Here is a 57,671-nt window from a genome sequence, read left to right as displayed (position 1 = left end):
CAATATCAGACGATGGAAAGAGGCCATTCACAATGCCACTTTTCACGAGCAGCAAAAGTTCGCATGCGATGTTTCTTTTGTGGGGTCTTTATATACAGAAAAAAATCCTTACAGCCGCTTTGTGGGCCCGGACTATCTAAAAGGATATTTTGAAGGTATGATTCGCGCCCAAGAACGTGTCTACGGTGCTTTTTTTCTCGAAGATCTTCTCACAGACGAACTGGTTTCCCAGTTCAAAAAACATTTACCCGGTTTTTATACATTTCCGGAAAAAACACGTGCAAATGACCGCGCATGCGTTGCGCAGCTCTATCTTGCAACTGCAGTTGCGACCTATGAACGCATTGATTTATTTAGCGCCATTGAAGATCACTACAAACTGACACTTTACACCGGCTCGGATACCACGCCATATAATTTTAAGAGCAAAGGACGCGTAAAAACACTTACCGAAATGCCGCTCGTCTTCGTCGGGAGCAAAATCAATCTTAATATAACCGCCAAGCCAATCCGAACCGGTCTGCCGCTTCGCATCTGGGATATTTTAGGCTGCCATGGCTTTATGATTAGCAACTACCAATCGGAAATTCCGGAGTTTTTTACAAACGAAGAGGATATTGTGATGTATGAATCTATCGAGCACGCAATCGATCTTATCGGTTATTATCTCGATCATGACAAAAAGCGCAAAGAAATTGCAGACGCTGCCTATGACAAAGTCTGCAAATTTCATACCTATGAACTTCGTGTTACACAAATGCTTGAGATGGCATTTCAGCTGTAAATGGATTTTATATGATCAGACAAACGTTCTGCGCCTTTTTTATAGCAGGCAATTAATTCCTTTGCTTCATTTGCAATCTCTATTACGGTCAAATCCTCCGTATAGATGTTATCGCCAAGTTCTCCTTCATCCTGGGCGCTATACATTCGGATCATAGTCATTAATCGATACTCTTTTTCCATTTTATTCCATTTCTCGATTCTTTTGACAACTTCACCATACTGCGGAAGTTCCCTGGCCTTGCTCTCTTCTAGATGAATCAGCTCGTTATAGTCTTCGATGGCACGATCCAAATCCTTTTGGAATGCATCGATTTCATCCGGTATCTTTTTGATACGTGCAAGTATCTTCTCGCTTTCCTCTTGTGTAAACGCACTTTCCGTATCCTCGATAATTGCTTTAAAATCGATTTGCCTTGTGCAAAGCTCCCCTGCTGCTTCTTTCAGTGTCATAATTTCCGTTCCGTGAATCTTGGCTCCACCCTCGGTTGCATTAATGACGCGGACATCTTCCTCATGCGCAATAAGCACTTCCTTTTCGAACCACTGGCGATAGGAATCCATCTGCACATCCGTCTCAATATCCTGTCCATCATTGCCTTCCACAATGGAAATCACTCTGGAATTCTTATGCTCTATATTCGCCTTCTCGCTATCCTCAAATCCGCTTACATGGCCGCGACCACCTGTGAATGCAAGATCTTGTCCCATCAATATAATGTTCTTAAAACCGCACTCCCGAATCAACGAGAACGCATCTGTCGCAACCGAACCTCCGGTCTGCAGATCCCGATAGGTTTTATGTGTCTCTTGTACGACAATATCATTAATATAATCAAGCCCGATACCACCCTGGAAAAAAATCTTACCTGTCAACACATCGATAAATTCCGGTCTGGCATACGGTGTCAACATCATCGGATAATGATTCATTCTCTCATCCGCAAATACCGAAAACTCTTTTCTTGGATCTGAAGATATACCGATATGAAATTGAATACCTTCTCTTACAAGCGCTTTTAGCGCCGAGTCCACCGCTACAATAAAAGCTTTATCTTCTAAGTCTTTTAACTGTCTGATATTCTTATCCAGCGAAGGTCCGGCCGAAACTAAAATTGCCGGAATATGCTCCACATCTTCCCGGCGCACTCTTTGAACAAGAGTTAAATGATTATATTCCTTAAGCATACGTGGAATATTGCGAAGTGTATTGGTCATAATCAGATCACCAAAACAAGCCATTGTCGCATCTTCCATATACAAAAGCCCCATATAATAGATGACAAGATCAATCATTGCGCTGCATTCTTTCGGATAGGTCGCATCATAGTTTGGCATAATACAAAACTCAACAAGTTCCTTTTGCTGATAAGTAAACATATAGCGCACCATACTAAGCGTCTCTTGCATCGCTTTTGCCACATTCAAAACTTTCACTTTATGCTCATCACAAAAAGCGCGAAGCTCATCTGCTTGTTCATAAAATGCTACATCCTTTTCATCCGCCAGCAACAGTACAAAAGAAACAGTCGTATTATTTTGTGCTATTAATTCTTTGATCGCACGTCCATCTCCTAGTCCATAGATGAACAAAACCGAATAATCTTTCAGGTTGGCATACCTTTGTGCAAGCGTCTTTGCCGCATACGCCGGATATGCCGGTGAGACACGCACTCTATGTACAGCATCCGCTTCTAAATCACACAAGGTATATTCTTGCTCTTCTATCGCATTGTGCGCACCTATTAACGTACACACATCGGCTCTTAATATGTCTGCCAATGACAGGATATCTGTATTTTGATAACAATATATTAATTTTTTTAGCACGGATACCAAATATTCTTGTTGTGACGGATCCGTAATAATCCCCTTTTGTATTAACTCATTAAATAACTCCTGTAATTCCTGAAGCATTCCCGGAATACTTTCATAGATTTCTTCCACCTTATTTTGATATAAACAAGTGATAATATGCTGTACTTTATGATCCAACAATTCAATTCTATTATCTGCCATATACGAAATCCCCCATAATAAGAATTAATATCGCTATTACACAAAACAAGCACCCCGGTTAAATGGCCGGCGTGCTTGTTATTCATTTTAAGTCTTTGATTACTGAAGCAGTGATAATACTCCTTGTGTTGCCTGATTAGCCTGAGCCAGCATAGACTGTCCTGCCTGCTGCAAAATATTGTTCTTGCTGTAAGTAACCATTTCAGCTGCCATATCTGTATCACGGATACGAGATTCTGCTGCTGATGTATTTTCAGATGTTGTATCAAGGTTTGCAATTGTATGCTCAAGACGGTTCTGAATCGCACCAAGCTTAGATCTTTGTGCAGATACCTGCGAGATAGCTTTTTGTACGTTACACATTGTAGCACCAGCTGCGTCGAATGTAGAAACAGCAATGTTAGCAGTATCTACACCAAGGCTTGTTGCTGACATACTTGTAATATTAATTGTTATGGCCTGTCCACAGATTGATCCAACCTGAAGGTTCTTACCTGTAAATGTTCCATCTAACAGATTCATTGTATTGAACTGTGTTGTAGAAGAAATTCTTGAAAGCTCTGTAGAAAGCTGGTTCATTTCTTCCGAGATTGCAGTTCTATCAGAAGTTGTATTTGTATCGTTTGCTGCCTGCGTTGCAAGTTCGTTCATACGCTGCAGAATGGAATGCGCTTCATTTAATGCACCTTCTGCTGTCTGTACTAATGAGATTCCGTCCTCTGCATTGGTAGATGCTTTATCAAGACCTCTGATCTGACTTCTCATCTTCTCAGAAATTGTTAAGCCGGCTGCATCATCTGCTGCTCGATTAATCTTATAACCAGATGATAATTTTTCTGTTGATTTAGAAAGAGCACCTGTTGTGATACCTAACTGTCTGTTTGTATTTGCCGCCTGCATATTGTGTTGTACTACCATAATAGTTTCCTCCTTGAATAACCTTTTCCTTAACCTTATCCTCTACACGGATTATATATGTGTGTTTCTTTTCGATCGAATGTTAGGATGTTTATCTTCTCTTTTTCATCCTTGCACCTTATATTTCGGAGGAGACTTTTTATTCCTTAACAAAAAAAAGCGATTTTTTTTAAAAAACCACTTTTTTTTTGATTTTTTTCTAATTTTAGACACCAAAAGCGGCGTGACCGGTGGCCACGCCTTTCTTTTGAACGTTCATGATAATACAGCGGATTATCCGAGTAATGATAACACTCCCTGTGTAGACTGGTTAGCCTGTGCCAGCATAGACTGTCCTGCCTGCTGCAGAATGTTGTTCTTGCTGTAGGTAACCATTTCAGAAGCCATATCTGTATCACGGAGACGAGATTCTGCTGCTGATGTATTTTCAGATGTTGTATCGAGGTTGGCAATTGTATGCTCGAGACGGTTCTGAATAGCACCAAGCTTAGATCTTTGTGCGGATACCTGTGAGATAGCTTTCTGTACGTTACACATTGTAGCACCAGCTGCGTCGAATGTAGAAACAGCAATGTTAGCAGTATCTACACCAAGACCTGTTGCTGACATGTCAGTGATACTGATAGAAATAGCCTGTCCACAAAGTGATCCAACCTGAAGGTTCTTTCCAGTGAAGTTACCATCAAGAAGATTCATTGTGTTGAACTGTGTTGTAGATGAAATTCTTGTAAGCTCTGTTGAAAGCTGCTGCATTTCATCTGAGATAGCAGTTCTATCAGAAGTTGTATTCGTATCGTTCGCTGCCTGTGTTGCAAGTTCGTTCATACGCTGCAGGATAGAGTGCGCTTCATTTAATGCACCTTCTGCTGTCTGTACTAAAGAAACTCCATCTTCAGCATTGGTCGATGCCTTATCAAGACCTCTGATCTGACTTCTCATCTTTTCGGAAATAGTTAAGCCGGCTGCGTCATCGCCTGCACGGTTAATCTTATAACCAGATGATAATTTCTCTGTAGACTTTGCTAAGTTCCCTGTAGTGATACCTAACTGTCTGTTTGTGTTTGCCGCTTGCATGTTGTGTTGTACTACCATAATATATTCCTCCTTGAATTTTGTTAAGCCGCATCCTTGCGGTCTTTTGGTATTTAGGATAAAACCTATTTTTTATCCTTACACTTTGTATATCGGTACATAGTACCAAATACTTTATAACAATCAGAAAAAAATTTCTGAAGTTATCAAAATTATTTTTTGCTGTCCAAAAACTGAGAATCTACGTAGTTCACCTTCATCATGTTGTTATAATATTGATTCACAACTTTCTGTGAATTACGCACTTGCTTCACCTTATCCCGGATTCCGGAGAACTTCTTTTGTGCAAGCTGCTTATTCCTGGCTTCCTGTGCCTGGATCGCGTTACTTTTATCCATAATCTCCCGAATCTGATGTTGCATCGCTGCAATCTCTTTCTTGTATTGCTGACGATTATATTCTAGTTGTGCTTTGATTTTGTTATACACGCTCTGAAATCCTCTGTCAAGTCTTGTAAGCGACTCAATGAGACCGGCTTTTTCCCTTACCAGCGCGTTAAAATCATCCGCGGACAGCTCCGGATTATTTAAATCCTGCTCTTGCTGTCTACTCTTTTCCAATATCTTATCCAAGAGGGCATTCTTCTTCTCAAGACTTTGAAGCATAACCTCTAAATAATTCTTATCCATACCGGAATTCTCCTTTTTTAACTAGTATAACATCGGATGCCTATCTATGATACCTGTTTCGTTGTACCGGCTTTCCCCATGCGCATGACTTCTTTCCATGTATCACGCATGCCACGAAGATGCTCTAAAATTTCTGCTAAAATTTCTTTATCTTTCTTGATATTCGCCTCTGTAAGACGCTGTTTTAGATATGTATATACATTATTAAAGTCCTTAGCAACCGGATATTTAAAATTAAGCGTTGCCTGAAACTCCGATATAATATTCTCAACTTTACGGATATTATTATGTGCTTTCATAATATCCCCTTCCTCTACTCCCGCGATTGCAAGGTTGCAGAATTTAATGGCTCCGTCGTAAAGCATCAGTGTAAGTTCTGCCGGAGACGCTGTCATAATCTTATTATTTGCATATGCTGCATATCCTCTATTTAAAGCCATTGCCTTTTCCTCCCTGTATTATCTGGTGTATGGGTATGCGACAAAATGCCGCATACCCGCACTTTGTATTTAACTTATCATTAGAACGTTTTTTTATTAAGATCCAAGCAAAGATGATAAAGCCGAAGTCTTAGACTGCAGTTCTGCCAATGCCGTTTCCATTGCTGAGAACTTATCATAATAATAATCCTCTAAGTCTTCTAGCTTGTCCTCCCAATCGGAAATGGTATCTGTATAATCACTGTATTCTTGTGCCATTTCCTTGTCATTATATACCGTGTATGCACTACTTAGAGTTGTCGACTTCATCTTGTTGTCTATCGCTGTATATAAATTACTGCTAAGCTGTTTCATAAATGCAATCACCGTATCCGGATCTGACTGGATCATTGCCATCAGCTTATCTGTGTTTCCTGAGGTTACATCATCGTCTTCATCACCGTCAATATGATATGCATTCTGCTCATTGGTCTCAGCATTTAAGTAACCAAGTGTTGAGATACCAAAGCTCGACAAACTGTAGCTTGTAAAGCCGTTAGACTGCGCATAAGTTCTTAACTGACTGGCCGATGTAATCGCATTTCCATCATCGTCATATAGTGTCTCTCCGTTGTACATATATGCTTTTGCAGAACTTGAATAGGAAATAGCCGCTCCATCTTTGATATAGATTGAAGATGCCATCGCATTTGTCATGACATTCGTAATACTGCTAAGTGTGGTATCACGTCTAAGAAGCGCGTCTTTAATCTTCTCCTCCCATGCTTCAATCTCCGTCTCGGTCATCGCCTCTTTCTCATCATCTGTAAGAGGTTCATATCCTTTTGCTGAGGAAGCATTATACAAACTGGTCATCTCATTAATCAGTTCGTTATAATCACTTAAGAAGGATTTTACTTTGTCATAAATTCCTGACGTATCCGTTGAAGTTGTGATACTAATCGCATCACTGTCATCTTCTCCGGTTAACGCATTTGCTGTAATGGTAAGCCCATTTACCGTAAAAGTATTCGAATTTGAGGTAAAGGTTGCGCCATTTAAAATAATCGTTGCATCCTGTGCGTCCACTCGAACAGCATCGCTGTTGATATATTCGCTATCTGCTCCGGATGACTGTGATACTGCATAGGAAACATTGGACATAAAGCTTTCTGTTGCCGCACTAAGCGCTGCATCCGCAAGCTCTTCTAAAGACGAATATTCCTCATCCGTGCCGGCCGCAACTGCTCCTACCTTTTCCATCACCGCATACAGACTGCTGCTTTCATAGCTTGAAATCGTAGATACATTTTCCTTATAAGCTGCAAGCGCATCATCATCGGTAAGTCCGGCTGTTGCTTTTAAGGAGTCTAGATACTGTGTTCCTGTAAGGACATCATCTTCTGCTACTTCAACTGTGTTGCCATCTTCGTCGGTATAAGAATACGTAACGGTCTCATTTCCGTCATCATCTTTGGATGTCGTCTTTGTAAGCTTATTTCCGTCTGCATCATAATAACTACTCTCAAGCGCTGAAGAAGACTTTGAAAGCAATGATGTGAAGGTTGTATAGTCATCCCCTAATGCACTCTTTACTTCATCCACCGCATCTAGCGCCGTATGATAAGCTGTATACTTGTCTGTCAGCGTCGTATCTCCACCTGCTGCAGCTAGTGCATAATTGTAAAGATTGGTCTGATATTTGTAAGTAGAATTCGCATAACTAGATGCTGTCAGCGTTCCATCTTCAATCAGACTTTGTACTTTGGCTGATGTTGCATCTTCATCATAACTTGCAACTTTATTTCCTTCATCATCTGTAAGATAATAACCATTGCTCTCATCATATGTTAAATTGTAATCGGATGCATCATATGTATTTCCCTGGTCATCCGTAAATACACCGTATTGCGATACAATTCCGCTGTACGTTGCACTTCCTGATGTTGATCCCGTACTAAGACCAAGTGCATACAAGGCCTGCGTTCCTGCTAAGTCCGCACCTGTCAAAGTAAATTCATTTTCTGTTCCGGAATCTTTTGAACTTACGAAGATACGATTATTGGTTGTATCTAGAGATGCATTTACACCTGCATCTTTTAGTTTCTGCGTAAAGCTGGCAATTGTCGTATCGCCGGTCACTTCAAATGTCGTTCCGTTAATATTGATGGTTCCGCTTCCTCCGGTATAACCAAGGTCGCTTAATGTCGTCGAAGTTGTTGCTCCACTTTGCGAAAGCACTCCTCCTGTCAGATAACCTGACTTTGCAAGAGAAGTAATCTTTAACGACTGCGTTCCGTTAACAGCACTTGACGATGCTGTAACCGTTGCTTTGGTTGTGTCTGATACGCTTGTCGTCTTTAAGTTGTAGGCAGATTCATAACGCATACTTCCAACGCTTGTATACAGGCTGTAAATCTTAGTATTTAATGATTTCCATGCATCCTGTTTCCAAGACAGTTTTGTCTGTGCGCTTTTGTATTTATCTACTTTTGTTGAATATGCTGATACCAGTTCTGTTACAATCGCATCTGTATCAAGACCTGATATCATTCCGCTCATACGTATAGCCATGGCAGGTTCCTCCTATCGCTTCTCATCCACAAACAGGCCGGCCATTTCCCAAACCTTTGCAATCATATCCAGCGTCTTCTCAGGCGGAAGTTCTTTAATAACTTCCTTTGATTCTTTATCTACAATCTTAATCGTGACACGATTCGTCTTGTCATGAATTCCAAAGATCGCTTCTGTGTTAGAAGCCTTATTAATGGTATCTACCGCACTTTTTATAGACTCGTTTTGCGCCTCTACACGTTCTTTGGAGTCTTCTTGCGATGGGGCAATGGTTGCCGCCATATCCTTGGCATTTTTGGTACTGAAGTCGGCATTTGTTGTATTTCTCGTGCCATTGTGACTGCCAGCATTACTGCTTGGTGCCGGTATATTAGTACTTACAGACTTCGTTGTTGCCGGTCTAGATACCGGTGCTGACTGTGCAGGCTCGGTATAGCTTGCTGTTGCTGTTGTTGAATTAATTGAATCGATTCCCATTTTACTATTCACCTCCATGTGCCTTATGCGATCTTTATCGCTATATAAAATGGACTTTATAAATCTGGTTAATGAAAGCCGCCAAAAAATCTAGCGGCTTTCTGGTCATTATTTGTATCGGACGTTTTCTTTAATTAATTTACCGTTCTTCCGATTTTTTTCTACTTCTTTGGTCCAAGCATATTTTTTAAAGCTGCAAGACCTGCTGCATCCTGTGCTGCTTTGTTCTCTTCTTGAATCTGCAGATAGACTTCTTTTCGGTAAATGGAAACATCTTTTGGTGCATTAATCCCAATCTTTACCTGATCTCCGCGGATTTCCAGAATGGTTATTTCAATGTTGTTGTTGAGCATTAAAGACTCGCCTTTTTTTCTTGTAAGTGCTAACATTCTTATTCACCCGCCCCTTCTTTTAAAATATCATAAATATAAAACTTCACCGGATATTGATCTTCCACAATAATCTGCGCCGCCTTGCAAGTCTCTGTATTAATTACAAATGGTGCTCTTAAGTTCACAGACATCTTCTCAATCTCCGCCGGCACGGTAACCGTAACAAGCAGCAAGCCATTCTCACTTCCGATATCGCCAAGTGCCGCTAGTGACTCTTCCGAGAACATCGGATTATAATCCTGCTTTACGACAAGTGGATCTAATACCGGCATCGCGAATTCCGGCTCGTCCATGGATTGAAGCCAAGAGATTGCATGTCCCTCTTGCTCATCGGCATCATAAATTAGTGTAAAGTTCTTAAGATCCGGGAAGCCGATAATTCCATTTGTGAATTTTAGGATCTTACTGTCCTCAATATCAATTTCCCCAAATAATCGTGTTTTTGCCTTCATGTATTTACTCCTTTCCGGTCATTATCTTATGTAATCTAAAAGAGATTGCTGATTAATCTTCGATGCTGCCGTCAGCGAAGCAGTATATGCATTATATGCTGCCGTATAATCTATAATTATATCAGATATATCACGATCTTCGTTCTGTGATTTTAATTCTTCAATCGTTTCTTGCTGCGCATTCATTCTTGTCTTCGTAAGCTCTAATCTCTGCGAACGGCTTCCGCAATCGGTCACTGCCAGATTGACACTGGCAAGATAATCGGTAAAATCTCCCACCGCACTACTGAACTTGCTTTGTACATAATCTTCATAATAGTCCGACTCCTTGTGTGCAGCCTCTAACCACGAATTCAGTCTACTGATTTCATCTTCATCTGTTGTCTGGGCTATCATCTGTTCAATCTGGGTAATCTTATCCGAAGCCGCCTGCGCTTTATTTACCGCCTCTGCAAGTTCTTCAATGTCTCTTGCAACAGATGCATCAAACACATCATGTGCCTGCGTATTTACCGTAATGGTCTGATTGCTTGCCACTGTATAATTAATATCCTGATCTTCCAATGTATAAGTAATCGGAGCGAGTTCTTCGCCTTCCGGTGTTACTTCTGTTTTGGTGCAGTCAAAGTAATTCTCCGGACGAAGCTCTCCTTGTTCAAATCCTTTTTTCGTATAAGTAATCGAAATATCATATGCCTCTACCTGGTTCATAGTATCTGAAACATCCGATCCAAGAATGAGTTCTCCGGTATCCGCCAAAAATAATACCGCTCCGTCTGCAAGCGTATAGCCATTTGCTTCCCACTCTTCTCTGGTTGTTGATGTAACCGCATAACTTCCGGAATATTCATTTCCACTTGCATCTAAATATTTATAAGTTAGCGCACTGGAGGTTGTAAGAAGCTGGTCATCATTATACGCACCATAAGACAAGCGAATTCTTTGGAAGGTATCCGATGTTGGCATTGCAATTGTCGCTGTAGAACCATTTGCCACATCCGTAGTCACATCAGAGATGCTAACTTCATTTCCAAAATACTGCTGCGCCTCTATATCCGTATAAGAAAAAACCTCTGTAAGTTCATAGATATCATTACTGTCATCTTCTGTAAATGTAAGATCCTGATTTGTCTTATATCCGGTAAAGACCGTACGACCTGCATAATCCGTATTGCCTTCTGCATAAAACTGTTCCGACAATGCCTGAAGACTTGTAACGATTGCTTCTCTATCGTCCGCTGTCAGAGTGTCGGTAGCTCCATTGACACACTGGCGATACATGTCCGTCAAAATATCTTTCATATTGGACAATGCAGTCTCTGTAACACTCATCCAGGATTCTGCATCCGGAATGTTCTTTTCATAATACTGATTTACTTCACTTAAAGAATCTGCAAGTCGCAGGGAACGAATTGCCACAACCGGATCTTCGGATGCTCTTGCAATCTTCTTTTGTGTTGACATCTGTGTATTATACTTATCTACACTGACCTTATTGTTATTTATGTTGTATTTGGAATTTTTCACAATGATGTTATTGGTTATACGCATCTTTTGTTTCCTCCTTATACTCCTGTCTCAAGAATCAATCGATCATACATTTCGGACAATGTAGAAATCATCTTGGATGCTAAGTTGTAGGCATTTTGGAACTTTACAAGATCCAAAGCTTCTTCATCTTCGTCCACGCCGGATACCGACATTCTCTGGTTCGAAATGGTATTGGCCATGTCCGTATAATTTGTTGAAAATATCTGCGCTTCCTCTGTATCTACAGAACTGTCAGAAATCAAGCACTGCAAAAAGTCTGATGCTGCACATCCACGATACATCACAACCTCATCCTTCAATGTGGTCAGCTTTGTAACCAAAGAATAATCTGCCACACCATTTAACGGATCTTCTGTCGTTGCAAATCGATTTGGATCTTCAAGCGATTCTTTCGATACCGCTACATTAAGAGCTGTTAAAGCATAATAGCTTTGGCTGCTATCGGTGGAGAGACTGTTAAAACTTCCTGTCTTTTCTCCAAGATCAATCTGCGTTGCATCTACGGTACTGTTGGCCACCCAAAAGCATCCCATTGCTTCCGGATCACCATCTTCATTCAAATAATAATTACTTAAGGCATTTCCATCTGCATCCGTCTGGATATTTCCTTCCTCATCCGTCTGATACATCTCCATCTTATTAAATTCTGCGCAAAAGTTTCGAAGAAATTCTGTAAGCTGCGCCTGGTAATAAGCCACGCCCATATAATCCACATCATCTCCGACCGTTAATCGCTTGCCTTCTGTAATCTTAGATGTGTCAGTTCCTTCTGCCAGGATAAATTCGAACGTTTCAAGTTCTCCATCATCATTATAATAAGCAGTAAATGAATCGTATGCATAATCCACATTATTAATGGTCACCAGACCGGATTGCGCAAGTGTCAGTTCTGCAATTGAAATTGCTGAATTGGCCGTCACGGTAATAACCGGCTGCGCTGTGCTTGTATCTACATTGGTAATCGTACTTTGAAAATACTCTCCATTGTTTCCGTCACGTAATAATAAAAGTCCTTTTAATCTTCCTGATCCCGATGCGCTTTCCGGATGGAAGGTATTACCTGTACTTTCCCATTCAATTTCATATAATCCATCGGCATCTGTCTGATTTATTTTATTCTCTCTCGCAACACACTTAAGCGTCTCATAATTATTCCCACTTACCAGCGTCTGACCGTTAATCTTAACGGTATAGAGCGTAGCACCTGTGTAACTGTCCGGATCATTGGAATTGTAAACCAGCTGCTCCGATGCCTCTGTTGGAACAATTTCCGATAACTGATCAATAAGAAGCGCTCTTTGGTCACGAAGTTCATTTGCATAACCGCCCTGAATCTCAATGGTATTAATCTGATCATTTAAGACAGATATCTTTTTGGCTATTGCATTGATTTCATCTACTGCCGACTTTACCTGAGAATTCAAATCCTCTTGCAGATCCTTTAACTGCGTTCCAACAGAATTAAAATAGGTTGCAAGAGACTGCGAACCTGAAATAAACTGATTTCGTACGCTGTCATCATCCGAATTTGTGGCTAGCGTCTCTAAATTATTGAACATCGTTGATAAAATAGTTGAAAATCCTGTTGTAGAAGAATCATCTGCAAAAAAGTCTTCTATCTGTACAGAATATTCATATAATGCATCATACAATCCTACAGATGCGTTATTTGTCCAATATTTATTATCATAATAGACGTTTCTCACCTGCGTGATGGATACTGTCTCAACTCCAGTTCCGAGTGTACCATACTTTGCATTTACGCGAAGAGCTGCAGATGCTACTCGATTGGTAACCTGCTTTGAATACCCTTCCGTCTGTACATTCGAAATATTATTTGCAACCGTATTGGCTGCAATCTGATATGTAGAAAGTCCACTGTGTGCTGTGGATAATCCCAAAAAAGTTGATGGCATGTTGACGCATCTCCTTCCTATAAGTTCGTTACAATATGTTCAATCATTTCACTGATAACATTAATATATCTACTTGCTGCATTATATGCATTTTGATATTTGATCATTTTCGTAAGCTCTTCATCTGACGATACGCCTACAACAGAATTTCTTGAAGTGGTAAGCGCTTCGGTTGTACTTTCCAGATTCTCTACCGTCGTCTTGAAGACATTACCGTTGGTTCCAAGTTCCCCAACCATCTGCTCGTAATATTCGGAAAATGTCCAGGTACCGCCAACTGTCGGATTAAGCTGAAGATCTGACACATTCCACATATCGGACAGTGCTTCGCCAAGTTCATAGCTCACTTCTCCGTTTTGCTCTAAGTATGGTATCTTACTTGAATCCTGCTGAATCGCTTCATTAATGGAAATACTCTTAACCGTATACATCAAACCTGTATCGCTTAAATCTTCTTCATTATATAAGTAATAAGTGTTTCCCGCTGCGTCCGTCACTTCTGTATAACGTTCACATCCGCTTCTTGAAAACAGTTCCTGTGGCGGCAATTTTCCATCGCTTCCTACGCAGCAATTCTCGGCATCTAATATTCTCGTGGTATCTGTCACCGTATATTCATTTCCATCTGCATCGGTAAGTGTTGTGCCTGCTGTAAGCCCCGCCTGTGTTGCATAAGTCAGCGGACTAAGCAAATCATTGATTGCTGTTACAATAGAATGAATCAAGGTGTCAAATTCTGCCTGTGTATTTAGACACACCGAAGCTCCTGTAAGCGTTTCGTATTCTTGTTCTGTCTTATAATCATCCTCTGTCAATTCACTGAAATATTGTGCTGTGGAATTAACAAGATCATACATGTCGGTATAATTTGCCACGCTATCTCCTCTTGCAAGGAGAATTCCCTTAAGTTTGCCGACATCCGTGTTATATGCCGAAGAAATCTCCGATTCCAAATCAAAGACTTCATAACTATTCCCGTCTTTATCCTGTCCAAGCTGCGGCCAGATTGGTGTTGCAAACCCTGTCGATTTGTCATATTCCACTCCCATCTCATAGACCATAGCTTCGTTGATAAATTCTACGCCTTCTATACTGACTTTCACGATTCCTGACATCGTTTCTTTGTAAGTCATATTGCAAAGCTCTGACAGTTCATCGAGCGCAAGATCTCTTTCATCGCGAAGCGAAGATGCTGTCTCAACGCCGCCTGCTTCTATCTTTTGAATCTTTATATTCAATTCATAGATTGTCTGACCAAGTTCATTAATCTTATCTACGGCATCTGTAATCTGTGTATTTAACTGCTTTTGATAGGTATTAATGCTTTCATATACAGCCTGTGCTCTGGTAATAAAAAGAGATGCCTTTTGGAGTACCAGATTCTGATTTACACCGCTTGACGGATCTTTTGCAAGTTCCTGGAAAGCTACCCATAAGCTTTCATCATCGCTACTTAAGATATTCTGGAACGACTCACCGTCTAATTCCTGTAGGATATCTTCAATTTCTGTTGTCGCACTGTAAGATGCAGAATAGAATTCATATCGTCCTGTTTCCTGACGATATGCTTTATCCAAAAAGACATCACGATTATGAATTACGTCCGAGATGGAAACTCCCAAACCAGTTGTTTGTTTACTGATTGCCGCCTGTACCCCGGACGAGATATATGTTTTATCTCCAAACAGTACCTGCTGACGCACATATCCTGTTGTGTCAACATTTGTCAAGTTGTTTGCTGTTATATTCATTGCATTTTGACTGTTTTGCAATCCGGATGCGCCCACCCAGAGACTTCCCATACTGTTTGCCATAAAAAAAACCTCTTTTTCTACTGTTTTGTATCAAACCCCGAAGACCCCAATAAATCACCGGTATTATAAGCATTCCGGTTGTAATTTGCGGTCTCAGGTGCCTGACGAAAACTTCGAAAGAGGTTTAAGTCATATTCCACAAGCTCTAAAGCCTGCTGTGTTAATACTCGATTCTGCTCGTTGATGGCTGACACTTCTTTCAGTGTTGCCCCAAGCTTAGTCCTGATTTCAGTTAAACGAGACTGTTGTTCCGGTTGCTTATCCAATATTTCAATCATTTTTCCGAGCGTCATTTCTTCCTTCTTCCTGTTTAGAACAACTGACATATCATCCATGATCTGCTCTCGCTTATTTTCAAGATTTCTAAGCGTACTGGAAACATCCTGTTCCCGTTCTGTCAGTACCTCTAGTTCCTCAACGTCAGCATCAATCAGAATCTGTCTTTTTCGCTGTCCTAACTGAAATAGTTTCTCATATTCCTTATGCTCACGTTCGAGGACATCTAGAAGGTTTTCCATCAAACTTGCCACTTTTATTCCTCATTTCTAAATCAGAGATTCGTTATATTTTTCCAATAATTTTGATGCAAAGTCATCTGCACTTACGCTGTAAGTTCCGTTATCAATTGCACTCTTAACGGATGCGACTTTATCTTCTCTGACATCTGCAGCATTCTTGACAGCATCCTTTGCTACCTGAAATGCTTGACCAAAAGATGAAATCTGAACCTCATCTCTTGCTGAGGAAGTGTTTGACGATGCATAAGCTTTGCTCGTCTTTGATGTTTTATAAACCTGTGATATCTGGTTATAAGCTTCTATGCGCATTTTATGCATCTCCTTTCCTTATCTAAGATAATTTTTGAAGAACGCGTCCTTTAAACCGCCTCTTCTGTATTATGTATCGGTGACTTTGTCTAAAACATTAGCCTTTTTTTGTGAAAACTTTAAAAAAATCCCATTTTTCAGGCATTTTCAGACTATCTTCCTAGTTTTGTCAAGACTCGCCTAGTGTTTTTTTTGCACAAAAAAACGTATTGCCGATATATTTTACTATAGTTCTTATCGGCTATACGTTCTTTTTTCTTTAACATTATTCTTAAGTTTATCGTTCTCTAGATTTCAATTTCAAGTTCAACCGGACAATGATCTGAGCCAAGTACCTTTGTAAGAATCTTAGCATCCACCAGTCTTTCCCGAATCCGCTCCGATACCAGAAAATAATCAATCCGCCATCCTGCATTCTTCTCTCTGGCTTTAAATCGATACGACCACCACGAATAGATCTCGGTCTGATTCGGATAGAAATACCGGAAGGTATCTACAAATCCTGCATCAAAGAGTTCGTCAATCTTATTACGCTCCTCATCGGTAAATCCGGCATTCTTATGGTTGGTCTTTGGATTCTTAAGATCTATATCCTGATATGCCACGTTCATATCGCCACATACAACCACCGGTTTTTTTGCATCTAGACTTTTTAGATATTCTCTAAAATCATCTTCCCACTTCATTCGATATTCAAGCCGCTTTAATTCGGTCTGGGAATTTGGCGTATATACCGTCACGAAATAATACGTATCAAATTCCAAAGTAATGACGCGACCTTCTTGATCATGTTCTTCAATTCCCATTCCATAAGTTACATCAAGCGGCTTTTCCTTTGTGAAAATAGCCGTTCCGGAATACCCTTTTTTCACAGCATAATTCCAATATTGATGATAGCCTTGCAGCTCCAAATCAATCTGCCCTTCTTGGAGCTTACTTTCCTGAATACAGAAAATATCCGCATCTACTTCTTTAAAAAAATCCAAAAAGCCTTTTGTCACACAAGCTCTTAACCCATTAACATTCCATGAAATAAATTTCTTACTACTTGCCATAAATCTTCCTCTTTCTATAATCGTCGCATACCTTCCCATATGTACATTGCAGCTTCTTTGGAAATCACTTTTGCAAAGATTCTATGTATGATGCAAAAAATTCCCGGTGTTGCTACAGCAAGTCCTATTCTCGATGCCAAAAGCGAGCGTCTTGCCACAGGCTCTGCCTTTGTGGAAAACGGAAAGTGTCGAACAGCGCTATGGTTATGACCATCTTCTCATCATCTTTTGCTACTGCTATAAATTCGGTATCTTTAATCCAATATGGACATACAGCCGTCACCTTAATCTTGCGAGGCAAAAGTTCCATCCTAAGTCCTCTGGTGTAACTATATAAAAACGCCTTACTTGCGGCATAGATATTCATGTGCTGTAGCGGCTGAAATGCTGCGGTTGAACATACCTCCATAATACGGTCTCCTGCCTTCATAAAAGGAAGAGCTACTAACGTTGTATCAACTGCTGCCTTACAATTCAAGTCAATCATATGTCCGCTGTCATACCGACTGACTCTTTCATAATTGCCAATCTTGGCATAGCCGGCACAGACAATCAGCAGGCCAATACGAACTTGCTGCTTTTTTAGTTCACTTTCTATAATCTGATAGCTTTCTTTTTCTGTCAAATCAAGCGCAAAAACTTTAGACTTCATATTCATCCGGCTTAGCTCCTGCGCCAGACTCTCAAGGCGCTCTGCGCGTCTTGCCACAAGCCAGATTTCATCAATGTCCTTCTCCGTCGCTGCAATCTGCCTTGCATACGCGTGTCCAAGTCCGCTAGAGGCTCCGGTTACAAGCGCGATCCTTTTTTCTCCGATACTTTTTGCTTCTTTATTTTTCAGCAAAAGTGCCGTCACATAAACCAGTATCACACTGACTATGACAAATAATACGAATACATTACCAAAGAAGTTTCGCAGATACCAGATTCCTTCCATAATAATATCCCACATATCATAACCATCCTTAACTGCTTACGATTATCATCTAGGACTAAATTCTATCATGTATTCTGTAAATAATCCATAGATCCGGATTCTATCACAATTTCTCCATCCTTCATTTGGATATGCATCCGCTGTATCCTCCCCTCCATCAATAGAGAAAACTCCAGGCCGCATTTATGGCAAAAAAAAGCTATACACTAATTCGTGCACAGCTCCTTTTTGCTTATTTCTAATATTTATAGAAGAGTTTCTAGCAAGTCTTTATGTGGATGCGGAATGACAACCTTACTAATCAGCATACCGCTTTCCACAGCTTCTTCAATTCCGGCGCTGACTGCAGCTTCCACCGCCGATACATCTCCTGTCATCGTAACAAAAGATTTCCCTCCGATTCCGGTACCCAAACGCACCTCCATCAAAGTAATTCCAGCTGCTTTTACAGCTGCATCTGCACCAACTACCGCAGCTGCAACAGAAAAATATTCCATTACTCCAACTGCTTTAATTGTCTCCGGCATTGTTGACATATTAATTGCCTCAATCACCTGCGGATGAACTCTTGGAATCACAAGCTCATCAATCAATGAATCACTTATCACTTCCTTGCCGGCTTCCATCGCCGATTGTACTGCAGATACTTCTCCCGATACCATAATATGATATTTACCCGGACAACTTGGACGTGACGTTACAAGTCTTACCTCTGCAGCCTTAAGCATTGCATCAGCACCTTCTATCCCTTTTGCAATGCTATTGCTTTCTAAAAATCCAATTGTAATCATGCGAGCTTCTCCTTATCATTTTTCAATTGTCACAAAACCATTTTCTATCTTCGTAACTTTACCTGCAATTGATGCATGCACCCTGGCACCAAGTGCCTTTGGTGGAATTTCGCCAATCAAGCTACCTTGTTTTACATAATCTCCAACTGCTACTACCGGCTCAGCCGGAGCACCAATGTGCTGTTGCAAAGATATCGTTACTTTATCCGGTGTAAGTGTCCTTCGTTCTCTTATGGTATAATCATAATACTGTTCTACTCCAAGTCTTGCTGCAATTCTATGAGAAGGAATTCTCCGATATTCACGATCTTGTCGATACCGAAACGTTGTCTCAGTATCCTTTTCATATTTGAATCCGGATTTGCGAAGCTCATTTTTGATATAGATGTTGACCTGCCTTGGCGCAAGCCCCATTGGACAGGCATAAGCCTCGCACACTCCACACTCCGAGCATGTCATTACTTCTTGTACATCCGGATCATTCAAGATTGTCGTCACATCATTTACATATGCCATTTTACGCATAATTTTGTGTGGCGATAACGGATGTCCGCTTAAATATCTTGGGCACATCTGCGTACACGTCTGGCACTGTATGCAAGAACCCTTTGCTCTTTTTTGAATATGCCGCAAAGGTGTTTCTCGCATTTTCACCAGATGTGCTTCATCCGGTACGATTACAACTCCCGATGTTGTCTTGGTGACAAAATGTTGTTCTAGCTCCTCCTTAGGATATACCTTTCCCATCAAAGGTCCACCAATTAAAATATGATAATTCTCTACCGTGACCCCTCCGGCGGCTTCAATACATTGCGCCAACGAAGTACCAAGAGGTGCCTTTACGATTATCGGATTTTGTACTGCTCCTGTCACCGTAAGATATTTTTCTGTAAAAACCACATCACAAGATGCTTCATATATGGAATACATAGTTGCTACATTCGAAACAACCGCCCCTACATCTAAAGGAATACCACTTGGCGGAACCGTTCGCCCTGTCACTTCTAATACCATGATTTGCTCATCACCGGCCGGATAGAAATTCTTGAGCAAAAATAATTCTACGATACTTCCGCTTTTTTCTATCACTTCTTTTAGCGATGCAATCTCATCGTGATAGGTCTCTTTTAATGCGATACAGACCTTTTTCGCCTTAGTCATTTTCGCAACTTTTTCAATCGTTGTAATCACCTCTTGTGCCGCATTCAGCATAAGATATCTGTCTGTTCGAAGCAACGGTTCACACTCGGCTGCGTTAATAATTAAATATTCCACTTCACAATTCAGCTTGACGTGGGTTGGGAAGCCTGCGCCTCCACAACCCACAATTCCGGCATTTTTTATCTGCTCTAATAATTCCATGGCAGCCCCTTTCGACTATCTGATATGCAATCCGTCGGACATCACGCATTTTCTCTTTCTGCAAAAAGATCTTGCACTTGTAAGGCCTTCTCCGGTAGGTCCGGCAATGGTAAATGTGGTATGTCCTTCTCCACCAACTCCAATTCCTGCATAAGAAGGAGCATTCTTAACAAAGATTGTAGTTTCTAAAAGTTTTGCCATCTTCGTCAGCTTATCCACATTCTTAGAATGCATCATTGCGGTATGACGATTTCCATTTTCTGCAACATACGCTTCTTCAATTGCCTCATCTACATCATGACATCTTACCACCGGAAGAATCGGCATCATCATCTCTTCTGTTACCAAATGATGATTTTTATTCACTTCCATAATAATGACACGTACTTCATCACCTACTGTTATTCCCAGTTTTCCAAGAATATGCTTTGCACTCTTTCCGACAAACTCTACCTTCGGTGCTCCCTTTTCATTCGTCACAAGTGCATCTAACTTCTCAATCATGGCCGGATCTTTCATTTCATACGCACCATTTAATTTCATGCAGTGAATAAGATAATCACAGATTTGATCTACTGCAAATACTTCCTTTTCTGCAATGCAAGGTACATTATTATCAAAAGAACAACCATCAATGATATCCTTTGCCGCTTTTTCAATATCAGCCGTTTCATCTACTACTACCGGAGGATTACCTGCTCCTGCTCCGATTGCCTTCTTTCCCGTAGACATAACCTTTCTTACGATAGATGGTCCACCGGTCGCAACCAGCATTCTAATCTTAGGATGCTCACACATCGCATTCGTATTTTCTATAGAAGGTTCCTTGACGGTTGTAATCATATTGGCCGGTGCGCCCACTTCTTCTAATGCCTTATTTAATATGGTTACCAACAAATGCGATACCTTGGTTGCCCTTGGATGCGGGCTAAATACTACCGTATTTCCACCTGCAATCATGGAAATGGAATTGCAGATGATCGTTTCTGTTGGATTGGTCGTTGGAGTAATTGCCCCAATTACACCAAACGCACAATATTCAATCAGGGTAAGACCATTGTCTCCGGACTGTGCCTCGGTAATCAGATCTTCGATTCCCGGAGTCTTTTGAGCCGCCAGTCTGTTTTTTATAATTTTGTGCTCATACTTTCCAATCTGAGTCTCTTCTACCGACAGTAGAGAAATCATCTCTAAGTTCTCGCGATTTAAGACTGCCTGTCTAATTGCATCAACATAAATCTTGCGCTCTTCCATACTAGAACGTAACAACTGTCTTTGTGCTATCACAGAAGCTTCAATCGCTCCATCCATCGTATCAAACACACCATAATTTCCCCTCTGCTGTGCGCTGGGCGCACAAGTAATATTTCCCTCATTTGACACCTGTGCAATTGCCTTTTTTACCATCTGTTCAATCACATTTACATCAATATCCATAACTATTCTTTCCTTCCTTCTCCTTTTATTGTTTTACGCTATTCATGGCAATTCCTAACGGAGTAACCAAAAGCGGTTGATTCGATTTTATCGTTGGAATTCCCAGCTCTTTTTCAAAGACTGCTGCAAATTCCTTAAAACTACATGCTCCCCCAACTACATAGACTGCCGGTACCTCATAATCTTTTAAAAAGTTTTTGACTATCGTTGCCATCTTTTGTATGACCGGTTTTACAATTGGAAATATATCCGCTTCCTTACCACTATTCTTTTTTAAAGCCTCGGCCTCTTCCATGGCCAGATTATAGTACCCCGCCAGCACCAAGGTCATATGGGTACCTCCGGTTGGTTCATCTGCGGTATATATCACTTCCCCATCCTTGATAATACTGATTCCGGTCGTTCCCCCACCGACATCTACTACCGCTCCGTCTTTGATATCCAAAACGCTTGCAGCCGCAGTTGGTTCGTCCACAATATTGATTACATCAAATCCGGCTCCTTCTACCACATTGGAAATTGCTTTTACGCTTCCCGATACAACCCCCGGCGGAATTGCACAAGCGGCCTCTTCTAAAACCGTTCCGAGACGCTGCTCTACCTGTTCTTTTAAGCCCTTTACGATTTGGATGGCACCCATATAATCCACTACAATTCCATCCTTCACTACCGTTGACGGAAACATCGCCCCGGCTACAGGTTCGTTATTTTCATCAACTACTGCCAATACAATATTGGCCGTCCCCAAATCCACTCCGACTTTCAGCGGACCATCATACGAATTGACCGTTTCTGTCTCCACCAATGTCGCGAACGAATCCAACACACCTTTTTCTATAATCACTACTTACCACTCCATTATCTTTTAATCTTTACGTAATCCTTATTCTTGAGCAAGCATGCATTCGCTTCGTCAATATCTACATGCATTTCCAAGGCATATTTGTCGGACACTCGAACAAGCACATTGCCAAGTACACCGGCTCTTTCTCCATATGTCTCCACCTCCACTATATCTTTATCTTTCAGCCCCATTCGGCTTGCCTGCTCCGGCGTCATATGAATATGTCGCAGCGCAACAATCGTTCCTTGCGGCATATCCACCATTCCGCGCGGCCCTATCAGCGTAACTCCCGGAGTTCCATCAAGTTGACCGGATTCTTTAATCGGAGCCTTCACACCCAGCTGAAATCCATCTGTAAGCGAGATTTCTACCTGACTTTGCTCTCGCACCGGACCTAATATTCTTACTTTTTGAAACTCTCCCTTTGGACCTCTTACTGTCACGGTTTCCTCTGCAGCAAATTGCCCCGGCTGACCTAAGTCAGCTCTTTTGGTGAGTTCATACCCTTTTCCAAAAAGGATATCCAGATCCTGTCTTGACACATGTACATGCCGGTTTGATACCCCGATAGGAATCTTCATCTCATCAAATTCTTGAAGTTGTTTTATTACATTATCCACAACTTTTTTTATAAGTTCTTCTTGACTCATTACACCCATTTCCATTTATTTCACTTCTCTTTCTCGTAATAACTGCGTATATTGTGTTGCTATCGCTCTTTGCCTTAACTTTTCCACCATATCTAATCGTTCCCAGCCAAATCCTGCATCCTCCCTTCCAAAGTGTCCATATGCTGCAGTCTTTTGATACTGAGGCTTTCTAAGATCCAATGTTCGTATCATACCGGCTACCGAAAAATCAAAGAGTTCTCTTACAACAGCTTCAATGATTTTACACTCAATATGTTCACTTCCAAAAGTTTCCACATTCACAGCCTCCGGTTGAATCTGGCCGATTGCATAAGCAATGGAGATTTCGCACTTGTCTGCAAGACCTGCCGCAACAACATTCTTAGCGACATATCTGGCCATATATGCTGCACTTCGATCCACCTTTGTCGGATCCTTGCCGGAAAAAGCTCCACCGCCATGTCTTGCAACACCGCCATAGGTATCGACCATAATTTTTCGGCCGGTCACACCGGTATCACCTGCCGGTCCGCCAATCACAAATCTTCCGGTTGGATTAATCTTGATTTTGGTCTGTTCTATATTAAATTGTCCTGCAAGTACCGGATAAATCACTTCATCCAAGAGCGTACTTTTTAAATAATCATAATGAATTGAGGGAAAATGCTGGGCAGAAAGAACGATATCCTCCAGCGAGAATGGATTATCGTCGTCATTATATTTTACCGTTACTTGTGCTTTGCCATCGGGGTAAAGCCACGGTAGTATTCCTTCTTTTCGAACTGTCGCAAGCCGCCTTACCAGTTTATGCGCCAACTCTATGGTGATGGGCATGTAGTTCGAAGTTTCGTTGGTGGCATATCCATACATGATACCTTGATCGCCACCCCCGATTTCTTCTTTATCGCTTGATTTATTAACACCCATCGCGATATCGGTTGACTGTATATTTATATTTGTCAGAATCATACATTTGTCGGCATCTATGCCGCTTTCTTCTGATGTGTATCCGATTTCCTTAAGTACCGTTCGGGCTATGGCCGGTATCTCTACCGTAGCTGTCGTGGAAAGTTCTCCGGCTATCATAATCGTGTTTTTTGATACCATTGTTTCCACAGCAACATGCGCCTTTGGATCTTGCTGTAGAACAAAATCCAATATCCCATCCGAGATCTGGTCACACAGTTTATCCGGATGACCCTCCGTCACGGATTCTGATGTTACATAGTGTTCACTCATCTCTTCACCCGCCTGTTTAATTTGATGCTATTACTGATTTCTTATATTGTTGTATTGTCATATTTTCATACTTTTTGAAAACCTTGCTAAAATAACTGCTTTCGTTATAACCCAGTTTAAATGCAACTTCTGCAACACTATCATTTGTCAGATAAAAATATCCTTTTGCAAGATGTATCTTTCTCATGTGAAGATATTCCATCACGCTTACATTAAACTGGTCTTTAAAAATTCTGCTTAAATATCCTTGTGAAATTGCACAATTATCAATAATCTGACTTAACCCGATTTCTTCATGAATATTATTATCGATATAGGAAAAAACATTTGCCAGCACCGGATACCTTCGGATGCTGTTTTTTAAAAATACGTGGTTGATTACTTTAAACATCCACATTTCTCCAAGCATTGGTTCTCCAATATGCAATTCACTGATTGCAAACAACTCATCGATTTCTTTCGCTTGTCCGTCCATCTTTTGAGCTGATACGAGCAATCGTTGTCCTAAATATCTGAAATTACTGACCAGTTGTTCATTATTCTGGCCATATTTTTCGTATATTTCTTTGATAATTCCCGGAAGCTTATGATAGGCATTTTTAAAATCCTTTTGTTCCACAATTTCTTCTAGAAGTTCAAGGTAATAGCCTATTTTGCTTTCTTGTTCTACTCTCTGATTCATCAGTACATCGCTGAGAAGTTTCATAGATACCGGCTTTACCAGATATTCATTTACTTTCAGTTTGACGGCCTGTTTTGCCAACTCAAAATTATTATATGCACTGATAAAATAGATAATGGTATCACTGTCTTTTTTTCGAATGATTTCAGCCGCTTCAACGCCTGTCATGGTCGGCATAACAAGATCCATGAAAATAATATCCGGTTTATACTTTTCGTATGCTTCAAGTGCCTGCTTTCCGTTCATTGCCTCTGCACATACGATAAAACCATCAATCTTTCCAACCATTACTCTAAGAGCTTTTCGCATTATTTGATCATCGTCAACTATTAGGATGCGATTCATCGGCGTCCATCCTTTCATCAAAATACTTTGGAAATCTTATGCATGCCTTTCGGCCTTTTCCTTCTACTACTTCCGTGGTAATATCATATTCTTTACCAAAAAGAGTTCTGATTCTCCTACTGACCCGTTCTATACTTTGTTGAATTCCATCGCCATCACCATACCTGTCATAGGTGCTGTAGAATTGTTCTATCGCTTCATTTCCTAATCCCGGTCCATCATCTTCGACATAAATCATCACGTCATCTCCGACGTATCTTCCCACGATTTGAATCAGTCCACCATTTTCATTCAAACTAATCCCGTGCTCAACAGCCTGCTGTACAAATGGCTGTAAGATCAACGCCGGCATTCTCTGCATTCGCATCTTTTCCGGAATCTCTATGTTGTAGCTCAACTTGTCACCATGACGAATCTTTTGTATCTGCAGATACCTTTCCACATTATCAATCTCGTCTATCATATAAATGAAACTGTCTGTATTCATCATTGATTTGATGTATTCGGCCAGCACAATCAACGCCTCATTCGTCTCGGTTGCCCCTTCAATCATGGCAAGATTCGCAATCGTGGTAACGGTATTAATCACAAACTGCGGGCTCTTCTCATAACTCAAAGCGGAAATTCGAAGTTCTTTCAGTTTATTTTGATATTTTAGATTTTTATTTTCCTGCTTTAGACTTTCTATCTTTCCATGATCTGTAATGCTGCGTTCAAGCTTACTAATCTCGCTTTCTGTCATCTGTCTGATAATCATTGCTGCCAGCTCAGACGCATTACAAAACTGTTCGTATGTAAGTTTCGTAGCTTCTTGTTTCAGACTCATGTCAATTCCGCTTTGTTTGATCAGCTCTGTCCTGTCGAAAATCGCCTCTAATCTTACAATATCCTTTGGCGCGTCTTCGCATAGAATCTGTCCGCCTATGAACCCGCCCAGGTAATGCCCTTCTACAATGAGCGGAATTGCAACCTCAAGCAAACCACATGGACAAAAATATATGCATGATTTCTTTGTTGTTGCTGCTTGAATAGCACCGTATGCATCGGAAGACCAACATCCTTGCTCTGTTATATGATTGCCTCTAACACATTGGCAAAAACGCGTAAAAGAAACAGATTTTGTCACAGGCTCGCCTTTATAATCAACGGTAACAAATGCCAACCCCGTAACCTTTGAAATCTTCTCCTGGATTTCTTCTAATTTCTCCTTTCCAAATAAATGCACGATATCAAAATGATTTAAATCTACATTTACCTGCTTTTCAAAAGAATCCGTCTGTACTACTCCTCTACTTTCAAAAGAATCCCTCTGTCCCATATAATACCTACTACTTTCAATCTGCCTGCAGAAAGTCAAGACTCTCTGTAATTATATCGTTCTACCAATTCATAATTATAACAGACCAAAAAGTACATTTACAATCTCCCCCTTACTATAGACGTATTTTGCCGTCTGCGTACAACGATCGTTCATTGCATTTTGGTAGATTATATCGATTTTGTCTTGCAGCATAGACGTTGTCACGTTACACTCTCGCAATGTAAGCGGCATTGTCATCTCCTGCTGACATTTTCTGATTTCAGAACATAATAACTCTACTGCATCATCATCCTTCGTATCCAGCGAAGCAATATTCAGCTTTTTGGCTAATATCGCATACCTTTTTTTCATATCCTCATACTCTGCATTTTTCCTGATTACCCCATTTAGGATTAATGCATTTGCAAGTCCATGCGGCAAATGAAACAAAGCTCCAAGTTGATGTGCTATAGAGTGATTCATGCCAAGTCCGGCGATATTAAATGCGCTACCCGCAAGATTCGACGCTTCTTGCATCCTACTTCTTGCCATCAGGTTGTCGCCTTCATGATAGCATTGCTTCAAATAGTGAAACACAAGTTCAATTGCCTTTTCTGCCAGCGCATCAGAATAGGTATTAGCTCCTGTTGCGACATAGGCTTCAAGTGCATGCGTTAACACATCCATTCCCGTATTTGCCGTTACCGCCGGTGGCACCGACACGGTAAGACGCGGACACAAGATTACCTCATCCGGCAAAATCCCATCATCCTCAATCGGGTATTTAATCTGTGTTTGTGTATCCGTAATGACCGTTACAGATGTCACTTCCGAACCGGTTCCACTTGTTGTTGGTATTGCAATAAACCGCAATTCTTTTTCGTATTTTGCGAGTCTGGAAAAGTAGATGACACCCTTTGCTGTATCAATTGCCGAACCTCCACCATACGCTATGATAATGTCCGGCTGAACGCTGTGTATCAATGCTACTCCTTTTGCAACCACTTCAAGTGGCGGGTCCGGAACCACATCCCTGCAAACAACCACTTTGTTGGACTTGTCAAGCTTTTCCGTTATCTGATTTACGCTTTTATTATCTACTAAAAAAGCATCTGCTATCAGCCATATTGTTTTGTCTTCGAATTTTCCAAGTCGCTCTAGGGAATCCTCCCCGGATACAACTTTTGTCTTTATATAAATCTGGTTCATTTTATCCCCTAGCGAATGGAGAACCCATTCGTAAGCATGCATTTTCTTCTTCTGGTATAATGTCTTGAACTTACCGTTCCCTCTCCGGTAACATTTGCAACCATCATGGTAAATGGTTCATTTGCTCTTAGCATTCCAATGCCTGCAAGCGCCGGTCCATTCTTGACAAATACTGCTGTCTGCAGTTTTTTTGCTACTTCATTCAATCGGTCAATGGATGTCGAATGTACGGCAGCTGTATGTTTGTAATTTTGTTCTATTGCGAGCATCATCTCTAATCCTTCCTCATAGCTTTCTGCTCCTACGAGTGCAATGAGCGGTGCTCTCACTTCCCTATTTACAAACGGGTGATATTGCGATGTTTTCACCACAATCAGCTTTACCTTTCCTTCATAAGGAATCTGAGCCGCCTGCAAGATCTTATCTGCAGACTGTCCCATCCATTTTCTTCTTACCAATCCATCTTCCCGAAGAATCAGCCTTTCTAATCTTGTGATTTCTTCTTCACGCTCTAGGATACATACGCCGTTCTTTCGAAATTCTTCCTCTAATTCGTGCTGTATCTGCTTTACTGCAACCACCGTTTTTTCTGATGTATGCATAAGATTGTTGTCAAATGAGGCGCTTTGCACAATATCATATGCTGCCTTTGAAACATCTGCTGTTTCGTCCACCATCGCTACGCTGCTGGCTTCTCCCTCACCAATCACCTTTTTCAAACAGCCATAAGAACCGTTTAGTGCATCTTCTTCTGCATTACATACCACCAAATCCACATCCGGATGATGTATAATCTCTTGCACTTTCGCAATATTGCTTTCATCTACACACACAACCAAATTATCAATTCCGCAAGTCTCCACAATCACCTGATTGATTATGCGGGTTACGTAAATCGATGTCTTGGCTGCTCTTGGATTTGGACATATCACGACGGCATTTCCGGCTGCAACCATACCGATTACATGATTCACTATAGATGCTGCCGGACTACCTACCGGTTCAATCGTACAGATGATTCCAAACGAACTAAGTTCATATAGTGTCATTCCTCTATCACCTGTTTTGACTTCTGTTATAAGGTCTTCGGCTCCCGGAGTATTTGCAATTGCAGCTTTCAGTTTTCGTCGCTTGTCCGAAATGTTCCCCATTCCGGTTTCTTCTTGTGATAACATGGCAAGAATTTCAATCTGAGGCAACAATTTTTCTCTTATCGCCTCTACAATTTCATCCCGATCTTCAAGCGACAACATCAGATATCTCTCATGCGCCTTTTTTACTAAATATATTGCATCATTGACTGACGAAAAAATTCCAGCTTCCATGATTTCTACCCTCTTTGTCTTTTCTGTTAAGCTCCGGCCTTATCCACACTATCAATGATACCGATTACGGCCATATCAATTGTTTTTCCTTTTTTGCTTTCTTCCACTCGTACGGATGATCCGGTTGCACAAAGTACAAACTCTCCTATTCCGCATCCAACATAATCCACTGCCACCGCTTCCGGCTCAATGTATTTTCCCTCTGTATCAACGCGGCGAACAATCATAAGCTTTGTTCCCTCAAGCGTCTCATCCTTACGTGTAGCTACCACAGTTCCGATTACCTTTGCCAAAATCATACGCTATTTCGTTCCTTTCGAAGAGTTCTTTTTCTTAGAAGTCTTTCCTTTTGCCTTCGTTCCGATAGTCTTCTTTGCCGCTTCTTCTTTCTTTACCGGCTCTTCCTTCTTTGGCGGCTCTTCCTTCTTTGGCGGCTCTTCTTTCTTTACCGGCTCTTCTTTCTTTGGCGGCTCTTCCTTCTTTACCGGTTCTTCCTTCTTTGGCGGCTCTTTTTTCTTTTCCGGCTCTTCTTTCTTTACCGGCTCTTCTTTCTTTACCGGCTCTTCCTTCTTTACCGGCTCTTCCTTCTTTGGCGGCTCTTCCTTCTTTGGCGGCTCTTCTTTCTTTACCGGCTCTTCTACAACCTGCAACGGAATCGACTTTGCGACCGGTTTACTTGCTATATCTTCACTTTTTGCTTTGATTGGTTTGTCACTTTTTACGTATGAAACCGGTTTTTTATTTGCGGACTGATACGGAACTTTTGGATTGCAAAACATCTGCGCCATGCCATCTGCCGGTCTCGGAATGACAGATGCCGATACCAGATTATTATATTTTATTGCTTCTGCTTTCGCGGCATCTACTGCAGCCTTTACCGCACCAACATCTCCAACTATCTTTACTGTCATATAGCCACTTCCTCGGCTATTCTCCAGCTCAAGTATCCTAACATTTGCCGCTTTTACCATAACATCAGCAACCTCTATTGCTGTCGAGATTCCTCTCGTTTCCACTAATCCTAACGCCTCTTGCATCGTCTCACCTACCTTCCGTATCGAATTGAATGTGTATACCATATTCTACAAGGGTCCTGATATAACCCATTATTCTCTGCTGGTATTCCAAAGGTTCATTTCCCGTAAATTTATCAAGACCACCCCGGGCTATGGTTATTTCGATTCCCTCCTCAAATGCCATCTTAACCATCTCGGTTTCATAAATGTCCGAGATGCCAAGCGCACACTTAGCCAGCACACTTCTTGGCATAACAGGAAATATCATTTTGTCATAAATGAACGGTTCTTCTTGTATGCTTTGCGGAGTGACAATGCGTTTACAGATTGTGCATACTTCCTTGACAAAATTCTCGCAGTCAAGTTGCTCTTGTGTCGCAACCAGCGTAATCTCGCCAACTCCTTCTGCCCTTAGAGTACGAAGCGTTCTTACGCATCTTTTTTTGTCATTTCCCGAATACACAACCAATACCTTATTGTCTTGATTTTTTATCGCATCCACAGTCAGCTCTATGACCCGCTCTATTAACGACCGTAATTCTTTTTCATTTAATTCCATGGGTCACCTCAATATAGGAAGGTAAAGACCGCTTAAAAGCAGCCTTTACCCACAGTCTGCCATTTGCTTTGAATTAATCAACCAATGACTTTGGAATAATTTTTTCCGTATCCATATGTGGACGAGGAATTACGTGGATAGAAACAACTTCTCCCACTGCCTTTGCAGCAGCTGCTCCTGCATCTGTTGCAGCCTTTACTGCTCCTACATCTCCTCTAACCATTACGGTTACAAGTCCTGATCCGATCTTTTCGTAGCCACATAATGAAACATTTGCTGCCTTTACCATTGCATCGGCTGCCTCAATTGCACCTACAAGTCCTTTGGTTTCAACCATACCTAATGCATCTGCATTCATAATAAATCCTCCTTCTAACTATTTCCTAAATATATGGTGTTGTTGTTGATTCCGGTTCCCCGCCAAGCGAACCAAGTAATTTCTTACCTACTTCGATTGCCGCTCTGACAGCCTGTCTGACTGCTCCGGAATCACCTGTAAAGGTGAGGATACACTCGTTTGAATAGCTTGTTCCGCCATTACCCGGTGAAGAGTATCCAATCACTTCCACATTCGCTGCTTTGACTGCAGTATCGGCAAGAATCGCTCCGATTGCAGCCGGACCTGCACAGGTCATTCCCCATGCTCTGCCTCTGGTTGCACCCATTGCCTTTTCCAGACAATAGCTTGCTCTTGCTGTATACTGGAACTCCAGATGTCCTGCCTCATTTCCATACACATCTCCGAAATACTTTGGAAGTACATTTAACGCAATCTCCACTGCTCTTCTCGCATCCGATACATCTTCTGCACCGATGATGATTAATGAGCCATGTCCTGCTCCTCCCTTTGTATCTCTTGGAAGTTCTACCGAAATCACCTGCGTATTTGTTGCCTTAACAGCTTCATCAACTGCCATAATCTGCGGGCCCGCTCCGGTACGCCCACCGATGATACCTATCGAGCGGTAATTTCCAAGTTTCATTACATCTGTAAGCATTGGGTCAACGCTTGCGATTACCAGTCCGATTGTGTCCCCAATCGCTGTTCCCACAAACTCTGTAAGCCCTACACTATCGCCACAGCATGCATCGCATGCCGGTGCTGTCGATGATGCGCTTGCAGATGCAGTTTTAGTAGCTGCAAGTTCATCGGAAACCTGCTTCATTACTTTTTCAATTAACTGCTGATCCATTTTTTTCCTCCATTCATTCATTTAACCAATACGACAATTTACACCACTTTGTTCCACTACATCCTTTAGAACACTTATATCTTCTTTTTCTATCATTTTCACTCCATGAAGAAGATAATCGCGTCCAAGCATCTTATATTTGTTTTCACCCAACGAATGATACGGTAATAGATTTACCCCTTTTAGATGTTCCTGGTTTAAAGTCTTAGCGAATTGTGCAATCCGCTTAATGTCTTCTTTTTTATCATTAAATCCCGGTATTACCGGTACTCGTACACAGATATTTGTAATCTGTGAGATTAACTGGATTCCGGAAAGTATCTGTTCATTCGAAACCCCGGTATATTGCTTATGAACCTGTGCATCCATATTCTTAACATCGGCCAATGCAAGATCTACATGAGGTAACACATCTCGTATCACTTCTTCACTTGCACAGGCTGTTGTTTCTATGGCAGTATTCCAGCCTTGTGCGTGCGCAGCCTTTAACAGCTCTTTCGTAAACTCATGTTGCATAAGCGGCTCTCCTCCGGAAATGGTAAGACCACCTCCGGATCGCCGATAATTCGTCCCGTCTTTTTTCAGTTCTTTTACGACCTGTTCGATTGTCATCTTTCGACCTTTCATGACCAATGCATCCACCGGGCACACTAATGAACATTCTCCGCAGCCGACACACTTACTATAATCGATTAACGCCTTATTCTCAGGACTAATTGCTCCTTGTTTACATACTGAAAGACACGCTTTGCAATGAATGCATTCAAGCTCATTAAACATAACAACCGGTCTTAACAATTGCGATTCCGGATTCGAACACCATTCGCATCTCAAAGGGCATCCATTCAAAAAAACAATTGTACGGATTCCGGGGCCATCATTTACAGAAAACCGTTGTATATCAAATACAAGACCTTCCAGTGCGTAATTTATCCGGTCCATATATCATTCTCCTTTGATTAGCATCCGCCTGCCCCAAATACATGCTCTGTACGCTCAATAATATTGTCCTGTACCTCTTTTGCCAATGTAACAAAATGAGCACTGTATCCGGCAACTCGCACTACCAGATCCTTATGCAGTTCAGGATGCTCCTGTGCGTCAATCAATGTCTGACGATCAATAACATTGAACTGCACATGCATTCCCTTATGATCAAAGTAACTGCGAACTACGGAAGCAAAGTTTATAAGTCCTTCATCTCCTGCTACTGCTGACGGTGTAAACTTCTGGTTGTAAAGTGTTCCGTTTGAGAAGTATTCATGATCCAATTTCGCAACTGAGTTTGTTGCTGCAGTCGGTCCACTTACATCCTTTCCTGCTCTTGGTGATACACCATCTGCAAGCGGTGTTGTTGCAAGTCTTCCATCCGGAAGTGCCGCAACATCCTTACCAAAGAGTACATTGGCAGATACCGGATAACAGCCTGCCTGGAACTGACCGCCTCTTGGATTGGTATACTTTTCTACCTCAGAACTATAGATACGTGCAACTCTCGCAGATACATAATCTGTTTCATCAATATCATTACCGTACCAGTCTGTTTTCTCCATCAGGCGCTTGATTGCGAAGTAATCGGTTCCGCCTGCTGCCGGAGCAGCTGCATTCATATTGCTGTTGACAGCATCCGTAACGGTTGCCAAATCAACAGAACCATTGCTGGTTAAAATCTTCTTTACAATCTCATATACTTTCTGCTCATCGCTTTGCACTGCCTGCGTAGTTGCCGGCATAACACCACCATTCATTCTTGCTGCGTCAAATGCCTTTTCTGCCTGCGTAGAGCTATCAACCGGATAACCGAAGTTATGGTCAAGAGCCTCTTTCAGCTGTGCAACCGTAATTTCTTTATTTTCAAATACATGTTTTTGCATTGCATAAGCAGAATCACCTACGTCTACAACACCAAAGGCCTGTGGACCTGTAAAATTATAGATTGCTCCGCCTTCTTCAACTGACATGCCTCGTCCGATACAATCATCTACGAGTGCAGAAAGGAATGGAAGCTGATCTCTTTCCATATGTGCAAGATCCACTGCGTTATCTGCTTCCACAAGATGATATACAAAGTATTCCATCTGCTTTTTAAATGCTGTAAAGAAATCTTCAATATCTTTCCAGTCTTTCATCTCACCGGTTACCGGACCTAACTGCTTATTGCCTACGCGTCCGTTGTTCATCGTGATTTCCATAACCTTTGCCACATTAAAGAACGCTGCATCATGCCATCCTTCTGTCTTGTGTGGGCACTGTGGTTCTACACAACCGATGATGCAATAATTTCTTGCATCCTCGAGCTTGACTCCTCGATTCACCAGTGACGGAATGATAACTTCATCGTTGTACATAGCCGGAACACCAAGTCCTAATCTTGCAAGTTCGCATGCACGATACAAGAACTCATCCGGTGTGTTTTCATGTACACGAATGGAGAACGAAGGTGCCGGAAGACGAACATGCGCGCAAGCTTCCATACACATATAAGAAATATCATTCGTGATATCTCTTCCGCATTCATCCTGACCACCAACTCCGAGATTCTGGAAAATTGCATATCCGGCAAATGCCTGATCGGAAATAGCATCACGTGTCTTATTCAAATCATTTAATTTTACCCAAATACAATCGATAAGTTCTTGTGCGAACTCTTTTGTAATATTTTGATCATCCCTGTAATACGGATACATATATGTATCAAATCTTCCAGGCGAAATGGAATGACCGGATGATTCAATCTGAAGCATGAGCTGTACAAACCAAAATGCCTGGCATGCTTCATAGAAATTCGTTGCTCCGTTTTCCGGAACTCTGTCACAGTTTGATGCAATCTGCAATAGCTCTGCTTTTCTTGTCGGATTCATCTCAACCTGTGCCATTTCTCTTGCTTTATCCGCATAACGATGTGCGAATTTGATAGCTGCTGTGTATGTGATGATTACCGCATTATAGAACTGTTGTTTCTTCATATAACTTGGATCCATACGATCCATGCTTTCCATCGCATGCACAACTTCTTCGATTACACCTCTAAATCCTTTTTGGATAATCTTGCCGTAATCCACGCATACGTGACCTACGCCACCATAATAGTAGTTACCTACCGTAAACACCCCATTGTTCTGGCATTCCTTTGTCTCTTCCGACATATACGAAGTTGCCAAATCGCTTACGGTCTTACCCGGCCAGTATAAAAATGCCTCATGAAGCTTTTGCGCTACATCCTTTGGAATCTTAAACGGATCCGCCATACGTGTTTCCATCGTATCAAACTCGGCTTCTACCCAGTCATATGAGTATTCCGGAGTAATCTGGCAAGAACGCGGATGAATGGTAAGTGATCCTACAATCAATTCATCATCACGAATGGTTACCGGTAATTCCGTAAACAACTTTTCAGCTACTTTTGCGCGGCGCATTACATTTGGTAAACCTTCTGTTTCCTTATACGCCTCTGTTGCAAGTACTGCTCTTTCCGCTTCTACTTCCGGAAATGCAGTTACGATAACATTAGCCAATCGTTTGACACGATCTGTTGGTTCTGTAAAACCTTTTGCTATCATCGAAAAACCCTCCTTCTTTTCTATTACATTTTTCCAACAGCAATCTATTTTTACCCCCGATTATCGGGAAGTGCCGTTCTTTACTTTAACAAGTTAAATTATTACATAGGAGCTTTTAAACACCCTTATACATTTAAGACCTACACTGGTAAAATTAAGACCGAAATCTACTTCTCCCATGGAAGAACATCCCCCGTCTCGCTTAAGTACTGTAGTATGTCTGCAACTCCTTCTCCGGTTATGGAATCAATGCAAAATATGGTCTTACACCCTGTAAGGCGCAGCCAGTTCCTTGCCAGATCCACTCTTGCATTTGGCTCATTTATTTTTGTGACGATTCCAATCACATCTCTCGTCGCAAGTGATGCAATGTTCGGACTGTAAACAGAGTAATCTTCTGTTGCACTCATCATAAGCCCCACCACATCTGCTTCATATGCATAAAGTACGATTCCATGTGCGAGAGTTCGATTCTCACAATACTCTCCCGGCGTATCAATAATGACATCATAATGATTGACATATTGTGTTTTGTGATAAGTAATCTGTTTTCCCTTTAAGGCTTGTGTCAGCGTAGTTTTGCCTGTTCCCGTACGCCCGATTAAGATTATTTTTTTCATATCTTTTCTACGCCTTTGTGATCTTACAAACAGAAAATCCCATCTGATTTTCCACAAACAAAAGCACGGCTTCCCATGCCATGGAAACATCTGCTATCCTTCCGGTGATAATCAGCGTCCCACTGAAACGGTCTATAAATCCAATATCGATTTTTGCTCTCTTCATTGCGATATCTGCAGCAATTATTGCGGTCTCACTCGGGGAAAGCGTCATTACTCCTATTGCCGCTTTGTTATAATCAATCTTCGGATCTAAGCCCAGCTTTTGATAAATCAGTTCGTTTGGACTCGATATAATATGTGCCATTGTGATCTGTTTTCCAGGCACAGCTTCTTGGATAATTCTTGTGAGTCCATCGCCATTTATGCTTAACTGTTCCATAAAACCAACCTGCCTTCTTTCCTTATCATCCTAGCGCTGCCATACATGCATTTACTGCAAATACTGCCAAAACGCCTCCGATTGTACTTCCTACCAAGTTGACAACGAGCTGATATGCCCAATCAACTTTTTCTCCTTCTTTGTTCGGTATTGGAATCAGTGCAAACCAGATACTACTAAACACCGAACGCATTGCATTCATAGAAAATCCTGTTAAATCAAGTGTCAACGACAGTAAGAATACTGCTGCAAATCCAATTGCTCCTATCTGTAATGCCGCGGTCTTTCCTTCTGTTACATTGACCGCTGCAAGTACCAGGAACAAAAATACAAAGGTCGCGCATACTTCCTGTACAAAGTTAAGAACCAGATTCTTTTGAACCGGATACGCAGAAAAGATTCCTCTCTTAGAAATTCCTTCACTTGCTTTAAAACTATCATGGAAATTGATTACCGTAAGTGCTACTGCAACTCCTGCTGCAAGGAACTCCATTAATAAGTAGAGCATTGCCTGCGATGCGCTGATTCCTCCCGAAAACAACAGTCCAAATACAACTCCCGGATTCAACAGTGCGGGTCCCCCAAGAACCACCGCAATACAAAGTCCGAAGCCAACCGATAATGACCATGCAAATGACAATTCCACAAAGTTCAATTTGCCGATCAACGTATTCTTCAATGTTATATTGCTCATGTAGCAATATCCCCCCAGCAAGAATACAAGGCTTCCTACAAATTCCGATAAGTAAACCATTTTATCCTTCCTTTCTCTTTTTCAGTTTTTGTTTCCCCGATTACGTATTAGATTAAAGAAACTGCTTCGTATTTAACAGACACTTTACAAACCAGATTTTGAAAATTTTGCACCACGCGTAAAAGTTTGAATTTTACATTTTTTTGTCTTTTATGTTTCTGTTCGATTCTTTATTGCTTTGCTAAACTAAAGTGATGAAAAAGCATACATCTTAGGCCTCTTTTTGAGGCCTCCACTTTTACCGGAGGAATGTTTTATGCGAGAATATCAAATTTTAAGCGGCAATTATGCTGCTGCTAGGACAGCGTATCCTTTCACGGATACTGCCTTTGTCTATCCCATCACTCCCTCCTCTGATATGGCAGAGCAGGTAAGTGATTTATCCCTTCAAAATCATAAAAATCTATGGGGACAAACCGTTAGTGTTACACAGATGCAATCCGAAACCGGCGTTGCCGCTGCCATGCATGGCGCGCTTGCCAGCGGAAGTCTTGCTACAACTTTTACGTCTTCTCAGGGGCTTCTTTTGATGCTTCCTAATTTATATAAGATTGCCGGCGAAAGACTCCCCGGCGTATTCTATGTTGCTTCACGCACCATTGCTACACATGCACTCTCCATTTTTGGCGACCATTCGGATGTTTATGCAGTTCGTCAAAGCGGCGTTGCTATTTTATGTGCTTCAAGTGTGCAAGAAATTATTGACCTTGCTCCTGTGGCACATCTTAGTGCTTTGACATGTCGTCTGCCATTCATCTTCTTTTTTGATGGCTTTCGCACTTCTCACGAATTACAAAAAATTCAGATTTGGAAGGAGCAAGACCTTGCAGATTTCCTATCATTAAAGGAAATAGAGGATTTTCGAAAGAATGCGCTGAATCCTTGCCATCCGTATGTGATGGGCTCTTCGCAAGGTCCGGACATCTACTTTCAACAAAGAGAAGCTTGTAACCTTGCCTATACGGCTGCTTGTGAGATTGTTGCGCATAAAATGGATATGATAAATGAACGATTGGGCACTTCTTATGCACCATTTCAATATTATGGTGATGCGAATGCTCTTCATGTCATTGTTTCTATGGGCTCGGTCAACGAAACCGTGAAAAAAGCCGTGGATTTTCTAAATGCTCGCGGGGAGAAAGTCGGTCTTATTAATGTCCGTCTTTTTCGTCCGTTTTCTGCTGCTAAGTTTCTTGAATGTCTCCCAACATCCGTTACTCATGTAAGCGTATTAGACCGGGCCAAAGAACCCGGCAGCGGCGGGGAAGCTTTGTATCTTGATGTGTTATCTGCAATGCATCCTACATTTTCTAAGGTTACCATCCTGCATGGCAGATATGGATTATCTTCTAAAGATACAACTCCGGATCAGATTGTCGCTGTTTTTCACAATAAGGAGCGTAAAGAGTTTACCATTGGAATTGATGATGATGTAACACATCTTTCTCTTCCGGTTTCTCCTGTCTTTATAGATGCGCAGCATCCTGTCTGCGCCAAATTCTGGGGAATGGGTTCTGATGGTAGTGTGGGCGCCTGCAAATGTGCCGCCTGCGTAATTGGTAATGGCACCTCGTTATTTGCACAAGCCTACTCAGAATACGACTCTAGAAAATCCGGTGGGCTTACGATTTCTCATCTTAGATACGACAAGTCTTCCATCCATGCTCCGTATCTGATTCATGATGCTGATTTTATAATCTGTTCTCATCTTGAATATCTAGAGCGGTATCCGATTGTGGAAGAACTAAAAGAAGGTGGAAGCCTTTTGATCAACACCTCTTATGAGAAAGCACAATTCATGCGCAAGTTATCTCCTCGGATTATCCATATGCTAATCCAAAAAAAAGCGCATCTATATACCATAAATGCACAGGTTGTCAGCCAAAAATCCGGTCTTGGAAAACATACCGGTATTGTTATGGTTGCCGCTTTTTTTTCCATTGCCAATATCATGCCGATGGACCAATGCCATGCGTTATTAAAAAAGCAGATTCTTGTAGATTATCAGGATAAAGGAGATGCGGTTGTCAACAGTAATTACAATGCGATCAAGCTGACGCCGTCTTATCTGCAACCTATTTCACTTGAACACGATGCTGCTTTCGCAAACAACCGCACTGTGCACACGCAGAATGCGCCGCCATACCCGTCAGATCTGGCTGACTATCTTACGCATATACACCGGCCGGTTCACGCGCGAAGAGGAGATAACATTTCGGTATCTTCTTTTATTCCTTACGCAGACGGTTCATGCCCTAGCGGTACTGCCGCTTATGACAAAAAGGCAAGCGCCATCTTCGTTCCTGTCTGGAATCCGGAGCAATGTATCCAATGTAATCATTGTTCTTTTGTTTGTCCTCATTCGGTCATACGTCCTTTTGCACTCACCGCTAAGGAGGCAAATGCTACCGTAATCAAAAACAAACCAATTCCTATGACAGCAGCGAAGCATCTGCAATTTTTTATTGGTATTTCCGCTATGGATTGTACCGGCTGCGCAAGTTGTATTGTTGCATGCCCTGCGCCGAAAAAGGCATTGCGTATGAGCCGGCTTGATCAAGTTGTATCCTTGCAGGATGAATATGATTATGTTGCTGCGCTTCCGGAAAAGAAGGAAATAGAGGATTATTTTCACGTCGACACCGTAAAAGGAAGTCAGTTTCGCAGGCCTTTATTGGAATTTCCGGGTGCCTGCGGTGGTTGCGGACAAACTCCTTATGTAAAATTATTGACTCAGCTTTTTGGCGAGCGAATGCTGATTGCTAATGCTACCGGTTGTTCTTCTATTTGGGGCAACTCCTCTCCTTCTGTGCCATATACCAAACTTGCATCCGGAAGAGGTCCTGCCTGGTCGAACTCCTTGTTTGAAGACGCCGCTGAATTTGGCTACGGTATGCTGCTTGGCTATAAGGATGTGCGTACTTCTTTGCATCAATTGATTTCGTCTCTTATAACGAAGGATACGCACAGTCCTTTCTATGATGCGGCTTTAAATTGGCTAAACACCTATTCGGATGGGGAGCGAAACACACTTGCCAGCGATCGGCTTATAGAATGCATCCGCCGCTCAGGCAATCCTTCGTATAAGCTTATTGATTCTTTAAAAGATTATCTATCTAAAAAATCGCACTGGATATTTGGCGGAGATGGTTGGGCCTATGACATTGGTTTTGGCGGATTAGATCATGTACTCTCCTCTGGTGAGGACATTAATATTCTTATCTTTGACAATGAAGCCTATGCGAATACCGGCGGCCAGCCTTCTAAGGCAACGCCGCGCGGCGCAGTCACTGCGCTATCCAAGGAGGGCAAGAAAACCGCCAAAAAAGATCTCGCTTCCTATCTCATTGGACTTGGCAATGTTTATGTTGCCCAAATTGCCATGGGAGCTGATATGAATCAATGTATAAAATCCATGATTCAAGCGGAACATTATCCGGGGCCTTCCGTCCTACTCGCCTACTCTCCATGCACGTGTCATGGCATACGAGGCTCTATGTCACATGCACAAACAGAGCAGCTAAGAGCCGTGCAAAGTGGATATTGGAAACTCTTCCGCTATCATCCAAAAGATTTTGGTTACAAGCTCGACTCCGCTACGCCTAGCATGGCATATGAAGATTTTCTTGATGGCGAACAGCGTTTTGCTCTTCTAGATAAAGAATCTAAACTTCTGCGTAGTGCCTCTAAAGCCGATGCACAAAAACGTCTTTAACCAAACCATTATATAAACCAAACTAAAGTGAAAGACTCGCCTATAGAGTCTTTCACTTTTGATTTTGGTTCCATCTGTTTGTCAAGACTCGCTCGCGAGTCTTGCGCGCCGGATTCGGGTCTGCTTCAGCAGACAAATTCCTGTCCGAATCCGTGCGCATCCTCGCGGAGCGTTTAACTCAGTCGGAGCTTGTACCCCGACTGAGTATAGTTTGTCATAACCCCCACCTACGCTAACGCTTAGAGGTGGGGGATTTCTCCGACTGAGTTAAACCATACCATTTTCGCAACGATTGTTACCCTTAATGTTAACTATGGTTAATTTTATTGTTGACTTTAGGTTGACATCATCCTATAATGACCTAGGAAGACAAAGAAAACAAAGAGGATACACAATATGAAATTAGCTAATGAAATTATTGCCGGCCGAAGACTTGGCCGGAAAGACGACCTTTCGTTTTTTGAGACGACACCTGTAGATGAGTTATGCGAAGGTGCCAATCACATACGTGAATCTTTATGCGGAAACCATATCGATTTATGTACCATTATCAACGGTCGTGCCGGAAGATGCTCTGAGAATTGCAAGTTCTGCGCACAATCAGCGCATCACAATACTGCCTGCAATGAGTATGAGATGTTAACGCCAAGGGAATTTTTACATGACTGCCTGGCTAAGGATGCCGCCAAGGTGCACGCCTACTCGATTGTGACGGCCGGCAGAACTGTAGAAGGCGATGATTTTGACACATTATTAGAATCTTATCGCCTCATGCATCAGCATACCAATATGCGTCTATGCGCTTCCCACGGCTTGCTCGAACAGGATGATTTTTTTGCACTCAAAGATGCCGGCGTCTCGATGTATCACGCTAATATCGAAACCAGTCGGCGTTTCTTTCCTGAAATCTGTACGACTCATACATTCGATGACAAGCTTACGGAGATTGCCCGTGCGAAAGCTGCCGGACTTGAAGTCTGTAGCGGCGGAATCATCGGAATGGGAGAGACCTTTGATGATCGGGTGGATATGGCTCTTACCTTAGCTGAACTTGAGATTATGTCCATTCCGATTAATGTATTGATGCCGGTTCCCGGAACACCGCTTGGTCACAACAAACCATTGACCAACGAAGAAGTACTTCGCACTATCGCCTTGTTTCGTTATGTAAACCCTACGGCTTATATTCGAATGGCAGCCGGAAGAAGCTATTTTGAAAATGGCGGTCGTAAGCTGTTCTTAAGTGGTGTCAATGCCACCATTACCGGCGATATGCTTACAACCGTTGGAAATAATATGTCCCAGGATCGCGATATGCTCTTAGAAATGGGATTTGATATTGAAAGGAAGCAAAACCAATGAACGAGACAATAAACACACCAAAAATTTCAATTAAAACTATGGCCTTTATAGGCGTTATGACAGCCGTAACATGCATTTTGGCTCCGCTGTCCATACCAATCGGACCGGTTCCGATCTCATTAACGAACCTGGTACTTTATTTCACATTATATTTACTCGGCACAAAGAACACCGCTATCAGCTATATCATCTATCTGCTTCTTGGCCTTGTCGGACTTCCTGTTTTCTCCGGATTCGTAGGCGGCCCCGGCAAATTATTCGGACCAACCGGCGGATATCTCATCGGATTCATCCCTCTCATCCTTATTGCCGGCTTCTTTATGACCAAGGCGCAAGGCAAACGAATTCCGGAATTTCTTGGCATGTTACTTGGCACCTGGGTTTGCTATGCAATCGGTACCGTATGGCTTTCCTACAGCGGGGGAATGAGCTTTAAAGCCGCACTTCTCGCAGGTGTCATTCCATTTATTGCAGAAGATATCATTAAAATGATTGTTGCTATGATTCTTGGCCGAAAAGTAAAAAAACAGATTGGCATGTTCCTGTCGTAACAAATAGCGCTTTACTTCTTGACGCAAAGAGTAAACGACAGTAAAATTTTATCAAAAGAGTAAACGACAGTAAAAATATTCATTTTAGGTAACTACCATTTGTCGTAAAACGAGAGTGTGTGAAGACTCGCATGCAAGTCTTGACACACTCTCTTATTGCCTTACCGATAATTCAAATCAAATTCCATATATTTTCTTTTAAAATCTTTGAGGAGTCTTCTCGATAGTAAAATCTGTTCCCCTGAATAGAGCTTAACCTTTCCGTTTTTAACGGATTCGATATGACTCATATTTACTAAATACCCGCGATGCACCCGAGCAAACAATCTTTGATCTAAACTACTTTCCCATTCCCTTAATGATTTTGAACTTGTAAAGGATTGCTTTGCTACAAATACCACAGTTCTTGATCCATCCGCCATAATATACAGTATGTGTTGCTGAGCAATATTATAAACAGCATTCTCATATCTTAAAGATACCGTCTCCTTGCCAAGCATCGAATGCTCGACTGCTATTAAAGCCTCAAAGACATCTTTCTCAACAATCGGTTTCGTCAAAAAACGAAAAGCATTGATTTTATAACCTTCTTTATACACTTCCGTATGACTTGTCAGCAATATCACTTTCGTGTGCATATATTCTTTGCTTAGGATTTTACCGACCTTAAGTCCACCTATCCCCGGCATTTCCACATCAAGGAATATCACATCGTATTGTTCTTTTGATTCAAGAAGCGTATTTCCGGATTGATAAGTATCTAAACATATCTCACATTCATTATCTCGCTCATATTGTCGAAGAATCTGCTTCATCTGATTTAGAATGGCTCTTTGATCATCACACACTGCAACTTTTAGCATATCTTATCACCTACCGGAATCATCACTAGCACTTGAAATGAAGCTTCCTTCACACTTATTCTAATTTCTCCACCAATTTTTTGAAGTACATGCTTTACATTACTCAAACCATATCCATGAAGCTGCGTATCTTCCTGCGTTGTCTTATAAATCCCGTTTTTCATTTCTTTTATGCGCTGCATACTAATATTTGCCGAATTTTCGATTTCAAACGACGCAAAGTCCCGACCTCGTTTTAATTCTATATAGATTTTACCATCCTCCTCTAATTCACACACGGCATCTCTTGCATTTTTTAAGAGATTAGCAAATATAACACACAAATCTTTTTTCTTAATAGACTCAATTTCGCCAATCTTACCAATCACCTGTATCTGTGGTTTCTTATTCTCAAACACAAGATAATAATTTATTAATACATTTATGATTTCGTTTCCTACGTCATATTGAGAATCTGATATTTCCTTAATTTCTTTCATCAAATCCGCCAGATACACATGCGCCTCCTCATTCATTCCTTTATCAACAAAATCAGATATTGCGATTAAATGATTCGTCATATCATGCCTGAATTTTTTCGTGTTTCGATCCTGCAAGCTTATTTTGTTAAAATAATCTTTTTGCTGCTCATAGTATTCCTTCCAGAGTTTTCTGCTCGCATTTTTATTTACACTTATGTGATATTTTTTTGCAAATAACCAGAGCAAATAAGCGACAACGCTCGCAATCATCGGCAACAAATACAAAAAGGAATCTCTCAGATAAGAAGTCGTTTCTGTGCCTAGATTCCTTAAAGTGTTTAAGAGCACCGCCAACAACCACTCATATGCAAGCATTATACTCAGAATCACAACATCATAACTTTTTTTATAAATGAAATATAATTCAATTCCTAATGCAATCCCGCCGACAATCAAAAAAGCCATTGTAATTATTTCTAACCGCAGCGATATATTTGCTCCTTCTTGTAGAAAGAAAAACCTATATCCAGGCATTAAACTCACACACCATACGCCTAAGGATGCCATTAGAAGCACTCCGCAAATCCATCGAACCCGAACATTCTTATTTTTTTTATAATCTTTCATAACTCCCAGATTCAAAGCTATCAAAACACAAAACACACATAATCCCACAAGTGTCGTAAAAGGTGTCGTGAACGCGATATAATAGTCCGTTTCCAAGTAGACGAAATAGAATATAATCGGCAATGTTTGAACGATGATTGCCAGCACCATAAGATACAAGAACATCTTTCGAAGACGACTATTAGTCATGAGTATCTCTCCCCTCAATAGCTTGTTTATTATTATTGTATTAAATACAACATATATTTCAATAGCTTTGTCCGTAAACGGTATTTTCAATCCGTAAACGGTTATCTACTTAAGTTCTATTACCTGATCCGCCTCTTCATACAAACCTGTGTCGTGAGTCACCATGATGACGATTTTTCCTTCATCTGCAAATTTATGCAGTAAATCCATTACAAGGCGCCCATTTTCAGCATCTAACGATCCGGTTGGTTCATCTGCCAATATCATTTTGCATCTTTTCATCATCAGCCTTGCAAGTGCCACCCTTTGTTGCTCTCCACCGGATAATTTATAAACTTTCGTATTCATTTGATCTGACAATCCAACCTCATCAAGCGCCTGCTTCATAATTATGTCTGAACGATTTTTCTTTTTAATTATTTCAAGATTCTGCTTTACGGTCTTGTTCTCCATAAGTGCAAAATTCTGAAACAAAAATCCTACATATTCACTAAAATACTCCCCTTGCGAAATCGCTTTGATATCTGTTCCATCTATTAAGATGTCACCTTCATCCGTTTTTTCCAAGTATCCTAACATATTAAGAAGTGTTGTTTTTCCACATCCACTTGGCCCGGCAATGATTGTAAAGGTTCCATCTTCAATCGTTGCACAAAGCCCATCTATAACCACTTTATCACCAAACGACTTTCTTATATTTCTAAGTTCAATCATAAGCACCCTCCCTTTAGAATCTTGGTAATCGATATCTTTTCCTGTCGAAGCATATAAATCGCTACTATCACAATTTCCGTAATGATAAGGATCAGACCAATGAGTATGCACTGGCGGGCGTTATATAGATTCACAAAGAGTCCGGCTATTCCATATGCCGTTACCACAACCAAGCTAGGAACAATGAGCTGTATGAAATATCGCCTATTTCTTTCCAGAAATGAATATCCATGAACCTTCTTAATCGCATACTCCATTCCTTTCATCTTGTATTGCATATTGCAAAGTGTAATTGCAATCACCACATCTAAAATCAGTACCAAAATGCATAAAGAACCTAGAAAGCGAATTAATTTTTTTACAAAACTCATCTGATAGTCATAGATTTCCCCCAGCCCGGACACCACAATTTGATATTGCTCACTCGTTATTTGTGCATCTCGCAAAATCGTCTTTAGATCATCCTTTGAAATCCGATAAATGACATTGTTTTCCGTCCTAAGTGTCTCTATATTTATTCTCACATCGCTTGGACAATAAATAATAATCGGGTCCTTTTCTTCTCCAAACCACTGCGTTTCTTCACCTGTTAAGCACGGTTGTCGGATAGATTGTTGATACGTTTTTTGGCATATATCTTCTTCATCCACATATAAACCGCAGATTCCCTCAGCTTCTGCTGATGCAAGTGTGCTGCCCTTTGGACTCCAGATGGTGATCATGTTACCGGATTCAGATTCTCCTACGATTTCCTGCGGAAGAACATCGGCAGCATATTCATTTGCCAAAATAATTGCACGTCCCTCATCTGCAATCTTCGTGCACACAGCCGGCTTAAGCTGATTATAATATTCCTCCTGCAGTTTTTCCCATGCAGTATCATCTGCAATTTCATCTAAAGACTGAATCCCAACAAACAGGCTCTCTTGCAGCTGATCCGCAAATGTCTCGTGTGTGCTTTCCATAGAGAGTTTTCCTAGTGTTTCGAAATTAGTCACAATGGTACCTAGTGTAATCGTAAATGCTGCCACCTTCATTACGTGCAACAAGGTAATTGTACCTTTATTCTCCACCACATTAGAAAATACCGCCTTAATATCCGGACGCAAAAATAAGAGATTACACAGCGACGCGGCTATGACTGCGATTTCATAAACCAGCAAAGCAATGGCGCTTTTATAATCTCCTTGAATAAAACCGGATACAAACCATCCGGCCAGTACATATATAATTTGAAACAAGATGAAATCGACTACAAGCGAATATATCGTAATTTGCAGAAGATCTTCCCCGTAAATTGCTCGAATTAGCATCTGTTTCTTCTTCCGAACAATAATGCAGACATTGATTAATACTACACAGATTGCAATCATCACCCATACAATAAGAAGCATATCGGTTTCGCTTGCACTATATTGCTGCGGATAAGTCACCGTATAATTTTTGCTTAAGACTTCGTATGCCAATTCTTTTCCATCAATTACAGTCAAAAGCGAATTCTTTCGAAAGACATCATACGTTACTTGTGACAGCTGCTTAACTTCAATTTGCACACTACCACTAAACAGGGATTCATAGCTACCTTCCTTGTAGTGACACGTTTTTTCTAATTCCTGTTTTACTTTGTCATTTGTAACATATACAATCAGCGTTCTTTTTAACTCCGAGTCCCGATTCTCGCCCACGATTGCCACGTCCAGATTTTGTGACGTAATTTTCTGCACAAATCCGGGCAATTGCTCCTTTGTGATCTCACATTCCATAGCCGGATAAACAGCACTAATCTCCGATGTCATAGTCTGATGAAATAATTCACAGCGCATCACAAATCCTAATACCAAGATTAGAAATATTGGTGTGCATTTCATCATTTTTTCAAATATAAAATCAGCTTTCATGCTTTCCACTATAGCTCAATCCCCCATACATCCTCTGCTTTTAGAAAAACCATTTCAAGGTCTTCTTGATTTGCGTCTACCCATGGCTGATCATCTGAATTAATTGCCGTTGCAGAATCTTTCAAATATACTTCCCGAGACTCCCCTTTATAAGTGAGGAAACTTCCAACCTCACTCACATCTCCGGAATAATGTTTTATCCATATCACTAAATCAGCATGACCTGAATATTCTCCTTCAATCGGAGATGCAACCGACAGATTCCCATCCTTCCAATATAAATAAGTCGGCATTGCTACTTCGCACAAATATCCATCCGGGTAGCACACATCACCATCCTCCACTCTATAGTATTCGCTCTCTTTCATTGTTTGAACGTAGCTGAAATACGGTTTAAACACATCAATAAACCAAAAAACATTTACTGCAACAAATACTGCTATTACAATAATCACAATTCTTTTTATGTATGACGTTTTCATTTCTTCCCCCTCTTAAAAGATAAGACGCATAGTGTAAATCAAAAAATCCCACAAAGGCGAGCTGATTTTTGTCATTCCCTGTAAATATTTTAGCAGTCAAGACTCGCTCGCATTTGTCTAAGAAGTTTTTTTACGTCCTTTAATAAATCCAAATGCCATTACAACGCAAACTGCGGCCAGCACAACCATTCCCATATAGCTGTTTTTCACATTGGCCATGGTGTAATTCGATCCCTGCACCCCAACAGACATAAGGGATACAAAACCTGCTGCCCCCAGGGCTCCGCCAATGGTACGCAAACAGCTCATGAGGGCCGTTCCATCTGTCTTTTGGATGTCTTCCAGCTTTTCCATGGCAAATGCGGAAAGATTCATCATAACAAATGACATTCCAAATCCCAAAACAACCAGTGGAAGGATCAGCACATAGGATGACATTTCTTCCGTTACAAACAAAACTCCAATCTCACTGACAAGTACAAGAACCGTTCCCAGCATGGCTAAAGGCTTCATTCCAATTTTATCATACAGTTTTCCCGCAACCGGACTCATAAGTCCGGTAATCAGGGCGCATGGTGCAATCACAATTCCGAAAACCGTTGCGCTCTGCCCTTGCACCGTCTGTACCAGAATGGGAATAATCGTAGACATGCCATTCATCAATGCATAAAAAATCATAACGATAATAACCGACACGGTAAAATCCCGGGTCTTAAAAACCCGCAGATTCAAAAGAGGCGATTCTATCTTCATCTGGCGAATGGCAAAAAGCACCAGCACCACCAGTCCAATCACCAGCAAAAGCCCCACCTGAAGACTTACAAAAGAATAATTTCCCATATTTCCGGCCATCAAAACGATGCAGGTAAATCCCACAGCTGCCAGCACCATGGACAAAATATCAAAGGATGGTGAAGAATTCTCCAGCACGTTTTTCATAAATTTGGCACCGCACAAAAAATCCACTACACAAAACAGCAAAATGATCCAGAAGATCAATCGCCATCCCCAATGGTCAATGATCACTCCGGCAATCATGGGCGCCACCACCGGTGCAAAGGTTACCGCCAATCCGTATACGCCCATGGCAAATCCCCTTTTGGCCGATGGAATAATAATCAGGATCACCATCTGGGTCATAGAAATAATAATTCCATAGCCGACGCCCTGTACCACTCGCCCAAAGAGCATCACTGCAAAAGACGGTGCAATGGCACAAAGCAAAACGCCGATTGCAAACAATCCCATTCCCACAAAAAACAGCCGCTTCGTAGGAAATCGCTTCACCACAAATGCCGTGGCAAGAATCATAATCCCGCTGACCAGAGAATAAATACTGGTCACCATCTGGGCCCGGCTGGCCGTAATGGAAAAATCTACCATGATGACCGGCAGTGCCGTACTCATCACCGTAGAAACAATGGATGTAATCACTGATCCCAAGACCAGGACAAAAAAGATTCCCTTTCTGCTTATTTTTTCCTCGGTTGCTACTGTATTCATCTAATCTTCCTTCTTGTTATTTTTTTTGTTGTAATTATCTTCCTCTATTGTCAAGACTCGCTCTAACACATAGGACTATTGTACCGCCGTTTTCCCCCTTTGTAAATTATGAAATTTTAGAGTCTCACCACTTCTGTATTTTTCCTATCCAGCGCGCCTGTCGGCTCATCAGCCAAAATAAGATCCGGATTATTTATAATGGCTCTTATTATCGCTACTCTTTGCCTCTGACCGGTACACCTGATATGGACTGCGATGCCGATTTATTGGAAAAGTGTCAAATCGAAGAGCAATTTTGAGGAAAAAGTGTCGGATTTGCAGGTTGGATTTATGGAAAAAATGTCATTGATCTGATATAATGAGCTTAAAAGCGAGGTACCCAAAATGCTGAAAAGAATTATTGAAGATCAAATAAATGATTGGATTAGGAATGGACGTAAGGCGCTTCTTGTAGATGGCGCCCGTCAGGTTGGTAAAACATATTCCATCAGAAAATGCTTGCAAGAATCCGGCAGAGACTATGTTGAAATAAATCTTCTTGAAAACGAAGAAGTGACAAAGGCGTTAGCGTTATCTAAATCTGTTCGGGATTTGACGGTAAACATCTCAATAGCCACCGGTCATAACTTTATTAAGGGCGAAACAATAGTTTTTATTGATGAGGTTCAGGAACTAAAGGAAGTAGTGACACTAATAAAGTTTTGGGTAGATGAGGGCAGTTATCGATACGTATTGAGCGGCTCTTTGCTCGGCATAAAACTTCATGCTTTACGGTCAGCCCCCGTGGGATATGTTCATGAGATAAAAATGTATCCACTAAATTTTACGGAGTTTTCCTTTGCAAACGGGATAACAGAAACAGTTTGGGAACATGTCAAAAAGTGTTTTTTCGATAAAACTCCCGTGGGCGAAAACATACACAATAAGATGATGACATTGTTTCAAAGATATCTTATTGTTGGGGGAATGCCCCAAGCTGTACAGGAATTTGTCGACAATGGTAATATAGGCCGAGTGAGTGAAATTCAAAGAGACATAATCGAATTTTACAAAAGAGATTTTACCAAATATGAAGATAAAAACAAGAGACTCATTCTAACAAAAATATACGAAAGCATACCGGCTCAGCTTCTTAAGCAAAATCGCCGTTTTAATTATGCTGACATTAAGAAAGGTTTGCGTTTTGAAAGAGTGGAGAATTCTTTTGTTTGGTTATACAAGGCCGGAGTCATTCTGCATGCTTTTAATACCACGGAGCCAAAGATTTCACTTAAGCTAAATGAGAAGAGCAATTTGGTTAAACTGTATTACGGTGACGTTGGCTTGCTTACATATATGTATGGAGACACCTTAAGAAAAGAAATTTTGTTCGGAGAGGGTCGCTCCAATCTTGGTGGAATATTTGAGAATTTTGTTATTCAGGAGTTGTCGACTCATGAGTATGATGTATATTACTATAACAGTAAGAAAATGGGAGAACTTGATTTTGTAATAGAAGATAAGGGCACTGTCTTGCCAATCGAGGTAAAAAGCGGAAAAGATTATTATTATCATTCAGCAATTAATAACGTTATAAAATCAAAAGAGTTTGACATAAAATCTGCGGTAGTGTTTACAAGTTATGATATCTCAATTGCAGGGAACATAAGTTATCTTCCGATATATATGACCTCATTATTTGCAAGCGACCGGAAATATCCTATTTTGGATCCGATTGAGTTTTAATCTACTAAAAGAGGCATCTGTCAGATGGTGTATTGTTATTTGGTGCCAACTGATTCTTTTCCTCTCCCTCAGACAAGCATCTACATTACACCAAATGACACACTGTTATTCTATTACTTATTTTACTGCTTTTTCTTCAATCGTCGGATATGCATCCTTTCCAAATGTATCCGCTCATAATATCGACCAGTCCTCAGCCTGCTCGCGGATTTTGACAAAACGGCGGTTAGGCTCGCTTAATTCATGCGTATATTACTTCTTTTCAAACGAGAAAGCAAGGTCCATTTAGACATTATCATTCCATTTGGTTGCGCTTTTAAAGCAGGAAGTGTTTCCCGTAATCGCAGTTTGCTTAAAATCATATTAGAATCACGACAAAAAAGGCTCGAAACCATGCGATTTACACAAAGTCTCAAGCCTTGAAAACACTGGATTTGCGGAGATTTCTCCGACTGAGTTAAACACCTGATATCCAATAAAATTTTTTTATAATATTTATACTATTTATCTCAGGCTCCTGCCTTACTTCAAAAGCTTTCTTATCGTAATGTGAATTTCAAATTATGAAATTTTAGAGTCTCACCACTTCTGTATTATGTGCAAGAACGTCCCCTTGTAACCTTCCATCTATGATACTATATTTCTTGTGGCAAAAATCTGCGACTTTTTCATCATGTGTAATCACTATAATAGTTTTTCCGGATTCATTTAATCTGCGCAAGACATTCATCACATCTTCGGTATTTTTCCCGTCCAACGCGCCTGTCGGCTCATCAGCCAAAATAAGATCCGGATTATTTATAATAGCTCTTATTATCGCTACTCTTTGCCTCTGACCTCCGGATAGATTTCCTGCCTTGACATTAATCTTATCTTCCAGGCCAAATTCCCTAAGATTACTTCGTATCAACTCTTCTTTTTCCTTCTTGGTTATGCCGCCCTTTTTATAATCAAGCGGAATAGTAATATTTTCTCTGACTGTATAATGTTCTACCAATGCAAAATCCTGCACCACAAATCCTATCTTTTCATTTCTGAATCTGGATTTTTCATTTTCGCTTAGTTTCGTCATGTCAATATCATCCCACGTATAAGTCCCATAAAAATTAGAATCCATAAGTCCCATAATGTTCAGTAATGTTGTCTTACCCGAGCCGGACACTCCGACGATCGCAATAAAATCTCCCTTTTCAACATTAAAATCAACATCATTTATTGCAACTAATTCAGATGGCTTATTTTCATTATATTTTTTTATGATATTTCTTAGTTTTATCATGTTATAACCCTCTTAATATGCTATTATACTCTATTTTTTTCAGATACCTGACCACCAGAGCGCAAATACCACACAGTGATATGATTTCCAGCAGAATTATCATTAGTCCTACTTTTATTGAAAAAACAAATAAGATCGGCAATAACGCAACTATCATTATCAGCAGCATCTGCATCATTATCCTTTTTACGATATCTATGGTTTTTGCCCCGCAATACATATGAATCGCATATTCTCTAATATTATTGTTAATCATAATGATAATATTGGAAACTATGCTAAATACAGCAAATATAAAAACAATTGCCGAAAGCATTATTTCGTATTCAATTTGAGGTTTGTAGTAATCTACGATGGACTCCAACGATTGACTCAGCTTTACATAATCTATAGAAAATGTATCTGTTTGCGCTATTTCTTCCACAAATTTCTCTACCTGTTCTTCATTCTCTGATACTATAATCAGAGAGCTTAATCCCATATCATAGGCCGATACATCCCCCATCTTGACTAATCTGTTTGTTGAGAAGGGAAAAATCACAGTATTGTCTAATGACTTTTCTTCCAAATTACCCATCTGCATTATTTGTGCGTTACGTTTGATTATTCCTACAACTATAACATTTTGATCAGTAATTCCATCGCTTATAACATATTGTTCATTAAGCTCATATACATCTTTTAAATCATATCCGACAAGAACCGGAATAACATCTGTGCTGCTATCAAAATCTTCACTCTTAAGATTACGACCTTTTATTACATCTATTATTGTATAAACTCATGAGATTTTGATTTGCGGTCATAACGAATATATCACTTCCGCCATATCCTATTTCCTGTTCCACCGGATAACCGTAGTTTATATAAAAGTTGTCAAAATCATCCATCGATTCACATACTTTTGCAAGCTTTTCTGTTGCCTGTTCCTCATTATCGAATCTTTGATTAATTCGATCGTCAGTAGTTGAATCTTCCAAAACATATGCATTTTTTTTAGCTAAGTCATCCAGCTTGTTCATTCCGTTATAAAGAGTCATTATCTGGGTTAATGCATAACTTAAAATCACGTATGTGACAATTAGTTGGACAATTATTGTTCGGTATAAGATTTTATGTTTGTTTATATCCTTAAGACTATATTTTAGCGCTCTCATATTATTTTCACTACCTTTATTGATTTGTCCCTATTTTTCTGGTAAAAGTATATATTATGCCCCAAAGTGCAAATATTAAATATACGAAAAAGGAAATCATAACAGATGTTACAGATATCTCAAACGTCTCATATAGTCCCTGGGGTATAAATGTCATAATACATGCAATGATTAATCCTACAATATATGCAATCACTAATATCGTCACATATTCCCCTAAGAGTTTTTTCTTGATGCCAAGAGGATTTACCCCTGACAGATACATTGCTTTTACCATCGTCTGCCGACTTAAGCGCCACTGATTTATGATTCCTATCATGTTAATTAGCAGCATCACCATTATTACTACAAGTGCTATTACTGATGCCTCTTGTTCATTGATCGTTATCTCAAGCTTATCTTTTATGTTCAATTGGCTATTTTTGTAAATCAAATCTTCCTGATCAAACTTGCCTGCATCAGCGTCGATATTATACTCTCCCTCCTCATTAATATATTGCATGTTTAGTGCCGTCGTCAGAGGTATATATACATATGCATCTTGATTAACTTTATTTTCACTTCTTCTAAAAACACCCACGATTTCATAATAATCGTTTTGAAATTTATAATACAATTTATCTTCCTTGGTGATACAGCGATCAACCAAAGACTCATCCACCATTGCGACTAATTTGTTTTCAGCCATCTCCTGCTTATTAAACAATCGACCTTTCACCGGATTGATGTATGCTGCTTCATCGTAATACACACCAACCACCTGAAAGGCCACATCTCTTTCAACTAAAAAATCATCATCGTCTGATATCGCTTTCAGCATATTCTCATAATCTTCTTTTGACTCTACTCGAAGTGAGAAATAGGAATCTGATAACCCGTCCGCCGGCTGCGAAATCATCTTATATACTGATACCAGATTGAAAATATTTATTATAATAATACTTGCTGCTATTATATTAGAAAGCAATAATAGCTTAGATTTATACATAACTGACATTTACTTCCCCCTGATATTGAGACAGCCCCTAGAGATTTTATTTGTTTTGTAACTTTTCCATTCCCAGGCTCCTTTTTTGTTACAATTTCTCGGCTCTGGCTTTTTTATTTCCTTTCTTTTGTAACTTTTCCGTTCGCTGGCTCTCGTTTTGTTACAATTTCTCACCTTCGGCTTTTTTATTTCCTTTCTTTTGTAACTTTTCCGTTTGCTGACTCTCGTTTTGTTACAATTTCTTGACTCCGACGACAAATCTGCGCAGGAATCACTCTCACAGATTAAATTCATGATTACAGAACAAGAATAGAAGAAACCCCTTGTTGGATGCGAAAATCCTTCAAGGGGTTTGTCTACGGTCTGATATGGACAGAGAGTCTATCTCTCTGTCCATATAAGGTTTACGCTTTTCCGTCACATCCAAGAACATCTACAATCTTGTGTGCTACCATATCTTTGATTGCCTGACGAGCAGGTTTGAGATACTGACGTGGATCAAAATCTCCCGGATGAAGTGCCATATGCTCACGAATGGAAGCAGTCATAGCAAGTCTAAGATCGGAATCAATATTAATCTTGCATACAGCAAGCTGTGCAGCCTTACGAAGCTGTTCTTCCGGAACACCAATAGCTCCCGGCATATCTCCGCCGTACTTGTTTACCTTAGCGACAAAATCCTGCGGTACTGAAGAAGAACCATGAAGTACGATTGGGAAGCCAGGAAGTTTCTTCATGCACTCCTCAAGAACATCGAATCTAAGCTGTGGCTTTGTACCCGGCTTAAACTTATAAGCACCGTGGCTGGTTCCAATTGCAATTGCAAGAGAGTCACAACCTGTACGGTCAACGAATTCCTGAACTTCTTCCGGCTTTGTATAAGAAGAATCCTCAGCAGATACGTTTACTTCATCTTCAACACCTGCAAGTGTTCCAAGCTCAGCCTCTACAACAACGCCCTTATCATGTGCATATTCCACAACCTGCTTGGTGATTGCGATATTTTCTTCAAATGGCTTGGAAGATGCATCGATCATAACAGATGTAAATCCGCCGTCGATACAGCTCTTGCACAGTTCAAAGCTATCGCCATGATCTAAATGAAGACAGATTGGAAGATCTGTTTCAATAATAGCAGCCTCTACAAGTTTCATCAGATAGGTATGGTTCGCATAGTTACGAGCTCCCTTAGAAACCTGAAGGATAAGCGGTGCTCTAAGCTCTCCTGCTGCTTCTGTAATTCCCTGAACAATCTCCATGTTGTTAACATTGAACGCACCAATGGCATAACCCCCATTATATGCCTTCTCAAACATTTCTTTCGTAGTTACTAATGGCATAACTTTACACTCCTTTTCTTTTCTTACTGAGATTATCGAGCCAAAAATTCAACAATTTCGCCGATATACATCGTATGATAATCACCGTCTGCATAGAACTGTTCATCTATGCTTGCATCTGTAAAAGTCTCCTTCGGCATTGGAACTGCCGCCATCTTCTTGCAGACAATCGCAAAATTTCCTTCGTCAATAAATGGAATCTCTTTATGAAGATTCACCTTCATTCCCGCCGTCTTAATCTTGTTCTCATCGCGACCGGATGCGGCGCCCAGATACTTGAGCATCGAACGATATTTTTCATCAAAAAATGTAATGGAAAATACATCCGACTTGTCAATCAATTCCTTTGTGTAGCGTGATTCTCTGACATATATCGTTGCTACCTTCTTTCCCCAGATGACACCCATGCCACCCCAGGAAACCGTCATAGCATTTACCTTACCACCTGCCATAGCGGTTAAAACGCCCCAATCTTTTTCAAAAATCCGAAACGGATTAATATCCAAAGTTGTTGCGTCAAATGGTTGAAAATTATGCATGCAATAACCTCCCTGACCATAAACACTTCCGTTTATTTTTACTTCATTTTCTATTGTAACAGATTTTATAAAAAAAGAGACAGAATTTCTCATATTCTGTCTTACATCTGTTTTCTAACAGTCAGATATTCATTATCCGATTGATAATACGGACATTCCTTGTATTTACTTGCATAAAAATGTGCAAGATCATCTTCATCCATTGAGACATCGCAATAATATTCTTCATCGTCTTCATCATAGATAAAATTGTTGCAGCTTTCGCATGGATATCCATTTGCCATAATAATCTCCATTCCGCCGCCTTCAGCTGGCGGCACAAATAGTAATGAAAGTGTTTAAACTCTCTACACTGTGTTTTAAAATAGCTTGTAAGAAGCTACACTACAAAGCACGGTAGGAGAAGTTGTAACAACTTTCTTCGTTTTAGACAGCATAATAATCAGTGTAAGTTCTGCCTTTTCAAGCACAAATAAGTGGTATTACGAATCCGTACACTAAGAATTGTTTAAGCACCTTAGTTTAATTGTGTGGCAGTTCAGTCAATGGCTTCTTATCATTTACGAAAGGAGTCTGACTATGAAAGTTACTTATCAAACCTGTTGTGGTGTCGATGTTCACAAATCTTTTCTCGTTGCCACAATTGTAAAAACTACTGGTGGTATTGAGCCTTCTTATCAAAAGAAACGCTTTTCTACCTTTAACAATTCAATTCTTGAATTCAAGCAATGGCTTCTCGACAATGACTGCCATGATGTCTGTATGGAATCCACAGGTAAATACTGGGTTCCTGTCTTTAATCTTCTGGAAGATGAAATCAATGTTGTCATCGCTAATCCTAAATGGGTAAAAGCAGTGAAAGGCAACAAAGATGATACCAAAGATTCTAAATGGATTGGAGATTTGTTTCGTCTTGGACTCGTCAAAGGCAGTTATATTCCTTGTAAGAAAGTCCGTATTCTCAGAGAATACACTCGCTATCGTTACAAGCTTGTTTCCTGCCGTTCAAGTGAAAAGAATAGATATCAGAATGCTCTTACTGTTTGTAATGTTGCTTTAGATTCTGTTGTTTCCGATATCTTTGGGAAGTCATCCACATCCATTATCGACTATCTACTTGAACAATCGGGTACATCCATTAACCACGAAGAAATCGCATCTAAACTTCTTCGGAGT

Annotated in this window: 54 protein-coding genes and 2 pseudogenes (1 of these 56 running past the window's edge); 6 read left to right on the top strand and 50 right to left on the bottom strand. The window is 40.8% G+C overall.

Going from position 1 to position 57,671, the window contains the following annotated elements; all coding sequences use genetic code 11:
- A protein-coding gene (locus tag BLS20_RS08625; RefSeq protein WP_090173973.1) for a glycosyltransferase family protein crosses the window boundary here: on the top strand, positions 1 to 784 show its 3' portion. 389 nt of this gene lie to the left of the window's left edge; 784 of the gene's 1,173 nt are visible here — the last part of the coding sequence; its start codon lies off the left edge, out of view; it ends in the stop codon at positions 782 to 784.
- Here BLS20_RS08625 and BLS20_RS08620 read toward each other — a convergent pair.
- The 36 genes and pseudogenes from BLS20_RS08620 to BLS20_RS08445 form a co-directional block, all read right to left on the bottom strand.
- Positions 775 to 2,802 (bottom strand): motility associated factor glycosyltransferase family protein, encoded by a 2,028-nt coding sequence (locus tag BLS20_RS08620; protein ID WP_090173972.1) that lies wholly within the window; start codon positions 2,800 to 2,802, stop codon positions 775 to 777. The two genes, BLS20_RS08625 and BLS20_RS08620, sit on opposite strands and share 10 nt — an antisense overlap.
- A gap of 99 nt (positions 2,803 to 2,901) precedes the next feature.
- Positions 2,902 to 3,720: a flagellin N-terminal helical domain-containing protein gene (locus BLS20_RS08615; protein ID WP_090173971.1), complete on the bottom strand. Its 819-nt coding sequence runs from the start codon at positions 3,718 to 3,720 to the stop codon at positions 2,902 to 2,904.
- Positions 3,721 to 3,993: 273 nt separating this feature from the next.
- Positions 3,994 to 4,812: a flagellin N-terminal helical domain-containing protein gene (locus BLS20_RS08610; protein ID WP_090173970.1), complete on the bottom strand. Its 819-nt coding sequence runs from the start codon at positions 4,810 to 4,812 to the stop codon at positions 3,994 to 3,996.
- Positions 4,813 to 4,964: 152 nt separating this feature from the next.
- Complete coding sequence (locus tag BLS20_RS08605) at positions 4,965 to 5,441, bottom strand: flagellin biosynthesis protein FlgN (protein WP_090173969.1); 477 nt, start codon at positions 5,439 to 5,441, stop codon at positions 4,965 to 4,967.
- 44 nt (positions 5,442 to 5,485) lie between these two features.
- Entirely contained in the window at positions 5,486 to 5,881 is a 396-nt protein-coding gene (gene fliS, locus BLS20_RS08600; protein ID WP_090173968.1) for a flagellar export chaperone FliS, read from the bottom strand.
- A 96-nt stretch (positions 5,882 to 5,977) separates the two neighbouring features.
- The gene (fliD, locus tag BLS20_RS08595; protein ID WP_090173967.1) at positions 5,978 to 8,434 is read right to left on the bottom strand and encodes a flagellar filament capping protein FliD; all 2,457 of its coding nucleotides are present in this window, start codon (positions 8,432 to 8,434) and stop codon (positions 5,978 to 5,980) included.
- A 12-nt stretch (positions 8,435 to 8,446) separates the two neighbouring features.
- Positions 8,447 to 8,911, bottom strand: a complete 465-nt coding sequence (locus tag BLS20_RS08590; RefSeq protein WP_090173966.1) for a flagellar protein FlaG — start codon at positions 8,909 to 8,911, stop codon at positions 8,447 to 8,449.
- A 161-nt stretch (positions 8,912 to 9,072) separates the two neighbouring features.
- Positions 9,073 to 9,300, bottom strand: coding sequence for a carbon storage regulator CsrA (gene csrA, locus BLS20_RS08585; protein WP_090173965.1), 228 nt, complete (start codon positions 9,298 to 9,300; stop codon positions 9,073 to 9,075).
- Positions 9,301 to 9,302: 2 nt separating this feature from the next.
- Positions 9,303 to 9,755, bottom strand: a complete 453-nt coding sequence (gene fliW, locus BLS20_RS08580) for a flagellar assembly protein FliW (RefSeq protein ID WP_090173964.1) — start codon at positions 9,753 to 9,755, stop codon at positions 9,303 to 9,305.
- Positions 9,756 to 9,776: 21 nt separating this feature from the next.
- The gene (gene flgL / locus BLS20_RS08575) at positions 9,777 to 11,306 is read right to left on the bottom strand and encodes a flagellar hook-associated protein FlgL (protein WP_090173963.1); all 1,530 of its coding nucleotides are present in this window, start codon (positions 11,304 to 11,306) and stop codon (positions 9,777 to 9,779) included.
- 14 nt (positions 11,307 to 11,320) lie between these two features.
- Positions 11,321 to 13,222 (bottom strand): flagellar hook-associated protein FlgK, encoded by a 1,902-nt coding sequence (flgK, locus tag BLS20_RS08570; protein ID WP_090173962.1) that lies wholly within the window; start codon positions 13,220 to 13,222, stop codon positions 11,321 to 11,323.
- Positions 13,223 to 13,239: 17 nt separating this feature from the next.
- Positions 13,240 to 15,036, bottom strand: a complete 1,797-nt coding sequence (locus BLS20_RS08565; protein ID WP_090173961.1) for a flagellar hook-associated protein FlgK — start codon at positions 15,034 to 15,036, stop codon at positions 13,240 to 13,242.
- Between the two features lie 17 nt (positions 15,037 to 15,053).
- On the bottom strand, positions 15,054 to 15,566 hold the full coding sequence (locus tag BLS20_RS08560; RefSeq protein ID WP_242870557.1) for a flagellar protein FlgN: 513 nt from the start codon (positions 15,564 to 15,566) through the stop codon (positions 15,054 to 15,056).
- A gap of 15 nt (positions 15,567 to 15,581) precedes the next feature.
- Positions 15,582 to 15,863 carry a flagellar biosynthesis anti-sigma factor FlgM gene (flgM, locus tag BLS20_RS08555; protein ID WP_090173960.1) on the bottom strand — a complete coding sequence of 94 codons (282 nt, stop codon included), beginning with the start codon at positions 15,861 to 15,863 and terminating at the stop codon, positions 15,582 to 15,584.
- 287 nt (positions 15,864 to 16,150) lie between these two features.
- Positions 16,151 to 16,918 (bottom strand): exodeoxyribonuclease III, encoded by a 768-nt coding sequence (locus BLS20_RS08550; protein ID WP_090173959.1) that lies wholly within the window; start codon positions 16,916 to 16,918, stop codon positions 16,151 to 16,153.
- Positions 16,919 to 17,042: 124 nt separating this feature from the next.
- A complete protein-coding gene (locus tag BLS20_RS08545; protein ID WP_242870556.1) occupies positions 17,043 to 17,870 on the bottom strand; it encodes an SDR family NAD(P)-dependent oxidoreductase in 828 nt (275 codons plus the stop codon).
- A 230-nt stretch (positions 17,871 to 18,100) separates the two neighbouring features.
- Positions 18,101 to 18,646: a BMC domain-containing protein gene (locus tag BLS20_RS08540; protein ID WP_090173958.1), complete on the bottom strand. Its 546-nt coding sequence runs from the start codon at positions 18,644 to 18,646 to the stop codon at positions 18,101 to 18,103.
- Between the two features lie 15 nt (positions 18,647 to 18,661).
- On the bottom strand, positions 18,662 to 20,008 hold the full coding sequence (locus tag BLS20_RS08535; protein WP_090173957.1) for a 4Fe-4S dicluster domain-containing protein: 1,347 nt from the start codon (positions 20,006 to 20,008) through the stop codon (positions 18,662 to 18,664).
- 15 nt (positions 20,009 to 20,023) lie between these two features.
- Positions 20,024 to 21,445 carry an aldehyde dehydrogenase family protein gene (locus tag BLS20_RS08530; protein ID WP_090173956.1) on the bottom strand — a complete coding sequence of 474 codons (1,422 nt, stop codon included), beginning with the start codon at positions 21,443 to 21,445 and terminating at the stop codon, positions 20,024 to 20,026.
- Between the two features lie 25 nt (positions 21,446 to 21,470).
- Positions 21,471 to 22,289, bottom strand: a complete 819-nt coding sequence (gene eutJ / locus BLS20_RS08525; RefSeq protein WP_090173955.1) for an ethanolamine utilization protein EutJ — start codon at positions 22,287 to 22,289, stop codon at positions 21,471 to 21,473.
- Positions 22,290 to 22,303: 14 nt separating this feature from the next.
- On the bottom strand, positions 22,304 to 22,954 hold the full coding sequence (locus BLS20_RS08520) for a phosphate propanoyltransferase (RefSeq protein ID WP_423230177.1): 651 nt from the start codon (positions 22,952 to 22,954) through the stop codon (positions 22,304 to 22,306).
- The gene (metK, locus tag BLS20_RS08515) at positions 22,955 to 24,157 is read right to left on the bottom strand and encodes a methionine adenosyltransferase (protein WP_090173954.1); all 1,203 of its coding nucleotides are present in this window, start codon (positions 24,155 to 24,157) and stop codon (positions 22,955 to 22,957) included.
- 16 nt (positions 24,158 to 24,173) lie between these two features.
- A complete protein-coding gene (locus BLS20_RS08510) occupies positions 24,174 to 25,202 on the bottom strand; it encodes a response regulator transcription factor (RefSeq protein WP_090173953.1) in 1,029 nt (342 codons plus the stop codon).
- On the bottom strand, positions 25,162 to 26,502 hold the full coding sequence (locus tag BLS20_RS08505) for a sensor histidine kinase (protein ID WP_090173952.1): 1,341 nt from the start codon (positions 26,500 to 26,502) through the stop codon (positions 25,162 to 25,164). Before BLS20_RS08505 ends, BLS20_RS08510 begins: the two co-directional genes overlap by 41 nt.
- A gap of 75 nt (positions 26,503 to 26,577) precedes the next feature.
- Positions 26,578 to 27,693, bottom strand: coding sequence for a 1-propanol dehydrogenase PduQ (locus BLS20_RS08500; RefSeq protein ID WP_090173951.1), 1,116 nt, complete (start codon positions 27,691 to 27,693; stop codon positions 26,578 to 26,580).
- Positions 27,694 to 27,701: 8 nt separating this feature from the next.
- Positions 27,702 to 29,024, bottom strand: a pseudogene (locus BLS20_RS08495) (aldehyde dehydrogenase); the annotation flags it as partial.
- Between the two features lie 20 nt (positions 29,025 to 29,044).
- The gene (locus BLS20_RS08490; protein WP_090173949.1) at positions 29,045 to 29,317 is read right to left on the bottom strand and encodes a EutN/CcmL family microcompartment protein; all 273 of its coding nucleotides are present in this window, start codon (positions 29,315 to 29,317) and stop codon (positions 29,045 to 29,047) included.
- A gap of 3 nt (positions 29,318 to 29,320) precedes the next feature.
- A complete protein-coding gene (locus BLS20_RS14030) occupies positions 29,321 to 30,055 on the bottom strand; it encodes a BMC domain-containing protein (RefSeq protein ID WP_090173948.1) in 735 nt (244 codons plus the stop codon).
- Positions 30,056 to 30,059: 4 nt separating this feature from the next.
- Positions 30,060 to 30,593 carry a hypothetical protein gene (locus tag BLS20_RS08480; protein WP_090173947.1) on the bottom strand — a complete coding sequence of 178 codons (534 nt, stop codon included), beginning with the start codon at positions 30,591 to 30,593 and terminating at the stop codon, positions 30,060 to 30,062.
- A gap of 73 nt (positions 30,594 to 30,666) precedes the next feature.
- Positions 30,667 to 30,951: a BMC domain-containing protein gene (locus BLS20_RS08475; protein ID WP_090173946.1), complete on the bottom strand. Its 285-nt coding sequence runs from the start codon at positions 30,949 to 30,951 to the stop codon at positions 30,667 to 30,669.
- A 25-nt stretch (positions 30,952 to 30,976) separates the two neighbouring features.
- Entirely contained in the window at positions 30,977 to 31,786 is an 810-nt protein-coding gene (gene pduB, locus BLS20_RS08470; protein WP_090173945.1) for a propanediol utilization microcompartment protein PduB, read from the bottom strand.
- 21 nt (positions 31,787 to 31,807) lie between these two features.
- A complete protein-coding gene (locus BLS20_RS08465) occupies positions 31,808 to 32,728 on the bottom strand; it encodes a glycyl-radical enzyme activating protein (protein ID WP_090173944.1) in 921 nt (306 codons plus the stop codon).
- A 17-nt stretch (positions 32,729 to 32,745) separates the two neighbouring features.
- Positions 32,746 to 35,346: a glycyl radical protein gene (locus BLS20_RS08460; RefSeq protein ID WP_090173943.1), complete on the bottom strand. Its 2,601-nt coding sequence runs from the start codon at positions 35,344 to 35,346 to the stop codon at positions 32,746 to 32,748.
- A gap of 167 nt (positions 35,347 to 35,513) precedes the next feature.
- A complete protein-coding gene (locus BLS20_RS08455) occupies positions 35,514 to 35,966 on the bottom strand; it encodes a EutP/PduV family microcompartment system protein (RefSeq protein WP_090173942.1) in 453 nt (150 codons plus the stop codon).
- Between the two features lie 7 nt (positions 35,967 to 35,973).
- Complete coding sequence (locus BLS20_RS08450) at positions 35,974 to 36,348, bottom strand: BMC domain-containing protein (protein WP_090173941.1); 375 nt, start codon at positions 36,346 to 36,348, stop codon at positions 35,974 to 35,976.
- Between the two features lie 25 nt (positions 36,349 to 36,373).
- Positions 36,374 to 37,102 (bottom strand): aquaporin, encoded by a 729-nt coding sequence (locus BLS20_RS08445; RefSeq protein WP_090173940.1) that lies wholly within the window; start codon positions 37,100 to 37,102, stop codon positions 36,374 to 36,376.
- 256 nt (positions 37,103 to 37,358) lie between these two features.
- Between BLS20_RS08445 and nifJ the strand changes: the two genes are divergently transcribed.
- From nifJ to BLS20_RS08430, 3 genes are all read left to right on the top strand, one after another.
- Positions 37,359 to 40,817: a pyruvate:ferredoxin (flavodoxin) oxidoreductase gene (nifJ, locus tag BLS20_RS08440; RefSeq protein WP_090173939.1), complete on the top strand. Its 3,459-nt coding sequence runs from the start codon at positions 37,359 to 37,361 to the stop codon at positions 40,815 to 40,817.
- A gap of 396 nt (positions 40,818 to 41,213) precedes the next feature.
- The gene (bioB, locus tag BLS20_RS08435) at positions 41,214 to 42,179 is read left to right on the top strand and encodes a biotin synthase BioB (protein ID WP_090173938.1); all 966 of its coding nucleotides are present in this window, start codon (positions 41,214 to 41,216) and stop codon (positions 42,177 to 42,179) included.
- Complete coding sequence (locus BLS20_RS08430; RefSeq protein ID WP_090173937.1) at positions 42,176 to 42,730, top strand: biotin transporter BioY; 555 nt, start codon at positions 42,176 to 42,178, stop codon at positions 42,728 to 42,730. The genes bioB and BLS20_RS08430 overlap by 4 nt, the downstream gene beginning before the upstream one ends.
- A gap of 161 nt (positions 42,731 to 42,891) precedes the next feature.
- Here the strand turns inward: BLS20_RS08430 and BLS20_RS08425 are convergent, their stop codons facing one another.
- The 7 genes and pseudogenes from BLS20_RS08425 to BLS20_RS08395 form a co-directional block, all read right to left on the bottom strand.
- Complete coding sequence (locus BLS20_RS08425; protein ID WP_090173936.1) at positions 42,892 to 43,593, bottom strand: LytR/AlgR family response regulator transcription factor; 702 nt, start codon at positions 43,591 to 43,593, stop codon at positions 42,892 to 42,894.
- The gene (locus BLS20_RS08420; RefSeq protein ID WP_090173935.1) at positions 43,587 to 44,870 is read right to left on the bottom strand and encodes a sensor histidine kinase; all 1,284 of its coding nucleotides are present in this window, start codon (positions 44,868 to 44,870) and stop codon (positions 43,587 to 43,589) included. Before BLS20_RS08420 ends, BLS20_RS08425 begins: the two co-directional genes overlap by 7 nt.
- 105 nt (positions 44,871 to 44,975) lie before the next feature.
- Complete coding sequence (locus tag BLS20_RS08415; protein ID WP_090173934.1) at positions 44,976 to 45,584, bottom strand: ATP-binding cassette domain-containing protein; 609 nt, start codon at positions 45,582 to 45,584, stop codon at positions 44,976 to 44,978.
- On the bottom strand, positions 45,581 to 47,482 hold the full coding sequence (locus BLS20_RS08410) for a DUF1430 domain-containing protein (RefSeq protein WP_479723611.1): 1,902 nt from the start codon (positions 47,480 to 47,482) through the stop codon (positions 45,581 to 45,583). The genes BLS20_RS08415 and BLS20_RS08410 overlap by 4 nt, the downstream gene beginning before the upstream one ends.
- Positions 47,483 to 47,490: 8 nt before the next feature.
- Positions 47,491 to 47,964, bottom strand: a complete 474-nt coding sequence (locus BLS20_RS08405; RefSeq protein ID WP_090173932.1) for a hypothetical protein — start codon at positions 47,962 to 47,964, stop codon at positions 47,491 to 47,493.
- A gap of 117 nt (positions 47,965 to 48,081) precedes the next feature.
- Complete coding sequence (locus BLS20_RS08400; protein ID WP_090173931.1) at positions 48,082 to 49,467, bottom strand: DHA2 family efflux MFS transporter permease subunit; 1,386 nt, start codon at positions 49,465 to 49,467, stop codon at positions 48,082 to 48,084.
- Between the two features lie 125 nt (positions 49,468 to 49,592).
- A pseudogene (locus tag BLS20_RS08395) lies at positions 49,593 to 49,700 on the bottom strand (ATP-binding cassette domain-containing protein); the annotation flags it as partial.
- Between the two features lie 151 nt (positions 49,701 to 49,851).
- Between BLS20_RS08395 and BLS20_RS08390 the strand changes: the two are divergent.
- A complete protein-coding gene (locus BLS20_RS08390; protein ID WP_090173930.1) occupies positions 49,852 to 51,192 on the top strand; it encodes an ATP-binding protein in 1,341 nt (446 codons plus the stop codon).
- Positions 51,193 to 51,763: 571 nt separating this feature from the next.
- Here BLS20_RS08390 and BLS20_RS08385 read toward each other — a convergent pair.
- The 7 genes from BLS20_RS08385 to BLS20_RS08350 form a co-directional block, all read right to left on the bottom strand.
- Positions 51,764 to 52,471 (bottom strand): ABC transporter ATP-binding protein, encoded by a 708-nt coding sequence (locus BLS20_RS08385; protein WP_090173929.1) that lies wholly within the window; start codon positions 52,469 to 52,471, stop codon positions 51,764 to 51,766.
- Between the two features lies 1 nt (position 52,472).
- A complete protein-coding gene (locus tag BLS20_RS08380) occupies positions 52,473 to 53,048 on the bottom strand; it encodes an FtsX-like permease family protein (RefSeq protein WP_176762350.1) in 576 nt (191 codons plus the stop codon).
- A gap of 169 nt (positions 53,049 to 53,217) precedes the next feature.
- A complete protein-coding gene (locus BLS20_RS13525) occupies positions 53,218 to 53,493 on the bottom strand; it encodes a hypothetical protein (RefSeq protein WP_176762349.1) in 276 nt (91 codons plus the stop codon).
- A gap of 151 nt (positions 53,494 to 53,644) precedes the next feature.
- Positions 53,645 to 54,625 carry an ABC transporter permease gene (locus BLS20_RS08370; protein ID WP_090173926.1) on the bottom strand — a complete coding sequence of 327 codons (981 nt, stop codon included), beginning with the start codon at positions 54,623 to 54,625 and terminating at the stop codon, positions 53,645 to 53,647.
- Between the two features lie 395 nt (positions 54,626 to 55,020).
- Entirely contained in the window at positions 55,021 to 55,956 is a 936-nt protein-coding gene (fba, locus tag BLS20_RS08360; protein ID WP_090173924.1) for a class II fructose-1,6-bisphosphate aldolase, read from the bottom strand.
- Positions 55,957 to 55,988: 32 nt separating this feature from the next.
- Complete coding sequence (locus BLS20_RS08355; protein ID WP_090173923.1) at positions 55,989 to 56,495, bottom strand: flavin reductase family protein; 507 nt, start codon at positions 56,493 to 56,495, stop codon at positions 55,989 to 55,991.
- Positions 56,496 to 56,596: 101 nt separating this feature from the next.
- The gene (locus tag BLS20_RS08350) at positions 56,597 to 56,791 is read right to left on the bottom strand and encodes a DUF6472 family protein (protein ID WP_341443208.1); all 195 of its coding nucleotides are present in this window, start codon (positions 56,789 to 56,791) and stop codon (positions 56,597 to 56,599) included.
- Positions 56,792 to 57,074: 283 nt separating this feature from the next.
- Here BLS20_RS08350 and BLS20_RS08345 point away from each other — a divergent pair.
- Positions 57,075 to 57,671, top strand: a 597-nt coding sequence (locus BLS20_RS08345; protein WP_143010244.1) for an IS110 family transposase, incomplete at its 3' end; no start/stop codon positions are given.

Source organism: Eubacterium oxidoreducens (assembly GCF_900104415.1).
GTDB classification, from domain to species: domain Bacteria; phylum Bacillota; class Clostridia; order Lachnospirales; family Lachnospiraceae; genus Eubacterium_C; species Eubacterium_C oxidoreducens.
The sequence above is the reverse complement of the archived record's forward strand: the minus strand, read 5'-3'. Positions and strand labels throughout refer to the sequence as shown.

Coding starts and splice junctions, on each gene's coding strand:
- BLS20_RS08490 (WP_090173949.1), bottom strand. CDS start 29,317: ATGATTTTGGCAAAGGTAATCGGAACTGTGGTAGCTACACGTAAGGAT.
- fliW (WP_090173964.1), bottom strand. CDS start 9,755: ATGAAGGCAAAAACACGATTATTTGGGGAAATTGATATTGAGGACAGT.
- BLS20_RS08590 (WP_090173966.1), bottom strand. CDS start 8,911: ATGGGAATCGATTCAATTAATTCAACAACAGCAACAGCAAGCTATACC.
- BLS20_RS08475 (WP_090173946.1), bottom strand. CDS start 30,951: ATGAATGCAGATGCATTAGGTATGGTTGAAACCAAAGGACTTGTAGGT.
- BLS20_RS08450 (WP_090173941.1), bottom strand. CDS start 36,348: ATGGAACAGTTAAGCATAAATGGCGATGGACTCACAAGAATTATCCAA.
- BLS20_RS08480 (WP_090173947.1), bottom strand. CDS start 30,593: ATGGAATTAAATGAAAAAGAATTACGGTCGTTAATAGAGCGGGTCATA.
- BLS20_RS08540 (WP_090173958.1), bottom strand. CDS start 18,646: ATGATTACAATTGGATTTTTAGAAAGCAATAGCATTGCAAAAGGGATA.
- BLS20_RS13525 (WP_176762349.1), bottom strand. CDS start 53,493: ATGAACAAGCTGGATGACTTAGCTAAAAAAAATGCATATGTTTTGGAA.
- BLS20_RS08445 (WP_090173940.1), bottom strand. CDS start 37,102: ATGGTTTACTTATCGGAATTTGTAGGAAGCCTTGTATTCTTGCTGGGG.
- BLS20_RS08385 (WP_090173929.1), bottom strand. CDS start 52,471: ATGATAAAACTAAGAAATATCATAAAAAAATATAATGAAAATAAGCCA.
- BLS20_RS08420 (WP_090173935.1), bottom strand. CDS start 44,870: ATGACTAATAGTCGTCTTCGAAAGATGTTCTTGTATCTTATGGTGCTG.
- BLS20_RS08615 (WP_090173971.1), bottom strand. CDS start 3,720: ATGGTAGTACAACACAATATGCAGGCGGCAAATACAAACAGACAGTTA.
- flgK (WP_090173962.1), bottom strand. CDS start 13,222: ATGCCATCAACTTTTTTGGGATTATCCACAGCACACAGTGGACTTTCT.
- BLS20_RS08505 (WP_090173952.1), bottom strand. CDS start 26,502: ATGGGACAGAGGGATTCTTTTGAAAGTAGAGGAGTAGTACAGACGGAT.
- BLS20_RS08535 (WP_090173957.1), bottom strand. CDS start 20,008: ATGGAATTATTAGAGCAGATAAAAAATGCCGGAATTGTGGGTTGTGGA.
- flgM (WP_090173960.1), bottom strand. CDS start 15,863: ATGCGCATAGAAGCTTATAACCAGATATCACAGGTTTATAAAACATCA.
- BLS20_RS08565 (WP_090173961.1), bottom strand. CDS start 15,036: ATGGCAAACAGTATGGGAAGTCTCTGGGTGGGCGCATCCGGATTGCAA.
- BLS20_RS08510 (WP_090173953.1), bottom strand. CDS start 25,202: ATGAAAGGATGGACGCCGATGAATCGCATCCTAATAGTTGACGATGAT.
- BLS20_RS08415 (WP_090173934.1), bottom strand. CDS start 45,584: ATGATTGAACTTAGAAATATAAGAAAGTCGTTTGGTGATAAAGTGGTT.
- fba (WP_090173924.1), bottom strand. CDS start 55,956: ATGCCATTAGTAACTACGAAAGAAATGTTTGAGAAGGCATATAATGGG.
- csrA (WP_090173965.1), bottom strand. CDS start 9,300: ATGTTAGCACTTACAAGAAAAAAAGGCGAGTCTTTAATGCTCAACAAC.
- BLS20_RS08550 (WP_090173959.1), bottom strand. CDS start 16,918: ATGGCAAGTAGTAAGAAATTTATTTCATGGAATGTTAATGGGTTAAGA.
- BLS20_RS08410 (WP_479723611.1), bottom strand. CDS start 47,482: ATGAAAGCTGATTTTATATTTGAAAAAATGATGAAATGCACACCAATA.
- BLS20_RS08465 (WP_090173944.1), bottom strand. CDS start 32,728: ATGGACCGGATAAATTACGCACTGGAAGGTCTTGTATTTGATATACAA.
- BLS20_RS08355 (WP_090173923.1), bottom strand. CDS start 56,495: ATGCATAATTTTCAACCATTTGACGCAACAACTTTGGATATTAATCCG.
- BLS20_RS08520 (WP_423230177.1), bottom strand. CDS start 22,954: ATGGAAATGGGTGTAATGAGTCAAGAAGAACTTATAAAAAAAGTTGTG.
- BLS20_RS08370 (WP_090173926.1), bottom strand. CDS start 54,625: ATGTCAGTTATGTATAAATCTAAGCTATTATTGCTTTCTAATATAATA.
- BLS20_RS08460 (WP_090173943.1), bottom strand. CDS start 35,346: ATGATAGCAAAAGGTTTTACAGAACCAACAGATCGTGTCAAACGATTG.
- BLS20_RS08390 (WP_090173930.1), top strand. CDS start 49,852: ATGCTGAAAAGAATTATTGAAGATCAAATAAATGATTGGATTAGGAAT.
- BLS20_RS08605 (WP_090173969.1), bottom strand. CDS start 5,441: ATGGATAAGAATTATTTAGAGGTTATGCTTCAAAGTCTTGAGAAGAAG.
- nifJ (WP_090173939.1), top strand. CDS start 37,359: ATGCGAGAATATCAAATTTTAAGCGGCAATTATGCTGCTGCTAGGACA.
- metK (WP_090173954.1), bottom strand. CDS start 24,157: ATGAGTGAACACTATGTAACATCAGAATCCGTGACGGAGGGTCATCCG.
- BLS20_RS08350 (WP_341443208.1), bottom strand. CDS start 56,791: ATGGAGATTATTATGGCAAATGGATATCCATGCGAAAGCTGCAACAAT.
- BLS20_RS08430 (WP_090173937.1), top strand. CDS start 42,176: ATGAACGAGACAATAAACACACCAAAAATTTCAATTAAAACTATGGCC.
- BLS20_RS08400 (WP_090173931.1), bottom strand. CDS start 49,467: ATGAATACAGTAGCAACCGAGGAAAAAATAAGCAGAAAGGGAATCTTT.
- fliD (WP_090173967.1), bottom strand. CDS start 8,434: ATGGCTATACGTATGAGCGGAATGATATCAGGTCTTGATACAGATGCG.
- bioB (WP_090173938.1), top strand. CDS start 41,214: ATGAAATTAGCTAATGAAATTATTGCCGGCCGAAGACTTGGCCGGAAA.
- BLS20_RS08545 (WP_242870556.1), bottom strand. CDS start 17,870: ATGTGGGATATTATTATGGAAGGAATCTGGTATCTGCGAAACTTCTTT.
- BLS20_RS08380 (WP_176762350.1), bottom strand. CDS start 53,048: ATGGGTAATTTGGAAGAAAAGTCATTAGACAATACTGTGATTTTTCCC.
- BLS20_RS08610 (WP_090173970.1), bottom strand. CDS start 4,812: ATGGTAGTACAACACAACATGCAAGCGGCAAACACAAACAGACAGTTA.
- flgL (WP_090173963.1), bottom strand. CDS start 11,306: ATGCGTATAACCAATAACATCATTGTGAAAAATTCCAAATACAACATA.
- BLS20_RS08620 (WP_090173972.1), bottom strand. CDS start 2,802: ATGGCAGATAATAGAATTGAATTGTTGGATCATAAAGTACAGCATATT.
- BLS20_RS08425 (WP_090173936.1), bottom strand. CDS start 43,593: ATGCTAAAAGTTGCAGTGTGTGATGATCAAAGAGCCATTCTAAATCAG.
- fliS (WP_090173968.1), bottom strand. CDS start 5,881: ATGGCTTTAAATAGAGGATATGCAGCATATGCAAATAATAAGATTATG.
- BLS20_RS14030 (WP_090173948.1), bottom strand. CDS start 30,055: ATGCAAGAGGCGTTAGGATTAGTGGAAACGAGAGGAATCTCGACAGCA.
- BLS20_RS08500 (WP_090173951.1), bottom strand. CDS start 27,693: ATGAACCAGATTTATATAAAGACAAAAGTTGTATCCGGGGAGGATTCC.
- BLS20_RS08455 (WP_090173942.1), bottom strand. CDS start 35,966: ATGAAAAAAATAATCTTAATCGGGCGTACGGGAACAGGCAAAACTACG.
- BLS20_RS08405 (WP_090173932.1), bottom strand. CDS start 47,964: ATGAAAACGTCATACATAAAAAGAATTGTGATTATTGTAATAGCAGTA.
- BLS20_RS08530 (WP_090173956.1), bottom strand. CDS start 21,445: ATGGATATTGATGTAAATGTGATTGAACAGATGGTAAAAAAGGCAATT.
- pduB (WP_090173945.1), bottom strand. CDS start 31,786: ATGGATCAGCAGTTAATTGAAAAAGTAATGAAGCAGGTTTCCGATGAA.